The following is a 57671-nucleotide window of genomic DNA, read 5'->3' on the forward strand; positions in this document are numbered from 1 at the left end:
AGATGGGACGGGCAAGTGCCATTGATTTCAAGTTTGACTGGAACAACCAGTACACCGTGTGGAGCGGATTAATTGGTGGCTTTTTCTTACAGCTGTCTTACTTCGGAACGGATCAGAGTCAAGTGGGGCGATACCTAACCGGTTCATCGATCAGTCAGAGTCGCCTTGGTTTGCTGATGAATGGACTGGTGAAAATTCCAATGCAGTTTCTGATCCTGCTGATTGGGGTATTGGTGTTTACATTTTATCAGTATACCAAACCGCCAATTTTCTTCAATAGCTTCGAACTGAATAAACTTGAAGCAAGTAACTATAAACCACAGCTCGAGGCTATTTACGAGCGCTATGATGCAGCCTTTGCTGCAAAGCAGGAACAACTAAACCAACTTAATCGCGCACTCGACGCTGGGGATGAAGCTTCAATTAACGCGCAGCGGAAACAGCTGCAGCTTGCCGATCTTGAAACCCGTTCGCTTAAAAAGGAAGCAACAGACCTAATGTTGAAAAACGATCGCAATGCCGACGTGAACGACAATAATTACATCTTCTTAAGTTTTGTTACCCGATACCTGCCGCAAGGATTAATTGGTTTACTGATCGCCATCATCTTTTTAGCGTCTATGGGCTCTACCGCAAGCGCGCTGAACTCGCTAGCCTCCACCAGTGTAATTGATGTTTATAAACGTCTGATTAAGAAGGATGGTTCCGACAGCCAGTATCTTTCTGCTTCTCGCTGGGCGACCATCTTTTGGGGCGTGATCTGTATCGCGATGGCGCTCTATGCGAGCAAGATCGGGAATTTGATTGAGGCAGTTAACATCCTCGGCTCATATGTCTATGGAACCGTCCTCGGGATCTTTCTTGTGGCTTTCTATGTTAAACGGGTAGGTGGCAAGTCAGTTTTCTTCGGTGCATTGATAGCCGAATTGCTGGTTTGTATCACCGGATACTTTGAAGTCATCGCTTATTTATGGCTTAATGTACTTGGCTGTTTCCTGGTGATTCTATTCTCGCTACTGGTTGAAATGCTAAGGCCCAAGCCGGTCATCAAACCATAGCGTGTTCCCGATGTAAATCCATCAACTTCCTTGTCACCGGCTTTATGGCTTAGTTCTTGCATATATTTCACATATCTTCCGCTTTATTTACATTAATAACTTAAAAACATCGTAGAATAATGGATTTTCTGCACACCATTTTGGGCGACGACATTCAGGCGGGCTTACTTATCATTCTAAATCTTATTATTATTGAAAGTCTGCTCTCTGTTGACAACGCGGCAGTATTGGCAACAATGGTGATGGACCTTCCCAAAGATCAACGGGAAAAAGCCTTGCGGTATGGCATTATCGGTGCTTACATCTTCCGCGGTATCTGTCTGGTCTTAGCTGCCTGGCTGGTAACCATCTGGTGGCTCAAGCCAATCGGTGGCTTTTATCTGCTCTACCTTGCAATCTCTTATTTGCTGAAACGGATGAAAAAGCAGGAGGAACACCATCTTGAAGCCATCGATAAAAAACGGAATTGGTTCTACAGGTCTACAGTTGGACTGGTAGGAAACTTCTGGGCGACCGTAGCACTCGTAGAACTTATGGACCTGGCTTTTTCTATTGATAACGTTTTTGCAGCAGTCGCATTTACAGATAACATCTACCTTATTTATATCGGCGTATTTATCGGAATCCTCGCCATGCGCTTCGTTGCACAAGGCTTTGTTAAGCTGATGGAGCGATTCTCCTTCCTGGAGTCGGCGGCATACCTGGTAATCGGCGTGCTGGGGCTTAAGCTCTCTGCATCCGTGATTACGCATTTTGCGCCAACATCGCCGATTTCAAAGTTCCTGGACAGTGAACGAGCGGACCTTGCAGTATCCATCATTACTGTTGCAATTTTCGTGATTCCAATTGTAAGCTCCTTGGCGTTTAACTTTCCAAGGCATAAGGTTGGTCCGCTGGATGAGGATCTTTAGTAATGTATTTTCTGAATCAATAGCATTTATAACACACAAACATCACTTATGAATAAACTGAATCTTAATTTTAAAAGTACTGCCGCGGTATGCCTGGTGTTACTGTTTACATCGCTCGGCATACAATCTTGTAAAAAGACGCGATCTGACATCTCAAAAGCCCTTTATGGGGAAACGAAAAACAAAGCCTTTAAGGATTTGCAAAGTGACACCTTTGCTGTAGTGCTTAAAAAAACACTGGAAACGAAGCGTTCAACACTGAACAATCCAAAATTGATCACGGCCTTCTATGAAGCCAATGATTATGAACCAGTTTTAGTGCTTAAACACCTCCCAGAGGGCAAACTAAAGGTAATTAACGAGTACTTTAACAACGTAAAGTCTCATGGCCTGGAGCCGGAAATGTTCAAAGCTTCTGCTTTGAACAACCTCATCACCAAGTTTTATGATAAAAAAGGCATAAAGTCTAAGGAAGAAGCTTACCAAAGTTTGGCCGACCTGGAGATCATGGCTGCAAATGCGCTGATCAACTACAGCAATGCCATGCAGTTTGGTGTAATCAGCCCTAGAAAAATCTATGCACGTTATTATACCGAAACGAAACGTCCGGATAGTGTATCTATGCAGCGCATCTTTTCCGTGACGGATCTTAAAGGTTATCTGGACAGTATTCAGCCGAAAGACCCACAGTATTTAGCACTGCAAAAGGCATTAAGCACTGGATTTAAAGATCCTAAGATGTCAGTTGAAGAAACACAACGCGTCTTAGCTGTAAATCTGGAACGTTTAAGATGGAAAAACAAACCTACAGAAGACAAGTATGTATTGGTGAACATTGCAGATTACAATCTTGATGTAATTGAAAAAGGTAAATCTGTGCTCAACATGAAGGTTGTTGTTGGTGAAGGTAGAAATAAGACCTTTACAGATAATCTGGTTGAATACGATGAGCATGACTTGAAAAAGGATAGACCATTTACAAGAGAAACACCTCAGCTAAATAGCATGATTCACAGTGTGCAGGTAAATCCTGTGTGGAATATACCGCAGAGTATCGCAACAAACGAAATCACGAAGAGTGCCGCGGCAGATCCATACTACCTTTCAAACAACAACATCGATGTTTATAAGAACGGAAAGATCATTGAAGACACGGAAACGATCGACTGGTCTGCACCGGATGCCGGTAAAGTTTATGCCTTCAAGCAACGTCCGGGTGAAGACAACGCATTAGGAAAGATTAAATTCCTGTTTAAAAATCAAAGTAGCGTGTATTTACACGATACCCCTGCAAAGGCTGGTTTCGCCAGGGCTGAGCGCGCATTGAGTCATGGCTGCGTACGTGTTGAGAAACCATTGGACCTTGCACATGCGCTATTTGGCGATGGTTCCAAGTTCGACCTGATCAAGAAAAATATGGAATCTAATAATCCTGAAGCGACAGACCTGGCCTTGCCGAAAAAAGTACCTGTGTATCTGACATACTTTACGGCCTGGGCCGACCCCAGTGGTGGCCTGAAGTTTAGAAAAGATGTATATGGGTTAGATATCGTTTTATATACCTACTTGCAGAGACTTAGCGGGAAGTAAATTCTCGCTTTTTACAGGAATATCTGTGCTGTTAGAAGCAAAGGCTGCAGCTAAATGGTTGTCAAGATATTTCGAAGTATAACGCTGATCAGCACCGTTGATGAACAATACAGTTTTACCCTCAATGGTGTTGATCAGTTTATCTGATAACTCAGGTGCAACAGCAGGACAACCTAAGCTACGACCTAAGCGGCCTAAAGCATTAATGGTTCCCTGACCAACATAATCTGCTCCGTGTACAACAATGGCACGACGGCGAGCATTATCATTGTAACCATTATCCATTCCATCTAAACGTAGGGAACGACCGTGTTTTCCGTAATAAACTTCGCCAGTGATGTAGAAACCAAGGCTACTCTGGTTTGAAGAGTTAACGTTTGAAAAACTGGTTGCGCGATCATCACCTGTGTTCTTGCCATGGGCAACCCAGGTATTTAAAAGCAGTTGCTTTTTGTCCAGATCAATCACCCAAAGCCTTTTAGTACTACTGGTTTGACTCATATCGGCAATACTGATGATGGATTTTGCAGCAGATAATTTACCTGCATTCTTCAGGTTATAGAACCCGGTAACGGCTTTTTCGAATACAAGCTGACTTAATCCCGTTGCACCAAGGTTGGCTGCAAGGTATAGATCGTCCAGGTGTTTGTTATATAAAGAATCTGCGGAAATTGCTACAGGGACTTTACTCACTTCAACCGACCGATGCTTAACCTGAGTTCCAGTACTTGGAATCCATCCGGTCATCATCACTGATAAAGTTACTAGTAAAGATCCTGCGCCTGCTAAAATGTACTTTCTCATAGGTTTAAATTTGGTTGGCTATGCGTTGGTAGACGTTTGTTGAGGTAAGGTTCTGTTCAATAAGCAGAGTGTTTATGTTGAAAGAGCAATGAGGTTTGCCGTTTTGATATATCAAAGATAAGCAATCTATCATGTTTATTACAAACGATTAATTGCTTTTACCTTCATGTGACTTTCTTAGAATCATTCTAAACAATGTAGATGATCCCCCCGTCAAGTATAAAAACCATTACAAACGTACTTAAATGGCTTCTGCCATTGGCGCTTAGGTTTAGCTTTCTATTTTTGCAGCAAATTTAACTAAGATCCTGAATGAAGAAACTGCTACTCCCACTGTTATTGCTACTAAATACCGCCATTTACGCTCAGAAAAACGAATTTTCAGGAAAACTTATCGACGCGAAGTCGAAGATCGCTATCCCAGGTGCTACCATCTGGTTCGGTGATGGTCATGCCGCAGATATTAGTGATGAGCAGGGTGTATTCAGCATCAGGCGTAGCATGGATGGTCCTGCAACACTCTACATAACAGCTATTGGTTACGAAAGGCAGGAAATTAAGATCAGCAACATAAAGGCGGGGCAAGTATTCAGTTTGCAACCTGCTACCAACCAATTGCAGGATGTTCTCATTTCCGGCGCAGCCGGAAACCCTTACCGGGCAATTAGTGATGCAGATATCCGTTTGCGCGGTGTGTCCAACTCACAGGAAGTTCTACGAATGGTGCCGGGCCTCTTCATTGGGCAGCATCAGGGTGGTGGTAAAGCTGAACAGATCTTTCTGCGGGGTTTCGATAATGATCACGGTACCGATATCAAACTTGAAGTGGATGGCATGCCGATAAACATGGTTTCCCATGCACATGGACAAGGATATAGTGACAGCCACTTCATCATTCCCGAAACGATTGGAAATACGACTTTCAAAAAAGGTAGTGCAGATGCAGAGAAGGGCAATATGGTCACTTCAGGGTATGCGGCTTTCCACACGCTCAATGCTTTGGACCGGAATGTTTTCCGGGTTGAGGCCGGGCAGTTTAATACTTACAGAGCGCTCGCGATGGTCAACCTGCTAAGTAAAAAAGCAATGAACCAGAACCACTCTTGGTATGCAGCTGGTGAATACCGGTATTCGGATAGCTATTTCGAGCACCCTCAGCGCTTCAAAAGAACAAACTTTTTCACCAAATACTATGGACGTATCTCAGACAACAGCACGCTGGCTGCTTCCGCTTCAACGTTTTACAGTGACTGGAAAGCTTCAGGGCAAATCCCGGATTATGCAGTCAACGACGGTACAATCGGCTTCTTTGGTGCTTTAGATCCGAACGAAGGTGGTGTAACCTCCAGAACCAACTTCAACGCCGTTTTACTGACCAGTACACCGAACAACAACCTGATCAAGAATCAACTTTATTATTCGCGTTATGCGCTGGACCTCCATACCAACTTCACCTTTTTCCTGGAAGACCCTGAAAATGGAGATGAAATTCGACAACGGGAGGGAAGGGACATTTTTGGATATCACGGAAGCTACACACAGGACGATTATATCGGAAATCTAAAACTTAGCTCACAAATTGGGCTAGATGTTCGGTTAGATGCAACCCAAAACTCAGAACTCTCGCACACCAGGAACAACACCTACTTACTTGACGCAATTAAGCTTGGCGACATTACGGAATTAAACTCCGGGGTATTCCTGAGCGAAACACTGCGCTTCAATGAAACCTTCAGCATCAATGCAGGCTTGCGTTTCGACCAATTCTATTACCGTTACTACAATAAACTGGATGAAGACCCGACATTAAACGGTGCTGGCGCTTATAAAGAACAAAACAATATCCTCAGCCCGAAGCTTAGCTTCTTTTATCAGCCATCTAACCGCACGCAATTCTATTTAACTGCAGGTAGGGGCTTTCACTCCAATGATACCAGGGGAGTAGTCTCGGCCGCAGGGCTGAAAACGTTGCCCGCGGCTTATACAACGGATCTGGGTACGGTGTTGAAGATTTCGGACAAACTACTGGTAAATGCTGCGGTTTGGCAAATCCACCTGGATAACGAATATGTATATAGCGGTGATGGTGGATCGGTTGAATTTAGCGGGAAGACACAACGCGTAGGCTTTGACTTCTCTGCGAGGTATCAACCAATTCCTGCAATCTACCTGGATGCAGATCTTAACTATGCGCATGGACGTGCTGTTGACGAAGCTAAAGGCGAAGACTACATTCCACTTGCACCAGTCTGGAGCAGCTCAGCAGGAATTACTTACATGAATAAAACGGGTATTAATGGTAGTTTGCGGTACCGGTATTTAGGCGACCGTCCGGCAAATGAAGATTACAGTTTAACTGCTACCGGGTACTTCATCACTGATCTTGTACTGAATTACACAGCGAAGCGCTTTGAGGTCGGGCTAACCGTGAATAATCTTTTTAATGTGAAATGGAAGGAAACGCAGTTTGAAACGTTAACGAAGTTAAGGAACAGAGATGCGGTGAACAGCATTGCTTTTACGCCGGGAACAAAGTTCGCAGCCTTAGCGCATGTAAGCTTCTTCTTTTAGGTGATGCTCAGGATCCCCCATGGATTGAAGGATTGCTAGATGTGGCGGAATATATTGTATGTTTTATCATGCAGTGCGCGTACGCAGCGCTGCATTTAATTGGTTATAGTCAGTTTATTGCTGCTTCCTTTAAGGCTGTCGATCGTTACTTTTAAGATATTCATTGTCTCTTCCGGGCTGTTTACTGTAAATGTATATTGCTTTTTAGCCCTTGGTTTAACTTCTGGTGTCTTCAAACCATCAGAAGCGGAGAAAATGAATGGAAATGCAACGATTATAACACCATAGGTAATCTGTTTTAAGTGTGGTAACGTTTTCATAGTATGCTGGTTTATACATTATAAACCAAATTAAATGCCAAAAACATTTAACCAACATTCACAAAACAGGAACATTATAGCATCAAGCGACGTAAACGGTTTTGATGTTTACAAATTCATGCATACCCACCAGCCCGAGCTCCCTTCCATAACCGGATCCTTTGATGCCACCGAAGGGCAAACGCGGGTCTGACTTAACGAAGCTGTTCACGAAACATGATCCGGCCTCTAGTTGTGTTCTGGCGATCTGCTCTGCTTTTTCAACGTCGCGGCTGAAAATCGCAGCGCCAAGGCCGAACTGCGTGTCGTTTGCAATATCTACAGCCTCTGCTATACTAGATGCCTCCATGATAGATGCTACAGGACCAAAGAGCTCTTCCGAATATGCCGGCATGCCTTTACGGACGCCCGTTAAAATGGTAGGCGTGTAGAAGGCGTGGTCGCCAGAATAGTCGGGAATTTCACCGCCGAGAATACATTTTGCACCAGCCTGAATATTGCTTTGCACCTGTGTATGGAGTTCGTCGCGCAGGTCTTTTCGCGCCATAGGGCCAAGTTGTGTCGCCTCGGCTAAAGGATCGCCCGTGATCCTGGCGGTCATTTTTGCCCGGAAAATTTCCGTGAATTCACCGGCGATGCCTTTTTGCAGGATAAAGCGTTTTGCGGCAATACAACTTTGACCATTATTTATCAGTCTGCTTTGCACGCAGATTTCAGCTGCGGCTTCGAGGTCCGCATCTTCAAGAATGAGATAAGGATCGCTTCCACCAAGCTCAAGTACGGATTTCTTCAATAAACCCGCTGCCTGTGCGGCCACTTGCCTGCCTGCTTCTGTACTCCCGGTAAGCGTAACGGCGCGCACCAGCGGATGTTCAATCACTTTACCAGCAGCCTTGCTGTTGATGAGCAAGGTCTGAAAGACATGTTCCGGGAAACCTGCTTCCAGAAGTACTTCTTCAATGGCCAATGCACAACCGGGAACATTCGAAGCGTGCTTTAGTAATCCACAATTGCCCGCCATCAATCCCGGAGCGACAAAGCGAAAGACTTGCCATAGCGGAAAGTTCCATGGCATTACGGCAAGCACAATACCCAAAGGCTGGTAAGAGATGTAGCTTTTCCTGGCCTCCGTATGCACCGCTTCATCCGCCATATAGGCAATGCCATTCTGAGCATAGTATTCACATACAGCAGCACATTTCTCAACTTCAGCTACGCCATCCTTCAAGGGCTTACCCATCTCCAAAGCCATGGTCATCGCAAGTGCATCTTTACGTACGCGCAGCACGGCGGCGGTATTCATTAGCAATGCTGCTTTCTCGTCCAGCGGAACCTGGCGCCAGTGCTTCCATGCAAGGTGTGCCTGCGCGATCTTCTTGGAAACCTCATGCTCGCTGTGTGCGGTGTAACTTTTTACAACTTGGCCATTAACCGGATTGATGGATTGAATTGACATAGGAATTGTTTTAAAACAAAAAACGGAGATATTTCGTCCGAAATACCCCCGTCTAAATTAACGCTCTCAGTAATATAGACGACTAAGAAGCCGCTTTATTGTATCTGCCTTGAAAAAAAATCTTCTAGTGCCTATTTTAAAACATTCAAGACATTTCCATTTAGGATAACAGTGGCTTGGTCAGTTAAGCGGTACGTCGCTTTGGTGATGTCTGGGTTGTTGAGCACAAGTCCACTTTCTCCTGGAATAGTGAAGTTTGCAGCTTTGATTTTTGTGCCTTTCTCGATCCTCAGACTGCTGCCACCTTCCTGGTTGCCAATCTTAGCGGTGAGGGTGTCTAAAGCCATATCGATCAAATTGGCCCTGCCTGATGTACCTAAGTCGAGCGCCAGGGCATTTTGCTTAAAGCCTTTGATCTGCATTACTGCCTGCGGATAACTTTTCTGGAATTTAATCGACTGGTAAGGACTGGTTTTTACCTGATCAAGCCTGTTTAATACAAGTATGAACGTTTCGTTGCGAAAGGGCGCCCCTTTCTTTGCATCTTCCACAACTTCCAGTTTCAACTTTTTCCCATTCTTAGACCATTTAATGTGCTCTTTAAAGCTCTTACCGATATATAAACCTTCTTTTTTGCCTTGCTCAATGGTAACTTCCATCTTTTCAGAGTCTGCTATTTCGATGTCACTTACACTGTTGACTGGTATAAACTCCATTCCATAGAAGCGACCACGCCATTCGCCTTTATCATAGAAAGCTTTCTGCGTAAGATTAAAGGCGGTGATGGCAATGAAGCTTGCGGCTACCGCAGCTATAATTAGTATGGTGCTGGTTTTCATGACTTGTTCTATTGATAATTTTCTGAAATATATAATTGGTAACGTTTCTCAAGTTCATCCATATTGATGTCCAGCAAATACATGTTGCGGAATAACTCTGGCAGCTCTTGTCCCAGGAAACGTTCCCTGCTGTAGGCTTTAATCTTTTTGGCGGCATCCGCAGTGGTATAGAACCCGATGCCGCGTTTGTTGTAAATAACCTCTTTGTTTTGCAGGTACTCGTAGGCCCTTACTACTGTGTTGGGGTTCACTTCAAGCTGAACCGCCAGCTCCCGGACAGATGGTATTTTATCATCCTGAGCCCACTTCCCGAGCAGTATATGCTCGCTGATGTACGCTGCTATCTGCAGGTAAATCGCTTCGTTCTCTCTGAATTCCATCTTAAACCTCCTTTTCTTTCAATTTAAAATAAGCACCCACCCATAAGATCAGGGACATCACAGCAATCAAGATCCATGGTATATAGACCGTAGCAGGCGAAGGATGAAGCTCAATGGTGTTGCCGCTTTCAAGTATTCTCATGGAATCAAAAGGGGCAGAGAATTCCGCATGCCCACCAAAGATGATTTGCAATAGTGGTGCGTTTAGCAATATCAAGCCCAGCACGCTCGCAAAGAAGACGAAGCCGGTTTTAATGAAGTGCAGCTTTTCGAAGAATATCGCACCAATGAAAAATATGGAATGTATAAAAGTGAAGATCATAAGCCCTGGAAAGAACTTCGAGTCTTCCACGGTAACGATGTTTACCACTTCATTTTTCTGCACCGCTGTAAGGTTTGCAATGCTGAGGACGGTGAAGTCGATAAAGTAGAAACATAAGGTGTAGAGCACCTGAAAAATGACGTATGAATAAATCCAGCTAACGAGGTAACGTTCTAAATTAGATACTGGCAGGGTAAGCAGTGGTATCGCCTTCTTTTTGCTGCCATAATCGCTGAAAATAACACTGGTGAACATAGCACCCGATAGTACTTTAAATACCAGGTAAAACGTCGCCTGTACGTGTGGCCCAAGGTAACCATCATTGGCAAAAGTCGCAAAGGTTAACAAGCTAGATAATATTGCCATCAATACGGCAAGTGATAAAAGGTAAGTGCGGGCATTTTCCTTGGTATGTTTAGAAAGCAAAAGGCCGAATCGCTGAAGATCAAATGTGTTGTTCATAACTGTTAGTTTAAATATGATGTTACTGCCTGGCTCTTATTCGTGATTGCATTGAAAAGCAACTCCATGTCAACCTTACTATAATTCTCCGCACGGTTAATGCTGATGGTGTTGATGCCGAAATCACCGTCTTCCTGATACAAAATGTCAGCTTTCTTAGCCTGAACTGCTGTGCTGAACTGAATCTTCTCTGAAATCTCCTCAAGGCTCTTGTTCAAGACAATTTCCTGATTATGAACAACCACCAAACTGTCTATTAAGCTATCAAGGTCACGTACCTGGTGGGTAGAAATGATGATACAGCGATTGTCTGTAAGTGCAGCAGCAATGATTTTCCGGAACTGCACTTTTGAAGGAATGTCAAGCCCATTGGTCGGTTCATCCATAATCAGCGTCCCGGTATTGGTCGCCAGTCCAAAAGCAATCATAACTTTCTTCTGCTGTCCGAAAGAAAGCTTGTTCAGCATCTTGTCGGCAGGCACTTCAAATTCTTCCAACATGTTATAGAAGCCTGCATGATCAAAGCTTGGATAAAACTGACCGCTGCTGCCAACAAAGCCCCTTGCGTTGAGCGCCGGTAAGTACACCTCTTCCGGGATAAAGAACAGTTCCTGCAAAAATGATGGCAGGCGCGCCGCAGCATCATGGCCATTCACCTGGCATGCCCCATCCAGCGGAAACACTAGTCCCGCAATGTTTTTTAGCAAGGTAGATTTCCCCGCACCATTTTTCCCGAGCAGACCATAAATATGCCCTACCTGTAACTCGAGATTCAGGTTCTTAAACAACAGCGCATTCTTGCTGTATCCAAAACTCAGATTTGAAAGCTTTATCATATTTTTAATGTTTGTTGTTGGTGTATTAGTTATGTAGTACAGTACAAATGTAGTACAAGAAATGAACATTACAACTTATCTGCAAAATCTTTTTTAACACAGGGCGTGTAAGTACGCCGGAACGTATCTCCCGCAGAAAAAACGAGTATTTTGAGGCTATAGAATTTTAAAACATTTCCTTATGCTTTGACATTGATGTAGATATGAAAGAAAACGCTTACTTAAAACGAAGAAGGGTTGGAATTAACTTTAATGAGGCACAGCAAGCAGAAATTTGCCTTTGGGCGCCAAATGCCGAAAGTGTTGAAGCCGCATTAGCAAGTGGATCTCTTGTAAGCCTTAGCAGAAGTGCCGATGGATATTGGAAAGCGACTACGGATCTGCTCCAGCCTAATGATCAATATAAATTTAAACTGAATGGAAAGGATGGATTGCCAGATCCCGCTTCTTTAGCACAGCCAAATGGCGTGCATGAAGCTTCCATGGCTGTCGACCTGCAGGCTTTTGAGTGGACGGACACCGAATGGCAGAATCCAGCCCTAAATGACTATATCATCTATGAAATACATACCGGAACCTTTTCAGCAAAGGGGACCTTTGATGGTATTGCACAACATTTAGATCACCTGATTGAACTTGGCGTAAACGCGATAGAAATTATGCCGGTAGCGCAGTTTCCCGGAGACCGGAACTGGGGCTATGATGGTGTGTTCCCTTTTGCCGTTCAACAATCATACGGAGGGGCAGCGAAATTGCAGGAACTGGTAAATACCTGTCACGACAAAGGTATCGCCGTAATCCTGGACGTGGTTTACAATCACGTTGGCCCCGAAGGTAATTACTTCGCTGAATTCGGTCCGTACTTCACTGATAAATACCACACACCTTGGGGACAAGCCGTAAACTTCGATGATGCGGACTGTGATGGTGTAAGAGACTACTTTATTGAGAACGTGCTGATGTGGTTTCGCGATTTTCACATCGACGCCTTACGCATGGATGCAGTTCACGCCATCAAAGATCTAAGTGCACAACACATCCTCCAGGCCATCCGCCTGCAGGTAGACGCCCTGATGGAAATAACCGGCAGAAAGCACTACCTGATTGTGGAATGTGACCTTAACGATCCAAGATTTTTAGACGCTCCTGAAAAGAATGGTTTCGGAATGGATTCGCAGTGGATAGATGAGTTTCATCACGCCCTGCGGATTACTGCCGGTGAGCCAGGCACAGGTTATTATGCCGACTTTCAGGGCATCCGCCATTTAGAAAAGGCTTATCGTGACGCTTACGTATATGACGGACAGTACTCGGAGCATCGGAAAAAGAACTTCGGACGCAGCGCTGATGGGCAGCCTGGTTCCAAGTTCATCGTCTTTTCACAAAACCATGATCAGGTCGGAAACCGCATGCTCGGCGAACGAAGTTCCACATTATACAGCTTCGAAATGCAGAAGGTGCTTGCCGGCGCAGTGATGATCAGCCCATATTTGCCAATGCTGTTTATGGGGGAGGAGTACGGAGAGACAAACCCATTCTTATATTTCGTGAGCCATACAGATGCGGAGCTAAACAAGCTGGTGCGTGAAGGCCGCAAAGCGGAATTCGCCGCATTTCATGCAGAAGGTGAAGCACCCGATCCGGATGTCCTGGAAACTTTCCAGCAATCAAAATTACAATGGGACCTTTTGGACAAGCCTGAGCATCAAGTGATGTTCAACTATTACAAAGAACTTATTGCTTTAAGAAAGGCTCATCCAGCTTTGTCCAATGGAGATCGCAGCCGAATCACAGCCATGAGTTACCCCGACAAAAATACCCTGGTGGTAAAGCGTTGGGAACCAAGGCAGCAGATCGTATGCATCCTCAATTTCTCAAAAGAAAAACAAGCGGTTCCTGCAGAAGATTCTATTCATAACTGGGAACTACTATTGTGTTCTGCTGATGAGAAATGGGGTGGGCCTTGTACAGACGATGGCGCATGCCAGTCTGTTAATAAATTAATTATTCAACCGGAATCCATTCTAATTTATACACGAAAAGATGCTTAATCCAGTAGCGACCTACAGAATTCAATTCAATAAGGAATTTACCTTTTCAGACTTTAAGAAAATCATTCCCTACCTGCACGATCTTGGCATCCAAACCATATATGCCTCGCCAATCATGGAGGCAAGTCCAGGTAGCATGCATGGATATGACACGGTAAACCCATTACGCATCAACCCGGAGATTGGTACGGAGGCAGAATTGTTTGAGCTCTCCGCCTTGCTTAAAGAGAAAGGGATGAACTGGGTACAGGATATCGTACCCAATCACATGGCATACCATCAAAATAATCTATGGTTAATGGATGTCCTTGAAAAGGGAGAAGCATCACCATATTATGGATTCTTCGACCTGAACTGGTCAGGGAAGGGTTCCGAACCCATTATGACACCCTTTCTTGGTGATGACCTTGAAAAAGTGATAGCAGATGGCGCACTGCAAGTTGTCAAAACGGAAGACAGGTTTGAACTGGATTACTCCGGTAACCGCTGGCCACTGCATGATGCTGCACAAGAAGAATTGCAAGGGCAGAAGCTGGACGATTTCAATGCAGACAAAGCGCAGCTGCTAAAGCTTGCGAGCAGTCAAAACTATCGGCTTTGCAACTGGAAGGAAACAGACAGAAAGATCAACTACAGACGGTTTTTTACTGTAAATAGCCTGATTTGCCTGAATATTCAGGATCCTGATGTTTTTAAAGCGTACCACGAATACATCTTCAAGCTGCTGAGAGACGGCGTTTTTCAGGGCTTGCGTGTAGATCATATTGACGGTCTTTTTGATCCGGATGCCTACCTGGAGTTGCTTAGGGAGTCTGTCGGTAACGACACTTACATTGTGATCGAGAAGATTCTGGAACAGGGTGAGGAGCTACCGACGGCATGGCCGGTGCAGGGCACTACCGGATATGACTTCCTTGCCACCGTGAACAATGTATTCACAAATCAAGAGGCTGAAGAACCGTTTTCAGCTTACTACAAAGACCTTAGTGAAAGTTCAGAAAGCATAGAAGAACAGATCTGGGGCAAGAAAGCTGCAATCCTGAAAGACCACATGGGAGGCGAGCTTAACAACCTGGTAGACCTTTACCATAGCTTAAACTTGGATGAAGACCAAGCTGAAGTTGATGCTGAAAGCCTAAAGGATGCCATTGCTGCTTTACTGATCCATTGTCCGGTGTACAGATATTATGGTGGTACATTTCCCCTGACGAAAACAGAAGCTGCCGACTTGTCGAACCTCTTAGATCACATCAGCAGCAAGGAACGCCAGACCGCGATAGACGCACTTAAGCAGGTGTGGTTTGAGCGTCCAAAAGCCTTGAATAAAGATTACAATAAACGTGCAGCCCTGTTCTATAAGCGTTGTATGCAGTTTAGCGGTCCACTTATGGCCAAGGGTGTTGAAGACACGCTAATGTATACCTATAACCGATTTATCGGTAAAAATGAAGTTGGGGACTCACCTGAAGGCTTTGGTTTAAGTCCACAAGCTTTCCACGATTCCATGAAAACGCGTATGAAATACTGGCCGCTTGCGATGAACGGCACATCCACCCATGATACCAAACGTGGAGAAGATGTACGCGCCAGGCTCAATGTGCTAACGGATTTGCCGGAAGAGTGGCTGAACCTGGTTCAGGAATGGAACAGTTATACAACGGCATCAGAAAAGCCGGATTTAAACGACATCTATTTCATCTATCAAACGCTGATCGGTAGTTGCCCAATGCCGGGCGTCAAAGAAGCTGATTATCAGGAACGTGTTGATGCCTACCTGCAAAAAGCGTTGCGTGAAGCTAAACGACATACCGGCTGGGCGGATCCCGCGGTTGACTATGAAGCGGCTGCACAGCATTTTAGCAGCCGCTTTATGGATGCAAATGGTCCCTTCGCAGGCCGCTTTCAAGCATTCTTCAAAAAAGTTGCTGATTACGGTATTCTAAACAGCCTTGCGCAAGCCGTTATTAAGTTTACGGCACCTGGTGTACCAGATGTTTATCAAGGCACAGAGCTTTGGGATCTTAGTCTGGTAGACCCCGACAACCGTCGTGCTGTAGATTACGAAAAGCGAACCAAATGGCTCGGGGAGCTTGCAGAAGCTGCTGATATCCCTACGCTATGGGAAAACAGATACGATGGAAAGATCAAGCTTTGGCTTCAACACCTGCTGCTTCAGGATCGTAAAAAGCATGCTGAAGCTTATAAGACCGCCTCGTATATACCAATAGAAGTAAAAGGGAAGTATGCAGACCACATTCTGGCTTACGCTAGAAAATCTGCGCAATCGACGACCGTCGTGGTCGTGCCTTTACACCTCGCTGCCTTGTGCGAGTCTCAGAACGCCGACATCTTTTCCATCAATTGGAAGAATACACGCCTTGAAATTCCGGCGGGCGCACCAGAAGAATGGGTACAGCTGTTTACCAGTGAAAAGGGCAAGGTAAAAGCAGGGGTGATCAAGCTCGAAGATATATTCAAAGACATGCCTCTCGCGGTGCTAAAGCTGGAACATCCGGCTAACAAAAGAGGAGCAGGTATCCTAATGCACATCACGTCACTTCCATCATCCTTTGGTATTGGTGACATCGGGAAAGAGGCTTTCACCTTTGTTGATTTCCTAAAGAAAAGTGGACAAAAGTACTGGCAGCTTCTACCGTTAAATCCGATAAGTAAAAGTCAAAGTTACTCACCCTATAGCGCGCTGTCGAGCATGGCGGGCAATGTTCTACTGATCAGCCTGGAGTCGCTTGTGGATGAAGGTGTGCTTACAGAAGAAGACCTCAAGGCCAACTTGCCTTCCGGAAACAAGAAAGTAGACTACGCGGAAGTGGAGCGCCTCAAGCTGCCACTTCTGGAACGTGCTTATGATAACTTCAAGCAGAAGGGCGATAATGCCGACTTTCAGGAATTTTGTGAAAATGAATCTTATTGGTTGGACGACTTCGCGTTGTTTACGCTCCTGAAGACCAAATATGACCAAAAGCCATGGAATGAGTGGCCTGAAGAAGTCCGAAAGCGCAAGGCAAACGCAATTACAAAGATTGTAAATGGCGAAAAAGATGCGCTCAATAGGATCAAATGGATGCAATACGTTTTCTTCAAGCAGTTTGCAGCACTTAAGCAGTATGCACACAAACAGCGCGTCCAGCTTATCGGCGATCTGCCATTCTACATCGGTTATGACTCTGTAGATGTATGGGCCAATCCCGAACTTTTCAAGTTAGATGACTCGGGTAATATCGCTGGCATTGCTGGTGTGCCACCTGATTATTTCAATGAAGATGGACAGCTCTGGGGTATGCCTGTTTTCCGATGGGATGCGATGGAAAACACTGATTATGCGTGGTGGAAACAGCGCCTCCAGAAAAATATGGAGCTTTTTGACCTACTTCGTCTGGATCATTTCAGGGCTTTTGCTTCTTACTGGGAGGTGCCGGCAGGAGAAGAAACCGCAATAAACGGCGCCTGGATACCAGGTCCGGGTGCCAAATTCTTCGACGCCATGCGTGAGGCCCTTGGTAACCTGCCTTTCATTGCAGAAGACCTCGGCGACATTGACGACGATGTTTATACCCTGCGTGATGCATACGAGATGCCAGGAATGAAGGTCTTGCAGTTTGCCTTCGGAGAAGATATGCCTTGCTCGGTGCATATCCCGCATCAATATGACACCGAAAATTGTATTGTGTACACGGGAACCCATGATAATACCACCACCAAGGGTTGGTTCAAGTCGGAAGCAACGAAGGAGACCAGAAAGAATCTAGAGTGTTACCTCGGCAAACCAGTAACAGCGGATAACGTGCACTATGCCCTCATCCGGCTGGCTTTTGCATCCGTAGCCAACCTTGCCATCATCCCTGTTCAGGATGTACTTGGTCTGGGCAAGAAGGCCCGGATGAATACACCATCTTCCGTAAAAGATAACTGGGGCTGGCGCTTAGGTCCAGCGGAACTCAAACAGGAACATGGTAAAATGTTGCGGGAACTAACAAGAATATTTGGAAGACTTTAGTCTTCCTTTTTTTGTTCGTTCAAAATGTGCTCCTGCTTCTTGGATATCAGTTTACCCGTCTTTAGATCTATACGAATCTTGTTGTAAATGCTCATGTAGAAATTTGCGATCCATACCAGGGAGAACCCGGAAAGAATATAGCCGCGCCAATCATCATGATAAAGCGTATAGTTTGTCAAAAACAAGATGAACACCGTTACATAGTGGCTAAAGCAGAACTCACAGGTAAACAGGTAAAAGAATTTCCTTTTTAGCAGTCTGGGTGCTTCCTTAGATTGTCTGACGCAGTACTCCCTTGGCTCTCTGAAAACTTCTTCATGGGTAACAGTCCATGCAATGCTGGCAACAGGGATGGCTAGAATAAAAAGCCAAAAAAGTTCATGCTCTTGGTTCATGATACTTATTACAAACGGCGTAATACTTTGTTTTACTAAGCTTGACATTCAGGCGACCGACAATCGCCAACCCGCGTGAGAAATGTCGTAATTTTGAACCTTAAAAAAATATGCACACTATGGAGCAATCCAAATTTGATAAACTAAACGAACTTACTAAAGGCGACTACGAAGCCTTCCTATACGATTGTGATGGTACGCTGGCGGATAACATGGCGGCACATACGAAATCCTATGTTGAAGCCGCTAAAGAACATGATGTTGTTTTTGACCCTGCAATCATTGACGAACTTGCGGGCTGGCCCATTGCCAACGTGGTAGAAGAAATAAATTCCAGATATAACTGCAGCCTCGTACCTGCTGCATTCAAGGCACGCAAGGCAGAAATATTTGCAGACCGGTACATTAGTGGTATACAGCCGATCCAACATGTGGTTGACCACTTAAAGGCAAATGCGGGTAAAAAACGTATAGCAGTGGTCTCTGGTGGCGACACAGAGGCGATCGAGCGCACACTCGAAATCTTAGGCATTCGTAACCTGGTTGAAGTGTTGGTTTGCGCTGGTGATACGGAGCGCGGCAAGCCTTATTCAGATCCTTTTCTCCACGCTGCGGAACTATTGGGCGTGGATCCAGCAAAATGCCTTGTCTTTGAGGATGGCGTACCAGGCGTGAAGGCTGCTGAGGCGGCAGGGATGCACTGGGTGCGCGTAGATCAATTGATCTTCGGATAGTTATGAGACGCTCCGGAACCGCAGACTTACCTTTACATAATGGCCATGTGCCGATGTGGCTTGCCGAGCGGATGTCTAAGCTGGGCTTTGCAATATCGGAGGCCATCATAGAAGAATTTGGCACTGCAGCCTTGCTGCAGCGGCTAGGGGACCCCTTTTGGTTTCAGAGTTTTGGTGCCGTGATGGGCATGGATTGGCATTCCTCAGGCATTACCACTTCGGTAATGGGCGCCTTAAAGAAAGCCATCAATCCACATTCAAAAGCCCTGGGCTTATACATCTGTGGTGGAAAAGGGAAGCACTCCAGAAACACGCCCATGGAGCTGACCCGCTACGGCGAATTTGCCGGAATCGATGGCGAGGCACTTGTCAGGTCAAGTAAACTCAGTGCCAAAGTCGACAACACAGCAGTTCAGGATGGCTTCCAGCTTTACCTGCATAGCTTTATCGTAGATCATACCGGGAGCTGGACCGTGGTTCAGCAAGGCATGCGGCCAGACGCCGCTACTGCCCGGAGGTATCACTGGCATTCTGCAGACTTAACCTCCTTCGTTTCCGATCCACATTCCGGCATCGCTGGCGTAAACCAGGGATACATCACCAATCTGGCCGCCAAAGCTGCAGGACCTGCACAAGATGCGATGCTGTCGATGTCGAGGGAAGATCCTGCGCGCATGATAACAGAGATCCGGCACCTGAAAATGCCGCATCACCATGACGTGAAAGCAAAGGATGTCGACCTGAAAAGGCTGGGTGCTATGCTTTGGCTTACGCAGGCGCAGCAACCCAAAGATTTCGAGTCCTTGCTGCTGCTGGAAGGCATGGGGCCCAGAACACTTCAGTCGATGGCCCTCGTAAGTGAGATCATTTATGGAACACCATCCAGGTTTGAGGACCCGGCACGCTTCTCATTTGCCCATGGGGGTAAGGATGGCCATCCTTTTCCAGTGCCGGTGAAAGTCTATGATGAAACCATCTCTGTACTCAGCCGTGCAGTGCAGAAAGCGAAGGTCGGCCAGTCCGATAAGCTGCAGGCAATTCAGAAATTATCAGAACTTTCCAGAATGGCCGAACAAGGATTTACACCGAACCAAAACTTCGATGCGGTAATCGAAAAAGAACGACGAGACGCCTGGAAGTATGGTGGCATGACCATCTTCGGCGATTCAAAACCACCTGTCGACAAACAGCTAAAGCTCTTTTAATGCGAAAACCTTTCAAACACACCATGTTTACATGAAACCATCGATCTCAATTCTTGGAATTGCTTTTATGCTGCTGCTATGCAGCTGTAGTGTCCTGAAACGAAATCGCTTCAGTAAGCACCAGGGTGAACAAACAAATGAACTGAATTTGCCGGTCGTGCTGTATCCTGCAGAACCGCCAAATGCCCGTCGCTTGCTCGTACTGCTATCCGGCGATGGCGGCTGGTTGGAATTCAATGATCAGCTTGCTGCGGGCTTTGCCGCCAAGGGCTTCCATGTCGTAGGGCTGAATTCCCGAAGCTACTTCTGGGACCAAAGAAACCCTGAACAGACCACTTCCGACGTGATGCGCTTGATTAAACACTATTCAAAACTATACCACACAAACAAGATATATCTGGCAGGCTACTCCTTTGGGGCAGATGTCGTGCCCTTTATTTACAACCGTATGCCGGCAGCTACCCGGAGAAATGTTTCTGCAATCGCGCTATTATCACCCTTCGCAAGTACCGATTTCATGGTGAGAACTGCTGACCTGCTCAACCTTTCCGGGGATGATAAACGCTACAAGGTACAACCGGAACTACAGGACATTCGTATACCCGTTTACTGTTTCTATGGAGCAGAGGAGCGCCCAAAAGCACTCAAGGACTACAAACGGAAGAACTTTCACATGAAATTCCTTTCCGGCGACCATCGCTATGAGACACTGGAATGTGCAACAATAATAAACACGCTAAACCAAACTCGTACAATAAGAATCAAATGAAACGCAGACTGATACTTTTTATCCCTCTATTATTACTGTTGTCGGGCTTTGCCACCTTAAAAGTATCCGCGCAGTCTGATCTACCTACGCATTTGTTTCCCAAACCAGGTCACAAAACAATGCTGCTCTACCTTACAGGAGATGGCGGAATGAATAGCTTCTCTAAAAATTTAATCAAGACCCTCAATGACCAGGGCTATGCGGTCGTGGCGCTTGATACCAGAAAGTACTTTTGGGAGAAAAAGGAGCCCGCACAGTTTGCCCACGATACAAAACTGCTCGTCGACCACTACTTGAAAGCCTGGAACAAGGCAGACTTTGCATTGATCGGCTATTCCTTCGGTGCAGATGTCGGCGCCTTTGTGCCGCCGCTTTTGCCGGCAGGCACAGCATCAAAACTGCAGGCAGTGGTGTTGCTTTCCCCTGGCTTTTCAACAGGATTTGTAACGAAGATCAGCAACATGCTCGGCATGGGGAGTACGGATAAAGATCCATACAAGGTTTATCCGCAACTCCTGAAAAGCCCGGCACCAACACTCTGCATCTTCGGGGCAACGGAAAACAGTGATTTTTATCCGGCAATAAAGCAGACCTCAAAGCTGAGGAAAATGCTGGTTCCTGGTTCACATAAATACAATGACGATGTAAGTCTACTTGCTAAAACCATCATTCAAGCACTTTAGTTACCCTCTGAGATGCGCTTCAATGCCCGGGGCACCTGCAACAAGTGATAGTTGTGACTGTAGATAAGGTATTTCTTTTCCCAGCGTGGCATGAACTTTTCTTTGTAGCGGCGCAAGCCTTTGAACTGCCCGAAGATCTTGAAGTTTTCATAAGCATACTTGATCGTCTTCTGCGTTACGTTCACGTCTTCCATGCCTGAAAGTGGCGCAAGGCCCATGTTTACCGACTGATATCCTTCCTCTTTTAAGTATAGGAAAGTCATAGACAGCAACATATCTAACACCCCATTTGGCGCATCTGTGACCTTACGGATAAGATCGTAGGTCGCTTCTCCAGGCGCATAGTCTGGAATCAAATTCAGGAATGCGTACACTTTTTCCTCCTGATCTTCAATCGTAAGGATCGTCTGTTCTTTTAGAATACTGGCATCGAACACACCCTGCGTAAAAGCAACTTCCTTTTGATTCAGCTCACGGAGCCATTCATCTGATACCGTTTCCAATTTCTGGATCAGGCCAAGCTTTACCGGATTCTTATATACCTTCAACTGAAATCCCTCGGCTACCAAGCGGTTTACAGCGCTTCTGGTGGTTTTCATCTTGCCGCCCTGAAGGCTGAAAGATGTTAAATCCAGAATGGCTTCTTCGCCAATAGGGATAGATTTCCGCCCCAGTGATTTGTAGAACTCCAGCGAAGATTCCGGAACCCGGTAATAAGCACTTATAAAGCCGTTTTCCTGGCAGAATACCTCAAACAATGCAACCATCTCCCGTTTCTGCTCGTCGTTTGCCGCGACAGGATCTTCCAGCACAATGGCAAAGTGACGGGTAATTTTAAAACTGATAAAGGCCGTTCGGTCTGCATTGAAAAAGAGCAACTTATCTGGATAGGTTTTGAAGTAGTCTAATGCCGACTTACCATGCTGCTTAAGCAAATCTTCTGCGGTATCGAAGTCTTCCTGCGGGTTGAAAGGCTTAGAAAAATAGGGCTTCAATAAGCTAAAGATGATGAAGAGGATCAATGCAGCGCCCGCAATGTATATCGAGTATTCAAACCGCTCCCCGAACGGCGTCCTCGGTGCCAGCGCTTTATCATCAATCAGGAACAGCACCTTAAGTACAGCCTTCACGGCCTGATCAAAGCGGAAGTCTATTCCAAAATGGTGCTTATCGATGAAGTAGAAGCCAAGTACCCCATAGGCCAATACCGCCAGCACGGCGTAAATGATCACGAGATAATTGAAAGATACAAATCTGGGATTTGGTTTAAGCTTATAAAAGCTTCGGGTATACCATAGGGTCGCGCCAGCACTAAAAGCAAGAATGGCCTCCTCGTAGTCGGCCGCCTTTAAAAGGTGCCCAAAGAAGGAAAATGCCGTAATGGAAATTGCAGCATACCACGCCCTTTTTGAACCTTGTAACAGAAACACGCTCATCATCACCAATATCAAACCGAATACCAGCACGAACGCATTACTGGTCACAATCAAATCTTCTGAGAGGAGGTTCTGTACCAGTCGCAGTCGCACTGGAATCGCCGGGGTAACTGCAGAAACAATGTTTACAATCCCCAGTATCAGAATAATGAACGCAGGTAGTACCCGGAGAATAAGGTTGTCCCTTTTTGTAATGAAGCTCAGAATACCCGCAAATAAGGGTAGCCAGAATTCAAAAAAACGGAAGAGCAGCGTAATGGTGGCTGCGGCCACAATGGGAAAGCCGAACTGTTGTAAAATGAAGGTCAGGGAAAGTTCTATCGTACCCAGACCCCGGAGAAAAGGGGAGGCTATTAACAGAACCACCATGACCATGTAACCGATGATTGCAGCAGGCCAGCTTGCATCCAGACCTAAAGCGAGCATACAGATATAGAGGTGTATGATGCCGATCAGCTCAATGCCGATGGATACCAGCAGGGTATTCCAGAATTCCCTTTTACGCACCTTCTGGTCGATCATGTCGTCCAGAATTGTCGTTATAGAGGGCCGGAGTCTTGCAAGCCAGCGGTAGGCATATCCTTTTTTAGAAATGGAGTAGATGAGTGCGATTAAACCAACTGTGAGCAGTAACAAAAACACGAATGCAAGCAATTCTGTATGCCCGATCTGTGTGAACAGCAGGGCGATGCCCATCACTGGGATACCCACAACAACGACCGATAATATACTGCAGAACCCGAAGAGCGTAGAAGCAAGGTGAATGTTGGACTTGGAGATTCCGCGCTCCTCTATTTGCCGGGTAAAAAATACCAGCGAGGAGAACCCACCTGCCGGCAGGAAAATGCTGACTAAATTTCGCTTAAGAAAAAGGGATAGTGCCAGCCCCAGGGGAATATTCTTGTTTAAAGCACGAAAGCTATGCACGTACATTTGTGCCTGCGCAATAACATACAAAAGCGTCAGGAGAATGCCGGCAATGATGTAAACCGGGTTACTGCGCTGCAGCTCTTCCTGAATGCGCACCAGTTCAATATGTTGTTCTCTAAAAAAGAAAACAGCCATTCCAAGCATGAAGGCTGCAACAAAGAATTGCCAGAAAAATTTATTGTAAACGAGTTTGGAGAAAAACTTTGTGGCGTTCTGCATAGGCCAAAGATAAAAGTTCTTAACTCTTTTGCCTGCTCATCATTTCGTATACAGATTCCATAGCTTCTACAACACCATCGCGTTGTGTTCTCAATAAGTCAAGATGATCAGCATGATCGTCAAAGTCAGCAATCAGTCTGTTATACTTGTCAAGTGTCACGCGCTCACCAGTGATTACGGCATTTAAAATGACCTTATCTTCTTTACTGCTGAGTGCTTGTTTAATGTCTATCCAGGTACGGTGCAATGCGCCCATCAGATCACCCTTTTCATTGTCGACCTTGCCACCGTGCTTCTCGATGTGCGCCTTCAATTCACTGGCATACAATGCACGTTGTGCGGAAAATCTTAGGAATAAACCTTTCAGTTCAATCTTCTCCATGGCCTCACTCGATGTTTCAAAACCTTCTTTGCCATCGTTAACCAGGAGCAGGAGTTCTTTGAGCTCATTGATGATTTGCCTGTTGCTTTTCATAGTTTGTTATTGTTTATAGTCATAACCGTTTCAAATGTATTATAGTTTTGCCGGCGGCGTCTGTATACAATGTCATAACTGGCGCAGGGCCCTAATTCAGAAACTATATAATCTTTAATTTTGTTGACCTCAGCATTAAATGTTGATTTCCCGACTTATGAGCAACAAACAATTAAAACATACTGCTTACTCTGTTTTAGATTTAGCAACCGTTATACAAGGCAAAACCCCTGCCGATACCTTTGTAAGTAGCCTTGACCTGGCCAGACATGTTGAATCCTGGGGGTACCACCGCTACTGGCTGGCTGAACACCATAATATGATCAGTGTGGCAAGCTCCGCCACCGCTGTGGTCATCGGCCATATCGCTGGGGGCACCAAAACCATCCGTGTTGGTTCCGGAGGTATTATGCTGCCCAACCACTCACCACTTGTGATCGCAGAGCAATTTGGTACACTGGAGTCTTTATATCCGGGTCGTATAGATTTGGGTTTAGGACGAGCACCGGGCACCGATCAGCTTACCGCCATGGCCATCCGTGGAGATAGGTATGCCGCAGTAAACAACTTCCCCCAGGAAGTTAAAAAACTTCAGACCTACTTCTCCGCAGAGAACCGCAATGCGAAGGTTAGAGCAATTCCCGGAGAGGGACTGGAAATTCCAATCTGGATCCTGGGCTCCAGCACCGACAGTGCCCACCTTGCCGCAGCTATGGGATTACCGTATGCCTTTGCAAGTCATTTTGCGCCAGCGCAGTTCCTAACGGCGATCAACATCTATCGTAATGAATTTAAGCCGTCCGAATATTTAAAGGAGCCGTATGTACTTTCCTGCGTAAACGTCATTGCAGCCGACACGGATGCAGAGGCGAACAAACATGCCACGTCACTCTACCAGATGTTCAGAGGCATCATCACTGGCGAGCGCAATTTGCTGCAGCCACCGGTAGATGATATCAGCAATGTACTAAGTGCATATGAAGCCGAGCAGATTAACCAGATGCTTGCCTGCACTTTCGTGGGTAGCAAGGCACTGGTTAAAGAAGATATGGAATCCTTCCTGCAGCAAACGCAAGTAGATGAAATCATGGTAAGTGCACACATCTTCGACCATCAGGCGAAGTTGCGCTCCTATGAAATATTTGCCGAACTGATGCGCGATTAATCAACGGCTGCAATTCCGGCAACTAATCCTTTCCATTGTGGGTATGAGGCGCCAATCTTCGCGCCCAGACCCACCATGGTATTGCGGACGTTATCTAAAATGTGATCGGTATGGGTATTCGGCGTTTCATTCCGTCCGTGCACCTCTGCCGTTACCACATTACCCAGCTTCTTCACCTGGAAAGTGGATGTCGCAGCATCATCAAAGAAATGTGCAATGGCTTTTTCTGGTGAAAGTGGGTTGTCTGTGGGCCGCACCCGGAAGCTCATGATGTCTGCTCCTTCCAGATGTTGCTCTTCAATGAATTCCACCTGCACCCAGTCGTAACCATCGCCAGTGCTCGTGCCAGGACCTGGAATGTCAATCTTAAGATAATCTCCAAGCTGCACGTTACGCGTGGTACGTTCGCCCGAAGCATCGCATAAGATGAAGGTAGACGAGGGCAACTTGGCCACCTCATCCCATTTATTTACATCAAGTAATCGTTGCTTGGCAACCGCGTAAAATGCGTTTGCTGCTTCAGCGCTATCAAATCTTGCTTCTTCTACGGCATTCATTTCACTGCCGCTTTCCTGAGCCGGAACTGGTTTTTCCATAGTCATATTTCTATGCTAAACAGCTGGCAGGGGAGGAATGTTGAAGGAATCTGGAAAAAGCTTGCTGTGCTTAAGTCGCGGGATTCATGTGATGCGCATCCATATCCCGAATGGGTATGTGTCGCTTGCAGTTACAAGCACTGCATTTATACCTTTTAACCTTCAAGAAAAAAAGGATGTACTTGTACACGAATGACCTTCTGATCCGGGTGTCCAGATAGCCTGTCTTACAGGATGGACACTTCTCGTATGCTTTCTGAGGTTGAAATAAGAAATCCTGTGACTCCATGGCGTATTGATATTAAAGATTACCCTTGCAAAATTACGTCATAAATTGGCCTCCAGTGCCTTTCCAGAAGTTCGTGAAACAGAACGTGTACAAACGTGCAAATGCGTGATTAACTGTAAATTACCGTTCTCAGGATGCTGTGGAGGTTAAGGATGGTGATGGCCAATTCCTTAGATCTTAAACAATCCCTGGAAATCGATGTTAAATACCAAAAAACGAACAAGATGGATACATTTGAAATTGAAGTAGCAACTGGCGGATCAAGCATTACCTATACCATTACACCACTGGAAGATGGTCGCTTCCAGGTAAATCAGAAAGATGATGTGGTGGGTGTAGTTGCGCCGAATACGCGTGAGCAGGGCATTACCTGGACCACAGACGATGACATCGACGATGACTTGCTTGAAAATATCGGCAGGGCGATTGAAGCAGAAAAACTCGGATAATCACTACCTTCGCAACCATGACAGCGGAAGAATTTGAAGGTTACTTTACAGGCATTGCCCTACCCGAGCAGGTAGATATTGATAGTGGCGTAACCATCCAGGATGTGCCACTATTTATCGCATCTCATTTGAACTACATCAAAGCCAATGAGGGTAAAAAGGGCACGGAGGTTTACTATGACAGACTCAATCGACTAGTGGCCTACATGGAAGCACAAAGGAATCAGGAGGCATAATTCTCTGCCACCTGTTTCTTATAACCTTGTATAAGAACATTAAGTATCACGATAGCAGCAACACCAAAGGCAGTATATGCGACGATTGGGGTGCTTTCCCAGTTGTTTACACCAATAGCGACAATACCCCAGGACCCGGCCAATGCATATTCACGCATACTTCTGGTCCAGACCATACTTGTGAAGATCACACCCGCAATTACAAGTATCAGAACTGCCCATATGCTTTGCGACAATGGGGCCCCATCCCAACCGATTGACCTGAAGTAAACCGACAGGTTTGCGATCAGCGCCACGTTCAGCCAACCGAAATAAACACTAAACGGCCACCAGATAAAGAAGATGATGGACTTTGGGGCATTCCAACGTTCCATGTTCAGGTTGACAACAATCTTCAACAGGGATATAAAGAAAACCAGCATTAAGATAACGGATAAACCGATCAGGTCGTTTGTGAAAGCAATGATCCATCCTGCATTTACGAAGTTCGAGAGGATAAACCATGGCCCAATGTCAAGTACAAACTTATCCTCGTATTTTGAATTAAATAGACTCCTCGCCTGAAAAACGGCAAACAACCCAAGCATCAGATAGATCAGCCCCCAGATGGAAAATGCATAACCCGCGGGTGTGAGCAGATTCTCGTACTTGTCTGAAATTTCACCTACCGTGTTTGGTGCATTACTTCCTGTATTATAAAAATAATTGATTGCTACTGCAGCAATGAAGGTAATCAGGTTAAGGATTTGCAGCGTCTTTTTCATTTTCCAGGTCTCTAAGTTTTAAAGGATAAGGTGTTTAGGCTAAAGAATGTTTGCTGTAAGTAAAAGAATGAAAAGCGGTTGACGAGCGGGGGGTAAGGTTCCCGAAAGGGGATGACCAGGCTGTAGCCCTGTTAACCCCCTGTGAACCCCCTGTGGGGACCCTGTCGGCGCCTTGTAAAGCCAGTACTTGCCTGGGTGCTACTGTGTCCTCATATGGGCCTTGCGGGCGCGGTTTTGCGATATGAAAAACAAAGGTGCAACAAAAAAGCTTTAATAACTGTTAACTTTTAATATGGACAGATTAGTAATTGAAACAATTTTAGCCGACACTACTGAAGTGGCTTTAGTAGATACCCAAAGTTCTATTCCTTGTATTTGCCTCAAATTTGATGATGCAAATATGGAACAGGTTAAACATGCGTTTGTAGCATTGCGGAAAGTGACTGCGCAGAAAGATGTATCACTTGTAATTTGTGAAACGCTGGTTAATGGTATTTACGACATAGAAATCGTGACCGAAGCACTTGACGAACCCGTTCGCATTTGCAATAAGGTTGTCGAGCAACAGACACTAAAGGGCATCCGCGAGATCATGGACCAACACCCGGAGTTAATCTTGGCGGTTAGTGGGGCAGAGGCCGATACGGAATTACGGATCAATACGGCGACTTACAAAGCACAGGAATTGTAGAATTTAGTTGCGGTAGGATTCCATTCCAGCAGCGGGCTGCCAATTGGAACCCGGCTCGAAGTAGTTCCACAGCATTTTGCTTAAAGAGCGGATAAGTACCCAACCTTCGTTGTTGGGTTCCCAAGACATGTCGCGCTGGTTTTTAGTGGCAATGCAGAACACGTAATCGCCGTGCGGTGCGTTGACAAGCAGGACCTCTGAACGCGATTCGTCCACTGCGCCAGATTTAGATGCAACCTGCACGTAAGGTGGAATCTGCGAAAGGGCCTGGCTATCGTAGTAGATTCTGATTAGATTCCGGTAGATGCGTTCTGAAACCGCCGGATTGATCAGCGTTGAATTCCTGATTTTTGTAAGGAGGGTCGCCATTTCTCTTGGCGTTGTTTGTCCCCAACCGTATTTCAGCTGGTTTGCTGAACGGCCCGGTGTTCTGGAGTTTACGCGTGTATTCAGCAGCCCTTCCTGTGCCATCAGCTCATTTATTGCTGCTCCCCCGCCTGCTAGCGATTGGCACCATAAGCTCGCCGTATTATCGCTTGTGGTGATCATAAGCATCATCACCTTGCCGAGCGCAATCTGCTCCCCATCCTTAAAACTGCCCAGAATGTCTTCGCCTGCATAGAGTAGACTATCTTTATAGGTAAGTTTACTTTGGTAGTCAAGTTCATTTTTAGCCACCTTATTCATTAATCCTGCGGTGATGGGAACTTTAATCATGCTGGCCGTCGGGAAAATACTATCGCCTTTATATTCCACTACCTTACCGGTTTTAAGGTTTTTCACGTAAATGCCCACCTCACCATTGAAGCCTTGAACCAGCTCGTGGATCATTTTACTTAGCTTTTTATCTTTTTTGGTTTGTGCTGCGGCTGAAAATGTAAGGCTAATTAGCAGTAGGAATATGGGAAGCTTTTTCATCTGAAAACATGGGGCAAAATAAAAGCCTCAATTGTTGAGGCTTTTATTTGTTGAAACTTATAATTTAATGCTAGTAGTTGAAGTCGTCATTGGATTTACCAGTATGTCCTTCATGGTTGTCTGCGAATTCGTAACGCTTTTCGACAACTTCCTGGTGATTTTTGATGTAGTCTACGGTTTCATTTAGTCCTTCGGCAAACTTCTCAAAATCCTCTTTGTATAGAAAGATCTTATGTTTGACAAACACCCCATCCTCCAGTCTTTTCTTGCTTTCGGTAAGTGTGAGGTAAAAATCTCCGGAACGGGTGGCCTTCACATCGAAGAAATAGGTTCTTTTACCTGCTCGCACTTTCTTAGAAAAAACTTCTTCTCGCTCTTTGTTATCAAATTCTGCCATATAATTGGAACTAGTCTGTTTTGGTTTCCGTAAATATAAAGCAATAAATTTCAAAGTTCAAAATAGAAATTACAGCGTATGTTTTTCCTCTTCAAGTAGTTGGTTTTGATACATTTCAGCATAAACACCCCCCTGATTGAGGAGCTCATTGTGGGTTCCCTGTTCCACAATTTTACCTTCTTCCATAACGATGATCTTATCGGCGTTTTTGATGGTGGAGATCCGGTGTGCAATCAACACGCTCGTTCTGCCCTTCATGATGCGACTCAGGTTGTTCAGAATTTCTTCCTCCGTTCTGGTGTCGACAGCAGAGAGGCAATCGTCGAAGATTAAGATTTTGGGCTCGTTGATCAAGGCTCTGGCAATAGAAACACGCTGTTTCTGTCCGCCTGAAAGCGTGATACCACGTTCGCCCAGCATGGTTTCGAATTTAAGTTCGAAGTCCATGATGTTATTGTAAACGGCAGCGTTCTTCGCAGCTTGTTCAACTTCATCACCTTTGATTTCATCCAGACTAAAAGCAATGTTATGCTTGATGCTGTCCGAAAACAGGAAAACTTCCTGCGGCACAAAGCCCACCTGACTGCGATAGCTGTTCAGGTCCACCTTGGTAATCGGCGTATCGTCGATCCGGATTTCGCCATTGTCAACATCATACATACGCATAATGAGGTTGGCCAGGGTAGATTTGCCCGAACCTGTTCTGCCGATTACGGCCAGGAATTCACCCGCTTTCACTTCAAAACTTATGCCCTTTAAAGCCTGGATACCGGTGTCGGGATAAGTGAAGTTTACGTCATTGAAACTGATGTTACCCTTAAGTCGCTCTAGTTTAACGTCACCTGCAGTGATGTCTGGTTGAAGTTGTAAGAACTCATTGATTCGCTTTTGAGAAGCAGAAGCCCTTTGGATGAGGGTTGTTACCCAGCCAAGCATGGTTACCGGGAAGGTGAGTTGATTCACATAGACGATGAATTCGGCGATGTTACCAGCGGAGATGGATCCTTCCAGCACCTGCCGACCACCAACATAGACGGTGAGGATGGTACTTAAGCCCACCATCAACAACATGGTCGGATAGAAGAAAGCCTGCACGCGTACGAGGTTCATGGAATTGCCTTTGTAAGCTCCACTTTCTTCGGCAAAGATTTTACGGGTATAATCTTCCCGTACATACGATTTTATAACCCGGATGCCGGAGAATCTTTCCTGCACAAAGGACGAAAGTCTGGATAACTGCTGTTGAATTTCTTCGCTACGCTGGTTAATGAGTGTGTTTACATAATAAATGGTGATCACCAGAACCGGCAAAGGCAACAAGCAAAAAGTGGCAAGTGTGGCATTTACGGCGTACATCGAAGAGATGATCAGGATGAAGAGCACCGCCGTATTAATGGTGTACATGATGGCCGGGCCAACATACATCCGCACGCGATTCACATCCTCCGTGGCACGGTTCATCAGATCACCAGTATTGTTTTTCCGGTAGAAGCCTAAAGTTAGCGCCTGGTAATGGTTGTAAATCTCGTTCTTCATGTCGAACTCAATGTGTCGCGACATGAGGATAATGGTTTGCCGCATGAAGAACAGGAAGAGGCCGCGAATGAGATAGAGCACGAGCACCAGCGCACCGAACAGGAACAAGCTTTCGCTGAAGATGTCGTATATAAGTGCCTGTTTGTTAAAGCCCTCAAAAAGGCCATAGATCTGGATGTTCTCGGTAATGAGGTTAAAGGCATGACCTATAACCTGAGCGGGGATGACGGCAAAGATGTTGGAAATGATAACGAAGAATATGCCGGGGATTATCCACCATTTATACTTATAGAAATACTTATTGAGAAAACGAAGGTGCTTCATGGATGTGTAAAGTTATGCAAAGGGGCCTGTTTTTTTTGAGACTTTGGTTACAAGCAGGTAAAAACTTGTTTTTTTGTAGTACTTTTGCCGGACATCTCATAATCAATTTTATGTCTGATAATAGTTCTGCAGTAAATTCTGTTTTAGATCAATTAAGTGCACAGGGACACAAAAAAGTGGTTTTCTGCAATGATCCGGATACAGGACTTAAAGCAATAATTGCGATTCACGATACAACGCTTGGCCCGGCAATTGGCGGAACAAGAATGTGGAACTATGATACCGAAGCAGAAGCACTTGAAGATGTACTCCGACTTTCCAGAAGCATGACCTATAAAGCCGCCATCACCGGGATTAACCTTGGTGGAGGTAAAGCTGTTATAATCGGTGATTCCAGGAAGGGCAAATCTGAGGCCATGATGCGCAGCTTCGGCCGATTTATTAAAAATCTTAACGGTGAATTTATTACAGCGGAGGATGTTGGTACAACAACCCGCGACATGGAATACATCCGTATGGAGACCAGCCATGTAACTGGCGTACCGGAATCCATTGGCGGAGCAGGTGATCCTTCACCGTTTTCAGCCAAAGGCGTGTACCTTGGCATCAAAGCCTGTGTTAAAGAGGTTTTTGGTACCGATATGCTAGCCGGTAAGTCTGTCGTAGTACAGGGTATCGGTAGTGTGGGTGAGCACCTGGTAGAGCTGCTGCGGAATGAGAACATGCAGGTTTATGTAAGCGACATCAATGAAGATCGTTTGCAACAGGTTGCTGCGAAGTACAAAGCAAAGCCGATTAGTGCAGATAAAATCTTCGGTATTGGCGCAGATATTTATGCACCATGTGCCTTAGGTGCAACCATCAATGATTATACGATTGACAAGCTGAACTTTGCAATCATCGCAGGTTCTGCGAACAACCAGCTTGCTGATGAAGCCAAGCATGGCAAGATGCTGCACGATAAAAACATCCTTTTTGCGCCAGATTACCTGATCAATGCCGGTGGTTTGATCAGCTGCTATTCTGAGCTTACCGGATTTGGTAAAAAGCGTACCATGCAGCTTACCGAGCACATTTACGATGCAACGCGCAGTGTTATTAAAATGTCTAAACAAGAGAATATACCCACAATAATTGCAGCCAACAGGATTGCAGAACAACGAATCATTGATATTAAAAAAATTAAATCGTCATTTTAGTAAACCGGTAACTTACATACCACTCGTTCTTATATAAATGTTAAATAGAAGGCACCTTAGAATCAAAGCTTTGCAGAGTATTTATGCATGGCAAATGTCAGACAAAAAAGACCTCGTTAGTTCCAAAAAGAACTTAATGACAAGCATCGACAATGTATATGAAATGTACATCAGAATGCTGGCACTATTGTCTGAAATCACAGAGTACACTGCAGTGGATGCCATTGAGCGCTCCAACAAGCACTTCCCAACACCGGAAGATCTGAATCCAAATCAGAAATTACTACACAACAAGTTTATTGTTACCTTACAGAAGAACCCGGAGTTCCAGGCTGCTGTAAACAAGTACCAGGTAAACTGGAATTCGGAACCCGACTTCCTGAAAACCATCTACAACAAGCTGAAGTCAACATCAGAATACACCGCGTACCTGGCAGACCCTGATGAAAGCCTGGAGTCGTCTAAGGAGATCATTAAGTTTATTTTCCGGAAGATCATTCTCAAGAGCCTAAACATCATTCAGGCTTTTGAAGATAAATTCATCAACTGGTCTGTTGATAAAGAGGTAATGCAGGGCATGGTTGCAAAGACCATTAAGAACTTTACTTCTGAGGATCCATTTAAGAACAAGCTTACGCCGATCAGTGCAGATTGGGATGAAGACAGCAAATTTGTTCAGGACCTTTTTGCCTACACCTTGAGAAACAATGAGGCTTATCAGAAAATGATTGCCGAACGTACCAAGAACTGGGAGTCTGAGCGTATCGCGTTAATGGATACCATTCTGATGAAGATGGCCATCTGCGAATTGTTGAATTTCCCTTCCATTCCGGTGAAAGTAACCATCAACGAATACCTGGATCTTTCTAAAGATTACAGTACACCGAAGAGTAATTCCTTTATAAACGGTATCTTGGATAAAATTTTGGGCGATCTGAAAAGAACAGATAGCATCCATAAAATTGGAAGAGGTTTAATAGAAGAATAACAATATGAAAAAAATGTTAGTATTGGCACTGGTTGCCATGTCCTTTGCTTCATGTCAGCAATCATCATCATCTGCAGCAGACACCGCAGATTCTACCGGTACACAGATATCATCTGCTATGGCAGCTACGGATGCTCCTGTAATGAGCTTTGAAACCATTAACTACGATTTTGGTAAGGTAAAAGAAGGTGAGAAGGTGCAGTATGAGTTTAAGTTTACCAACACCGGTAAAAGCCCGTTGATCATCAGCGATGCTACTGCAACTTGTGGTTGCACTGTGCCTGAGCCGCCTAAGGATCCGATTAAACCTGGTGCGTCGGCAGTGATCAAGGTTGTTTTCGACACCATGGGCAAAGCCGGATTACAGGATAAAGTGGTAACCATCACTTCGAATGGTAATCCTTCAATCAATGACGTACACTTAACAGGAGAAGTTGTTCCAGCTTCTTAATAACACAACAAAATTATAAATATGAATACAGCAATTATTTTACAGGCAGCAGCAGGCGGCAACATGCTTAGTACTTTGGTACCAATGGTGTTGATCATGATCGTTTTTTACTTCTTCATGATCAGACCGCAGGTAAAAAAAGCAAAAGATCACAAGAAACTTGTAGCCGAACTTGGTAAAGGCGATAAGGTGATCACAACAGCGGGTATACACGGCCGTATCGTAGATTTGAATGAAACAACTTTCCTTATCGAAGTTGAAGGTGGTACAAAGATCAGGTTTGATAAATCAGCCATCTCTTTGGATGCAACTAAAGCGACGACTACGAAAGCTTAAATAATGAATTTCTAAGAAGCCGCTTCAGACCTGGAGCGGCTTTTTCGTTTGGTTAATTTTTAAGTAATTTAGACCGATGGCACTCGTTAAACTTACCATTCCTGAAAGGAAAAGAGTCATGGTCCTCATTTCCTGCTTCTTACTCGCCATTGCCGGATGGTTGTTTATGGCCTTGAACAATAAATACGTTTACACGGCCAAGACGGTGCTGGTCTATAAGAACTTCCCCCAGAACAAAGCATTCCACCCACTGCAATCTGATACGGTTGATCTGCAGGTAGAAGGTACAGGCTGGCAGCTGCTGTTCGCCAGGTTGCGGGTAAATCCACAGTCTATCGACATCAATCTGGACAATCTAAAGAACCGGAACTACATCTTATTTTCCGAGCAGCTATATGGGGTTAATAAGCAGCTGGAGACCTCTCAGAAGATCATTTCCGTAAAACCAGACACCCTTTACTTTGATTTTTCTACCCGTACGGTGAAACGTGTACCCGTGAAACTACTGTCCAACCTGGAGTTTGCGAAGCAGTATGGCATCTCCGGAGATGTGGCGATTACCCCAGCCTATGTAACCGTTTCGGGGCCTACGGCCGATATCGGTGAAATCGACGAATGGAAAACCGATACGTTGAAGCTTTCAAACGTTCAGTATACGACTACAACCAGAGTTGCTATGAAACAGAACCTGCTTAAGAATGTCAGCATTTTTCCAAGCAGCGTAGAAGTTAAGATTCCGGTAGATGAGTTCACCGAGAAGACCGTAGAAGTGCCTTTAAAGGTCATCAACAACCGGGAATACTACAATGTCAAGATCTATCCGAAGAAAGTCAAGGTGACCTTCCTGGTTCCGCTTTCCAGCTATGAAAATGTTAACGAACGCTTCATAGAAGCAGTCCTGGATTTGAATGAATGGAAGCAACTTGGCCATCAAACGATGCGCGTTAACCTTGTCCGCTTTCCGGATTTCTGTAAGTTTGTTCGAACCAGTCCTTCTAAGGTGGACTTTTTAATTGAGAAGTAATGTTGAAAGTAGGAATCACAGGGGGTATCGGAAGCGGTAAAACGACCGTCTGCAGAATTTTTGAGGTACTCGGGATTCCGGTCTTCTATGCAGACCTGGTGGCTAAGGAAATTATGGTGAAAGATATGATCCTGATTGAAGGCGTAAAAACTGCTTTCGGCGCCGAAAGTTATTTTGAAACCGGTGTGCTGAACAATAAACACATTGCCGGGATTGTATTTAACAATAACCTGGAGCTCGAAAAGCTAAATGCGCTGGTGCACCCAGCCGTATTCCGGGCTTTTGACCAGTGGATAACACAAGTTCCAAAGGACTGCCCATATATACTCAAAGAGGCTGCCTTGCTGTTTGAAAGTGCGTCTTACAAGATGTGCGACACCAGTATTCTGGTTACTGCACCTAAACAAACGAAATTAAACCGGGTGATTGAACGTGACGGCGTAAGTGCGGAGCAGGTGCTCGCGCGGATGGATAAACAATTTACAGATGAACAAAAGCTGGCGATGGCCCATCATCACATCTCGAATGATGAATCTACATCGCTGATTTTACAGGTGCTGGCACTACACCAGACCTTCTTGAATACCAACACATGATTTTAAACGACTTCCTGATTCAGAATGAGACCGGCCTTTTCTGTGCTTACGGCAACTTCTACCTGGATCCAAAAATGCCTGTTGTGAATGCGGTAATTTCGCATGCACATGGCGATCATGCCTGCAGCGGCAACCAGCATGTTTACTGCACCAAAGCGACTTCCTTGTTCATGCTGCACCGGTACAAGAAGTTCGCGGCAGGCACGTTCTACCTTAAGGCCTACCATGAGAGCTTTATGCTACACGGCGTGAAGATCACCTTTATCTCTGCCGGGCACATGGCCGGATCTGCACAGGTTTTAATGGAGTACCAGGGCGTTAAATACCTTTATACAGGCGACTACAAGCTGCAGGACGATCCAACCTGTGAAGTCATTGAGTTTGCCGAAGCCGATGTTCTGATTACGGAAACGACCTTTGCGGATCCGAATACGCAACATCCAAAGGCAGAGGACGAGATTAAGAACCTCAATGATACCGAGATGAACATCATGCTTGGCGCCTATGCGCTTGGCAAGAGTCAGCGGATCATCAGGTTAATTAACGACCACTGCCCGGGCAAGCGCGTATTGGTACACCACAGCATAATGCCTTTTGTGAAGCTCTATGAACAGCTGGGGATGGATATGGGCAAGTACGAGATGTACGACCGTAAGGTGATGAAGAACAATCCTAAAGGCTTGGTTTATCTGGTGCCACCAATGGTCTTTAAGAGTTACATAAAAGCCATTAACGTGGTGCGGGTATTCGCCAGTGGCTGGAAGCATTTGCAATCCTCTACAGGTTTGCAGCTATGCATTTCAGATCATGTGGATTGGAATGATATCCTGGAAACAATCCGGCAGGTGAAACCCAAAGAAGTATGGACCACGCATGGCAGTGGCTCGCAGCTGAAAGACTACTTCAAAGACACGCTACTGGTTAAAAGCCTGAATTAAGATGATTGAGGGTGTAGATTTCTATTTCAACGAAGATGGGCTCATGGTCTTTACCGAAGCTTACCATCGTAAACGTGGCAGCTGCTGTAAAAACAAGTGCAAGCATTGCCCATGGGGCTACGGCAAGAAAAGAGAATCAGTGCCCGCCAGTGTAAAACCCAAGCAGGGCGACTGCTAGTCCACAGATCACCGCGATCATTTTACGTCTCGTAAATTTGTGGTCTACACTGCTTTCAAACAGTATCGTGGTGGAGATGTGCAGGAAGATACCAATCACGATGCCCATCATTTTGTTGAAGTACATCTCAATGCCGCCGATACTACCATTGCTGATGCCATAACTTAGCAGGAAGCCAAGTGGTGCCATGATGGCGAAGATACCAACATAGAGCAGGAGGTGGCCGGAGCGGTAGTGATTCTGCAGGAGGATGCTCGCGAGCGCGAATGCCGCCGGAATGTGGTGCAGTGCAATCCCGAAGATAAGTTCATTATGATGTTCCTTCGCCAGTGGCATACCTTCCAGAAAAGCATGCAAGCAAAGGCTAATCATGATACCATAAGGAAATACCCGTCCATGGCCATGCTCATGATGATGGTGCATGTGGCCATGTTCCACGCCATGTGAAAACTGCTCCAGGAAGACCTGGATCATGAAACCAATCAGAATATAAATACCAATATCATGTGCGTCTACACCGTGATATGCATCAGGAATAAGGTGCAGAACGGTAATTGCAAACAGATAGGCTCCGCTGAAGGAGAGAATAAGCTTGAGTAGTTTCGATTTGTCACTTTTAACCAGGAATATGGCGCAGCCGCCGAGAAAGGCACAAAAAAAGAGTACTAGTATTTTCCAGAATTCCATTTAGATGTAAGGTTGTAGCTTATGATAAAGGGTGCCTGTGAACATACCAATTGCAGTGCCAAGTGCTGCCCCAACGATCGTATCAATGGGATAATGTACGCCCACGTAAACCTGCGACAGGGAAACGATAAAGGCCCAGGCAAGGCCTATTGGAAGTATAGGCTTCCAACGGCTGTAAAATACCAGGATCAGAAAGATGGCAATGGCGAAGTGGTTGGTTGCATGTGCAGACGGAAAGCTGTAGCCCGTACCGCAGTGTACCCGGTGTATGATCAAATTCGAAATCTGAAAGTCGTTGCAAGGTCGTATACGGCCAATAAACGGCTTGATGAGCCTTGAAGCAATCAGATCACCCATGCCGAAGGTTAGCAAGAGCATCCCGATGATGTACAGGCCTCGCTTTTTAAACTCCCGTATACAGAAGATGATGATGAAAAGATAAAGTGGCGCCCAGAAGAAACGGTTCCGCATTAGCGGGAACAACCAATCAAAAAATCCATTGGACATGTCCCGGTGGATCTTTAAGAAAAGTTCAAGGTCAAACTCCTGGATGTTGGTGATCATGCTTTCCTACAAACTAAAATTAACCGGTCTGACTTGTTTTCGTCGAAAGCTTCCAAACCGTAGCTGCCAAAGTGCTGCTCTAAAACCAACCCACTGGCTTCGAACATTCTTTCAAAATCTGCAAGCTGGAAAGCTTGAACACGCTCTTCAAACGCGAAGGTCTTACTTCGATGTTCAAAATTGATGTGTTTGATGATCTTGCCCTCAGCAATGAATTTGCTGATGTGAAATTCAATGCCCTCCATGGTTTTGATCTCCTGTTTGGCCAGGTTCTTCTGTATTTTGGTGCTGTTAAAGTAGTCAATCACGAGTTTACCTTCGGGTTTAAGACCCTTGCGGAAGGATTTAAGTGCATTCACATGTTCTTTTTCCGTCTCGAAATACCCGAAGCTGGTGAAAAGATTGAAGGAAAAGTCGAAGTAGTTGATGAACGACAGCTTGCGCATGTCGTGCACGAAGAAGTGCAGGTGGCGTTGTTCAAACTGCCGCGCATACTTTATGCTTTGTTCAGAAAGATCGATGCCAGTAACGTCGTAGCCTTTTTTATTCAGGTAAACGGAGTGTCTGCCTCTGCCGCAGGCGATATCCAGAATGCGGGCATTAGGGGCGGGTTTTAGGTATTCTGAGAGGTTGTCAATCAGAAATTCGGCTTCCTCATCATTACGCTGACTGTAAAGTATGTGGTAATATGGTGAATTGAACCAATATTGAAACCATTTACGCTGCATAGAGCTCTATATTATAAATATTGTAAAAAGCACAAATATAGTATTTCTGTAATCAACGTTAGATTATTAAAAACCGTTTGTGCTTATTTAAGTACCCTACCTATATTTTTCTTAATTTCGCGCAAGCTAATCTAAAAAAATTGACCTTAATAAAATCAATCTCAGGAATACGTGGTACCATCGGTGGAAAAGCAGGTCAGGGCCTGACGCCAATGGATGTTGTAAAATTTACCGCTGCTTATGGCAGCTGGGTAATTAAAACCACACAGATCAAAAAAGTAGTTATCGGAAGAGATGCACGCATTTCAGGCGAAATGGTTAATAACCTTGTTGCCGGAACATTGCAGGGTCTCGGCATTGAAGTTATAAACCTTGGTCTGTCTACAACGCCAACAGTCGAGCTGGCCGTGCCGCTTGAACAGGCTGGCGGTGGTATCATCATTACCGCAAGTCACAACCCTAAACAGTGGAATGCGCTGAAGCTGCTTAACCATAAAGGTGAGTTTATCAGCGATGCGGAAGGACAGTACGTGCTTGAACTGGCGGAAAGTGGCGATGTGGAGTATGCAACGGTTTCTGAGCTGGGAAAAGTAATTCAAGACGACAGTTACCTCCAAAACCATGTTGACCATGTACTTGCCTTGAGACTGGTAGATGTAGAGGCGATTAAGGCCGCTAATTTTAAGGTTGCTATAGACTGCGTGAATTCTACCGGCGGCATCTTTGTGCCAGCGTTGCTTAAAGCACTGGGTGTTCAGACGGTTTATCCATTATACTGCACGCCAAACGGCGAGTTCCCGCACAACCCGGAGCCATTGCCAGAGAACCTGACGGAGATTTCGAAGCTAGTGCAGGAAAAAAACGCAGATCTGGGCATCGTGGTTGATCCTGATGTAGACAGACTTTGTTTTGTTTGCGAGGATGGCACCATGTTCGGTGAAGAATATACCTTAGTAGCCGTTGCCGATTATGTACTGCAGCATACGCCGGGTAATACGGTATCAAACCTCTCTTCTACACGTGCACTGCGCGATGTTACGGAGAAAGCTGGTAATGAATACCATGCGGCTGCCGTGGGCGAAGTAAACGTAGTGACGAAAATGAAAGCGTGTAACGCGATCATCGGTGGTGAAGGAAATGGCGGCGTTATCTACCCTGAATCGCACTATGGTCGTGATGCATTGGTGGGTATAGGACTATTCCTAACGCACCTGGCGAAGTCTGGTAAGTCGATCTCAAGATTGCGCAGCAGCTATCCAAGCTACCACATCTCTAAGAATAAAATCACCCTGACTGCAGACATGGATATCGATGCGCTGCTCCTTAAAGTACAGGAGAAATATAAAGCACAACCACATTCTACCATTGATGGCTTGAAAATCGAGTTTGACAATGAGTGGGTTCACCTAAGACGTTCTAATACAGAGCCGATCATCAGGATCTACAGTGAAGCGCAGAATGAGACCGTTGCAGAGAATCTTGCAAGCAAAATCATCTCCGACATAAAAGAAATATTAAAACTTAACTAACCATGGAAAGAATCTATTTGGACAATGCTGCAACAACACCTCTGGACAAAGCAGTCATTGCTGAAATGGTCAAAGTGATGGAGGACTACTACGGTAATCCTTCTTCAATACATGCGCAAGGCAGGGAAGTACGTACACTTATAGAAAAAGCGCGCAAATCTGTTGCGCATCTGCTTAATGCCGTACCTGCTGAAATCTTTTTTACCTCTGGCGGAACAGAAGCTGATAACACTGCGATCGTTTGCGGTGTGAGCACTTTCAACCTGAAACATGTAATTACCTCCAAAATTGAGCATCATGCCGTAGAGCATACCCTTGATAACCTACTTAAAAAGGGTGTTATCGATCAGGTGAGTTATGTGGATATTGACGAGAAAGGCAATATTGACTATGACCACCTGGAGCGCTTGTTACAGCAACATCCAAGATCAATGGTAAGTTTAATGCATGCCAATAATGAACTTGGTACGCTAACCGATATTGAACGCGTAGGGGAACTTTGTGAGCAGTATGATGCCATTTATCATTGTGATACGGTGCAGACCATGGGCCACTATGTGCATGATGTACGTAAGCTGAAAGTTCACTTCCTTGCTTGTGCAGCCCACAAATTGCACGGTCCAAAAGGCGTAGGCTTTCTATATGTAAACCACAACATCAAGATCAGTCCGCTGATCTTCGGTGGTGCGCAGGAACGAAACATGCGCGGTGGTACAGAAAACGTATACGGCATCGTTGGTCTGGCAAAAGCATTCGAAATTGCGCATGACCACATGGAAGATCACCGCTTGCACATACAAAACTTAAAAAGCTACTTGATTAACCGCCTGCAGGCTGAAATTCCTGGCGTGTTATTCAACGGAGAGATTGACCCTTCCAAAAGCCTATACACGGTGTTAAACGTTTCCTTCCCAGAGATGGATATGGGTGATATGCTGCTGTTTAATTTGGACATCAATGGTATTTCTGCATCCGGCGGAAGTGCATGTTCTTCAGGATCAAACATTGGTTCACATGTGTTGAATGAAATCAATGCAAATGCAACACGTCCATCGGTACGTTTTTCATTCAGCAAGCACAATACCCGCGAAGAGCTGGATTACGTAGTAGACAAGCTTAAACATATTGTAGAGCAAAACATTAACGTATAATACTGGCCTTGTAAAGGTTGAATCCAAACCATTGCGTCAACCAGATCAGGCTTTTTTGAAGTTTAAATCTGACATTATTATTAAAGGGACCTTGAAGCTGATTCAAGGTCCCTTTCTATTTCAGGAAACAAAAAGCATGACCTGCTGTTATTTATGGACATTTGTTTACTAAAACATTAAAGCTATGATAGTTCCAGAAAACAATAACCTGAATCAGGATGATTTGAACCAACACAATCCTAACGACCTTAGTCAGACGCAGCTGAACCAAAATGATCTGAATCATGAAGATTCAGAAGATACTGAGGGCAAGGAAGATCGGGAGAATAGAAAAACCATCTACAAGGAAACTCCTGATCCGATCAACGAAGATAAAAAGGATAACGGTGATTCGTCATCTGTTATCGAGACTGGCCGTACCAGCCTTGTAAACCGTCCACAAAGAGACAATACACCGCTAGGCTCAGGCCATGAGCCCGGTACTATGCCCGGCGGAAATAACTTTTAAGCATACCCCTAAGGGTACATCTTAAACAAGAAAAAGCCACATCCATAAGGGGTGTGGCTTTTTTTATCTCTGTATAGCGTACAATTAGTTCTTCAGCATTCTGATAAACTTCGCCACTTTGGCTTTCATGCCTCGGCGGTCTACGATGAAGTCAAGGAAACCGTGTTCCAGTACGAACTCTGCAGTCTGGAAGCCCTTAGGCAAATCTTTCTTAATTGTCTCTTTAATTACCCGCGGACCCGCGAAACCAATCAATGCACCCGGCTCAGCGATGTTAATATCGCCCAGCATGGCATAAGAAGCGGTTACACCACCAGTAGTTGGATCTGTAAGCAAAGAAATGTATGGTATTTTAGCCTGACTTAACAAAGCTAGTTTAGCGGATGTCTTCGCCATTTGCATCAGTGAGAATGCCGCTTCCATCATGCGTGCACCACCAGATTTGGAGATCATCATGAATGGAATGTTGTGTTTTATGCTGTAATCAATAGACCTTGCGATCTTTTCACCAACTACAGAGCCCATGGAACCACCAATGAACGTGAAGTCCATACAGGCAACTACAAGATCTTCGCCCTCAATCTTACCATGCGCAGCGCGGATGGCGTCATTCAAACCAGTTTTAGCAATGCTATCCACCAGACGTTCGGTGTAAGGTTTAGAATCGTTAAAGTTTAAGGGATCTCCTGATGTCAGGTTAGGGAAGAGTTCGGTAAACTGGTTATCGTCAAATAGAACCTGGAAATATTCTTTAGAACCAACTCTTATATGGAAGTCACAATAGTGACATACGTATTTGTTTTCGGTCAGGTCAGCACTGTGTAAAGCCTTCTTGCAATTCGGACATTTGTTCCACAAACCATCCGGCGCTTCTTTCTTTTCTTCGGTTAGTGTACTGATACCTTTCTTTTCTCTTTTAAACCAAGCCATGTTTTTTGTTCAAAAATGCGTGTACAAAGAAACAAAAAAAAATTAGAACAGATAACCTTAGTTTCTGGGTAAACTTTGCGGTAAATAAAGGCGCTTTCTTTGGCGTACAATCATATTTTTTATAACTTCGGCTGTACAAATACTAAAAATATGAGTTTAAAAGGCTACAAAGGTGTAATTTATGGAGATGCTGTTCAAGAATTGTTTGAGCAGGCTAAAAAGCACCAGTTTGCATTACCTGCAGTTAACGTAACAGGAACCAATACGATTAACGCTGTGATGGAGACTGCTAAGGCAGTTAATTCACCCGTGATGATCCAGTTGTCAAACGGGGGCGCGCAGTTTTATGCAGGTAAAACATTAAATAACGACAACCTGAAAGCATGTGTATTGGGTGCAGTTTCTGCAGCTAAGCATGTTCATTTGTTAGCTGAGCACTATGGTGTAGCGGTAGTTTTACATACCGACCATGCTGCGAAAAAGTTATTACCATGGATCGACGGGTTACTAGATCATGGTGAGCAGTTCTTTGCTGAAACCGGAAAACCATTATTCTCTTCACACATGTTAGACCTTTCTGAAGAGTCTATCGAAGAAAACATGGAAATCAGCGCAAAGTATCTTGAGCGTATGTCTAAAATGGGCATGACCATCGAGATTGAACTAGGTGTAACCGGTGGTGAAGAAGATGGCGTGGATAACAGCGACGTAGACAGTTCAAAATTATATACGCAACCATCTGAAGTGGCTTACGCTTACGAACAACTAAGTAAGGTGTCTGACAAGTTCACCGTTGCTGCTGCTTTCGGTAACGTACACGGCGTGTACAAACCAGGTAACGTAAAATTACAACCCGTTATCTTACACAACTCACAGGAGTACGTTAAAGAACAATTTAACTTAACTGCTGAGAAACCAATCAACTTCGTATTCCACGGTGGTTCTGGTTCTTCACAGGAAGAAATTCGTGAAGCCATCTCTTACGGTGCCATCAAGATGAACATCGATACAGATATGCAATGGGCATTCTGGGAAGGTATCCTTGATTACTACAAAGCGAATGAAGGTTACCTTCAGGGACAGATTGGTAACGCAGAAGGCGATGATAAACCAAACAAAAAATACTACGATCCACGCGTGTGGTTGCGTAAAGGCGAAGAAGCTTTCGTTAAACGCTTAACCCAGGCTTTCGAAGATTTAAACTGCAGAAACGCAAACGACAAACTGTAAGCATATCCAGCATAGAAAAGGTCATAAGCAAACGCTTATGGCCTTTTTTTGTTAAGTACAACCAGATATATAGCTATATTCAACCGTTGCGCAACACGCGTCACCCATTTAAAAAAGAAACATGAATAACATAGAAGTTAACAAAGTAACTACGGAAGATGTACTGGAAAAGGTCTTCAACATCCGAAGGATCGTTTTCGTAGATGAACAAAATTGTCCACCAGAACTGGAATGGGAGAATGAAGATGTTTCTACACACTTCCTGGCAACCATAGATGGCGAGCCTGTAGGTGCCTGCAGATGGCGTAAAACCGACGCCGGGTACAAGTTAGAACGCTTCGCAGTGTTACAGGCGTACAGGGGCCGTAAAGTAGGCCAGGCGCTGGTTACTGCTGCACTTGCCGACCTTCCCGGGGATGCCGAATACATTTACCTGAATGCGCAACTAGATGCCATGGGTCTATATGCTAAGTTCGGCTTTGTGGCCGAAGGCCCGCAGTTCGAAGAAGCCGGTATCCAACACTTCAAAATGGTAAAGAAGCACTAAGGTGCTTCAAACCATTACGCTCCGGTGAAAACTCGACTGCTGAATTGCATGGCTTCATGGAACTTGTCCATGTTCAGTCCGGTTTCGATGTTTTGGGCTTTCAGATACTGAAGCACATCTTCGGTGGCCATGTTGCCCGTCAGGTCATCCGCCGCCATTGGGCAACCACCGTAACCCTTCAATGCACTATCAAAACGTTGACAGCCGCTCTCAAAAGCGGCTTTTATTTTTTCTAACCTTTTCTCGGGGGTACTATGCAGGTGCAAGCCAACCTCCGCCTGGGGAAAACGATTGATCAAAGCGGGCAGGAGGGTGCTGATCTTTTCAGGCGTAGACACGCCAGTGGTATCAGACAGTGCAAGGATCTTCACGCCTTTTTCTACTAACGCCGATGCCCAGTGCTGCACGATTTCAGTACTCCATTCGTCGCCGTAAGGATTACCAAAGCCCATTGACAAGTAGACCACCGCCGTTTTGCCCGCTTTGTCACAGTGCGTCAGCATCTGTTCTACCGTATCCATAGATTGGCTGATGCTGGAATTTGTATTGCGCTGCTGGAAGGTCTCTGAGATCGAAAAGGGAAAACCAAGATAACTGATCTCCGGATAACGGACAGTGTCTTCTACACCCCTTAAATTGGCTACAATAGCCAGTAGTTTCGTGCTGGTCTGACTCAGGTCGAGCATGGATAGTACTTCTGCAGTGTCCTTAAGCTGTGGAATGGCTTTCGGCGATACGAAACTCCCAAAATCAAGGGTATTAAAACCAACCTGAAGTAGTAGGTTCAGGTATTCGGCTTTAAGCTGCGTCGGTATGAAATCATGGATGCCCTGCATGGCATCCCTCGGGCACTCTACTAGTTTAATCGGCTCTTGCATCAAGGTAAATATACACGAATAAGCATTCCCTGCACCCAACTTGAACAAAATACAACGCTCGGCTGTCATAACCCTTACAAACAAAAAAAGGTGCCCTTGTGGGGGCACCTTTTTACTATGCAATTGAAATTGCTAATTATTTGTTTCTGCCTAAATCTACAACGATTGGCGTAGAAATACATAGTGATGAATATGTACCGATAACACGACCAATTAGTAGGGCGAAGATAAATCCTCTGATGCTTTCTCCACCGAAGATGAAGATTACCAACAATACGAAGAATACCGTTAATGAAGTAAGAATGGTACGGCTTAAGGTACTGTTCAAAGCGAAGTTGATGGTTTGATTACGCTCTTCACCGTGGATGTCATCTTTACCAGTTTCCGCAAGTTTCTCACGAATCCTGTCGAATACAACAACTGTTTCTGTCATGGTGTAAGACATTACCGTTAAGATCGCTGCGATGAAATCCTGGCCAATCTCTAATGAGAATGGAAGTACACCGTCTAAGATCGTGTAGAATGACAATACCAACAGTACGTCGTGAAATAACGCGATTACCGCACCCAAACCATAGTTTAGTTTCTTAAACCTTACGATGATGTAGATAAACATCACTAAACAAGAGAACAAGATCGCACCGTATGCACTGTAAACCAAGTCGCTCGCAATGATCGGTCCTACCTTTTGGTTACTCTCAATGGTGTAAGGAACGCCAGTTTTGTTTAATCCAGCTCTTAAAGCATCCTCAACAACCTTATCTGCTGAAGTTGCAACGTCAGCGATGTGGTATGTGGTTGTAATTTTAAGCTCATTATCGTTACCAGCAGTTTTAACCTCTGGTGCTTCGTCACCGAAAACAGGTGTTAAGTGCTCTTTTACAGTTTCTGTATCTACAGATTTGTCGAAGTGAACGATATAGTAACGGCCACCTTTGAAGTCGATACCCAATCTTAAACCACCATTTTTGAAGTAGAAGATGGTACCAGCAACGATGATCACTGTTGAAATCAGGTAGTAGATTTTTCTACGGCCTACAAAGTCGAAAGCGATATCTCTAAAGGCGTGTAAAGTTGCTTTGTTACCGAAAGTGATGTTGGCGTTTTTGTTCAACATGCTTTCGAATACTAAGCGTGAGATCAATACCGCACAAAATAGTGACGAAAGAATACCGATACAAAGTGTCGTTGCGAAACCTTGAACCGGACCGCTACCGAAGATGTAAAGGATGATACCTAAGATTAAGATGGTAACGTTTGAGTCAATGATAGAAGGCATTGCATGCTTGAAACCTTCTCTGATGGACAATGCGGTTGATTTACCATGTAGTAACTCTTCACGCACACGCTCAAAGATCAGAATGTTCGCATCTACCGAAAGACCAATTACAAGGATAATACCAGCGATACCAGGCAGTGTTAATACTGCACCAAGTGATACCAGAATACCCATGATGAAGAATAAGTTGATCACCAATGCAAGGTTAGCAACCCATCCAGCTTTGTTGTAGTAAAGTGCCATGAACACTAGAATAACCACGAAAGCAAGACAGAATGAAAGTAAACCGTTGTCAATTGCAGCCTGACCCAATGATGGACCAACTACGAATTCACCTACGATTCTTGCTGGTGCAGGTAACTTACCAGCTTTAAGAATGTTCGCCAAATCTTGTGTGTCGTTTACAGTGAAGCTACCAGTGATGGAAGAAATACCGTTAGGAATCTCGTTCTGTACAGTAGGGGCAGAGTAAACGTTATTATCTAATACGATAGCAATTGCTTTTTTGTTGTTTGCATCTGCAGAAGCTTCAGCAGTAATTTTTTTCCATTTAGCAGCACCTTCACCAGTCATATACATGGTTACTTCAGGCTTGCCTTTCTGGTCATAATCATGACGAGCATCGCTGATGGCTTCGCCACCTAGATCAGGTGCACCATTTGCATCAACATCTTTGATTGCATATAGTTCAAACACTTTGCTGCCTTCCATCGGCTTAACACTCCACATAAATTTGAAGGTTGATGGAATGATCGGCGCAATTTCTGCTCTTTTCAGATAGCTGTTAACTTTCGCAGTATCTTTTTGAGCAACCCATCCAACAACTGGTCCTGGACGTAATGCCGGGCCATTTTGTCCCTGGTAAGTCGGGATGCTTAATACGGAGAACAATGGATTGTTTTTCGCAGCCTCTAATGTTTTCGCAGCAGAGTCAGCGTTATTTGCTTTTTTTCCTAAGCCAGCAAGCTTGCTTCCTGCGTTTGCAGCAGTGGTATCAGTAGCTGCGGTAGCGGTTGTATCTTTAAGGGTTGAAGCAAGTGTTTTATTGATGTTTTCTAATAAAGAATAAACTTCTTCATTTTGATATACTTGCCAGAACTGAAGTTCTGCAGATCCTTGTAGTAATTTGTGAATCCTTTCTTTATCCTGAACACCTGGCATCTCAATAAGGATACGGTTGGTACCTTCTTGTTTCTGCATGTTCGGACTTACCACACCAAAACCGTCAATACGGCTACGGATAATGATAAATGAACGGTCGATAGCACTAGTAGCTTCTTTAGACAGGTAAGTTCTTACTTCAGAATTGCTCGCAGTTGATTTAAGCTGTTGTGCATTATCCTGGTTTGCAAAGTAGTCTGCAAGTTTTACATTCGGATTTAGCTTTTCGAAGTTATTAACGAATAAGTTAATGAAGTCTTTACCGCCAGCATTAAGTTCCGTTTGTGCATTTGCAACAGCCTGATTGAAGTTTGCGTCATCTGGGTTGCCAGCAAGAGATTTAACCAGTTCTGCTAGTGAAATCTCCATTGTAACGTTCATACCACCTTTTAAATCCAGACCAAGGTTGATGGATTTTGATTTACAGAACTCGTAATCAAATCCGAAGATTGGATAAACGGGTACGGTGGACATAGAATCCAGATAAGCTTTTTCCTTTTCAGGGTCGCCTTTCGCGTAAGCTTTAGCATTTTTCTCTACGTTCGAAGAAACCAGATTGAACGAGAGGGAATACACACAGACAATACCTAAGAGTATTGCCATAAATTTAATAAAACCTTTACCTTGCATTTGTTGTTTGTAATTATTGTCTATATGCTATAAATTTTTTTTAACAAGTCGGCAAATCTAATTAAATTTTTAATTAATAGGCCACTTATCAAAGTTTTTCTTGGTGGTGCTCAACTATTTACTTTCGAGCGTTATGAAGGAAAAATCGAGGGAATTTTTCTCATCTGCAGCATGATCTTCACGAGCCACTTCAGTCCATTTTTCAGGGTCCAGATCAGGGAAATAAGCATCGCCTTCAAAGGATTTATGAACCCTGGTGAGGTAAATCTTATCCGTTCTGTCTAAAGCTGCCTTATAAATCTCAGCACCCCCGATTACGAAAACCTCAGCTTCATCATTACACAGTTCCAAAGCCTGATCCAGGCTTTGCGTAACGGTTGCTCCATCAATTTTCAGGTCCTGATTCCGGGTGATAATGATGTTCCTACGGTTCGGCAATGGCTTGCCCATCGAATCGAAGGTTTTGCGACCCATGATGATGGTGTGCCCGGAAGTGATCGTCTTGAAGTGCTTCAAATCTGTAGGCAAGTGCCAAAGAAGTTGATTATCTTTTCCAATAGCGTTGTTTGCAGCTGCTGCTACAACAAAAGTCACGATCATACGGCTACCTCTCCTTTAATATGTGGGTGTGCTTCGTAGTTTTCCAATGTGAAATCTTCATAGCGAAAGGCGAAGATATCCTTGACATCCGGATTGATCTTCATCTGCGGCAAGGGCTTCGGCGCTCTCGTCAACTGCAACTTCGCCTGCTCAATGTGGTTGTTGTAGATATGTGCATCGCCAAGGGTATGAATAAATTCACCCACTTTCAGGTCACACACCTGCGCAACCATCATGGTCAGCAACGCATAAGACGCAATGTTGAAAGGCACGCCAAGGAAGATGTCTGCGCTGCGTTGATAAAGCTGGCAGCTTAACTTACCATCGGCCACGTAAAACTGGAACAAGGCATGGCAGGGCGGAAGTTTCATGTTTTCAATTTCCGCGACGTTCCATGCAGAAACCATGATCCTGCGTGAATCGGGGTTCTCCTTCAGGGTTTTGATTACCTGTGCAATCTGATCGATGTGTCGCCCGTCGGCCGTAGGCCATGAACGCCACTGCGCACCATACACCGGGCCAAGGTTGCCTTGCTCGTCTGCCCACTCATCCCAGATCCGTACGTTGTTATCTTTAAGGTATTTGATATTGGTGTCCCCTTGAAGGAACCAGATCAATTCGTGGATGATGGATTTTAGGTGTAGTTTCTTGGTGGTCACCATTGGAAAACCATCTTCCAGGTTAAAGCGCATCTGGTGCCCAAAAACGCTGATGGTGCCGGTACCGGTGCGGTCATGCTTCTGTGTGCCATGATCCAGCACATGTTGCATTAAATCTAAATACTGTCTCATTTTCTTATCGAGAACGGCGCGGGCGCCATTATCTTATATATGTATATGCTCTTCTTACAAAACTATCATAATTTATCCAATGTAGCCCTTTGCTGCGCGATTTCTTCTCCGCTGCGCGCGGATGTTGCGCAGCCTGCCCGCAATATTCATATAATGTGTTACAAGCCTACGACATTGCTCCCGGCTTTACCAGTCTTTTTGTAAGTTTGCTACATACAAGAAAAAACAAAAGGCTCATGCTTGCATTTGCAAATGCTAAAATTAACATCGGTTTAAACGTTACAGAAAAGCTGCCAGATGGCTATCACAACATTCAAACCGTATTCTATCCAATCGAGCTGCACGATGTCGTGGAGCTCACAGATGCTACAACCACCACCTGCGTGGTTTCGGGGATCGACAATCTGGGCAACCCCGAGGAAAACATCTGCTACAAAGCCTTTCGGCTGTTACAGCGCGAGTACAACTTTCCGGAGCAGCAGATTACGCTCCTGAAGCAGATTCCGGTTGGCGCAGGACTTGGCGGGGGTTCATCTGATGCGGCGCAGCTCATCAAAATTATCAACAAGAAATTCAATTTAGGTTTAACAGTTCCTGAAATGGAACAGTACGCTTCGGCGCTTGGTGCCGACTGTGCGTTCTTTATCGAGAACAAACCAGTTTATGCAGTTGGCAGGGGCGATCAATTTCAGCCAGTCGGTCTAGACCTATCCGCCTACAACATCGTACTGGTAAAGCCCGACATTCACGTCTCTACCGCAGAAGCCTACGCGGGTATGCAGCCGCTACCTCATGAAGAGCATCTACCAGCGTTGGTACAGCAGCCGGTGGAAACCTGGAAAGACCAGGTGAAAAATGATTTTGAACGGATGGTCTTCGAGAAATATCCAGCCATTGCAGACGTTAAACAGAAGTTGTATGCTGCCGGCGCCTTATATGCCGCCATGAGCGGAAGCGGTTCTTCCGTGTACGGCATCTTCAATGGACCAGTAGCCCTACCTGAATTGGAGCAGCACAACAAAGTATACTATAACCTATAAACTATGATGGAGATCAACCTGATCCGGAAAAATAAGAAATTCAACTTTGAAGCGGTAAACCCGTCCGGGCAGACTGTAGAGCTAGATGCGAAACCCGAAATTGGTGGGGAAGGTAAAGGCTTCCGCCCGATGGAAATGCTGTTGGTTGGTCTTGGTGGCTGCAGCGGCATTGACATGGTCAATGTCCTGCAGAAGCAGAAGGAACCACTGGACGATGTAAAAATTAAGATCAGTGCCTCCCGGCGTGATAACGAGATGCCGCCCATCTTTGAAGAAATAAACATCCATTTCGATCTTTTTGGCGCATTGAGCCAGCAAAAGGTTGAACGCGCTTTAGCGCTTACCTTTGAAAAATACTGCTCCGTGTCCAATATTCTTGGCCGCTCAGCAACATTGAAATATACTTATACGATTCATCCCTAAACCATGTCAGAAGAAAATTTTGAAACCATTGCGATCCGTTTGCAAGCCGAACGCAGCCAGTATAAAGAACACTCGGTACCGCTTTACCTAACATCCAGCTACAAGTTTGATGATGCAGAAGACATGCGTGCCTTGTTTGCTGCAGAGAAAGAAGGTAATGTGTACAGCAGATACGCCAATCCGAATACTTCAGAGCTTATCGAAAAGATGGCGGCGCTTGAAGGCGCCGAGACGGGTTGGGTAACGGCGACCGGTATGGCAGCAATTTTCACCACGCTGGCAACATTCCTGCAAAACGGGGATCATGTGCTTTCCAGCAGATCTGTTTTTGGTAGCACGCACCAGTTGCTTACCGCGGTGTTCCCTAAATGGGGCATCACCTACTCTTACGCAGATCTGGACAAGCCAGAGCAATGGACCGAAGGCATCAAGGAAAATACGAAAGTGATCTTTGTAGAAACCCCTTCAAACCCGGGCATCGACATTATCGATTTACAATGGTTGGCAGATCTGGCCAAAGAACATAAAATCTTGCTGGTGGTGGATAACTGCTTCGCCACGCCATACCTGCAACAACCACTAAAACTCGGTGCCGACATTTCCATACATTCCGCTACCAAATACATCGATGGCCAGGGGCGTACCCTCGGCGGGATTATTCTGGGATCCGCGGAGCTGATGAAGCAGATTGAAGGGTTTGCGAGACACTCCGGGCCGGCAATGTCGCCTTTTAATGCATGGTTGTTGTCTAAGAGTCTCGAAACTTTAGCTGTGCGCATGGACAGGCACTGTGAAAATGCTTTGAAAGTTGCGACCTTCTTAGAAAGCCAGTCCAACGTGAAAAAAGTGATGTACCCATTTTTGCAATCGCATCCGCAATATGAAATTGCCAGAAAGCAGATGAAGCAAGGTGGAGGCATCGTGACCTTCGTGATCGAAGGTGGTGTGCAGGCGGCTGCAGGATTTATGGATAAACTGAAGATGTTCTCCATATCGGCAAATCTTGGCGACACGCGTTCTATTGCAACGCATCCGGCAACCAGTACCCATTCCAAACTCACCGAAGCCCAGCGCCAGGAAGTTGGTATAGAACAAGGGACTATACGCTTGTCCATCGGTCTGGAACATGTCGACGACATTCTTAAAGATATTCAGCAGGCGCTTAGTTAATACTTGCTTTTCATTTTTTAAAAGCTGTTCGGTTTTACTGAACAGCTTTTTTTGTGCCCTGCTCAAATCGAGGATAGCCATGTGCATATTCCATAACTGCACAAGAGCTGTACAACACCTTCCACACGTATTGCGTGGGTGAGGTGTGGGCCAGGTGTGGAGCAGGTGTGTTCCAGCTGTGCTTGATTCCTCTATGAAGGGGCAAATAAAAAGCGCGTGGCTCTCTTGGGAGAAGCACGCGCTAGGGTGTAAGTATCGGGTGTTAATGTTAGCTGATGTATTTGCGATCTTCTTCGCTAAGGTGATCCTTGTTTTGATCGTTAGCATCGAACCGGTCGTCATAAGTGGTTACCGTTGTTCTTGGCTTTGCAACAATGTAGCCGAGTACAAAACCGATGAAGGTGCACACGCCGATGACCACAAGCTTTGAAACCTCTGCTGTGGTAAATATGAAATTAAACTCAACAGCATCGGTGTTTATGACTAAGAAGACGGTAACGAGGGCCGTGAAGGCGATGATAAATAAGGTTTTTATACGCATGTGGATCAGAAACTATAGTTCAACAACAATTCAAATATAGGATTATGCTTGTAAAGCTTGTTGACCAGCACAATTCTTGTGCCCAGGTCTATGTTGGGCTGGTAACGCAGTACATTCATGTCTGCGTGCAGCTCCAGTCCATACGTCTTGGGTTGCAGGAGGGAAGTTTCCCTTCCGATGTTTTCGTAATGGCAGAACATGCCGCCGCGAATGTTCCTGATGTAGGCAAGGGGGCCAAGTTCGGCATCCGGAAAGGCAATGGGAAACCGGTAGTTGAACAGCAGCGTGTTTTTAAGCCTGCTTCTTGCCTGGATGTTGTTGTAGCCATACACGGTATTGATTTCCGTATTGTACTGCCGCACCCCGGATGCCTCCTGAAAGTTGAAGTTAGCGAGGAAGCTATGATTTCGCGCGATGCCCGGAAAATACAGGAAAGCTTCTGTAGAAAATAAATCTCCGCCTAAGCGAGTGTCGAAAGGTTGATGGAAATATTTCAGCCGAAGGATCTGTCCCCATCTTGGCGCCACGTCACGTTCTGCCTGCCGGATGCTGTGCTGTAAAGTGAGTCCATAGTTCAGCGGGAAATTTAGAGTCGTGTTGAAGCTCGATGGTAAGTTCTCGAGCATGTAGCGTTTGGTGTAGCTGGTGCCAACATTTGCGGAAATGTTGTAGTTGTGGTTTAGCGCACTGAAACTTATCGGAACCCGCGCGTTTATGCCGATGTAGTTTTCACGCCAGTCGCCCTGCTTGATGACTTTGTTCGAATTGTAAAAATTCCTTCTTGGGCGGTTCTCGTAATTAACGGTGAAAACTGGGAAGAAGCTTTTAATGGAAAGTCCGGCGTTGTATCCAAATCTGTTCAGGTCGCGATAGTAGTCTACCCCGGTGAAAAAACTCACGGTGTTCAGGAGGTTGTCCGACTGGAGTTGCAGACCTCCGGTATAGCTGTCGTCGATGGTCGGGATAATGCTATGAAAATTGAAGAGCTGTGTGAATTTCTTGTACGGCTTGGAAGGGTAGATGCTGTCGGGAATGTTTGCGAAAACATCCCAGGTTTGCTCCTGTGCTTTGGCGGCTTCGCCGAAGAAAACAAAATTGTCCGCTTCTACTTTTTGTGGATTAAAGGGACTCGTTGCAATCTCAAAACCCTGGGGCGTGTAGTTGCTGAAGACAAATTCCGTGTCGTTTTTACCTGGACCCATGTGAAAAGCGCCGAATTTAGAGGCGCTCAGAGCCATTATCTCGCGCGAGTTGATGTTCAAGTAGTAAACATTATCTAAGCCGCTGTAATGGGCGTTAAATGCGATTCCTTCCTTGTAAAACACCGGTTTGCTGATCTGTTGGCGGGTTTTCTTGATCAATTCGAGCTTTTTGCCGGATTTTTCCTCCAGCCATAAAGACTTCCCTTTTTCGGACACACTGATGTAAGTGATGGTATTTCCGTCCGGATGGTAGGCCGGTGTTTGCAGGATAAGGTTGTCATTATTCTCAAATTTGTGCAGGATTTCCGCCGTGTTTGCATCGAGTTCAACGAGGTTAAACTGATTTGATAAATCGACCTGAACGGCGATAATTTTCTTTCCATCCGGCGAGAGGGTAGGGGAGAAGAGCCGTGATTTAAAACGTAATTGTTTGTAGGTTTTAGTGCTGATGTTGTAAGTGCAGATAACGCTGAAACTTTCCTGTCGATATCGTGGATTATACCTGATCTCATCCCATACAATTACATCTTGGTTTATGCTGAACCAAGGCTGTTCCTGGTAACCTATTTTTAAAATTGATTTTTCATTTTTATTGCTGTCTATGATTACGAATTCCGGTGTTGTTGCCTTGCTTCTTTTTAATGCAATGATGTTTTTGTTTTCTAACGTAACCGGTAATAAATAGTCGGTCAAAAAGGTTTGCGTTTTTGTTTTTGAAGGGTACGTTTTAGTGTTCGATAAGCTGTCTTGTTTTTTCCATTGTTCAGCGATTAATGTTTGTGTTTCCTTGTACCAGGTTTCGGTATTTTTACCGGTGTATTTTTTTAGGCTTTTAGAGAAGGGATAAATTCTTAATGGATGTTTTTTTATGTCGGTGAGTACGCTATCAAAAACTGATTTACCGAATTGGGTTCTGATGTTGGTACTTAAAAGATAACCCAACTGATAATAACCAGGTGTTACGTCTTTCGAAGAACCGAATTGTGCTTTACTATAACTATACTTTTTTCCACTTAACAGGTTTGCACGGTAGGGCATAATCCAGGCTGGTTGTCTGCCGCGCCCCGCGTTCGTTAATGCAGTCTCTGTTGTTACCGCATCCCCTTCAAAGAACCACAGGGGGATAGAAGCGCCCATCCAGGCGAAATAGACCAGTTCAGGGAAGGGTTTGTGTTGTATGCCGCTGAGCTTATCATACTGCGCAACATGGCGCAATTCATGGACGGCAAGGTTGTTCAACCAATCCTGACTATCGAAGGCTTGGGGAGGGGTAGTAAAGAACTCCGATTTCTTCGGACCGAGTTGCACAAAACCGTTCGCGATAACGCCCCGGTTTTGCAAAACAATAGGGAGCCGCGTTGTACTTGTATTCAGGCTTGCGCCTTCTTTCGCGTAGATGAAGGGCAGTGTATTGGCCATACGCTGTCCCTCACGCTCCAGTTCGCGTGGATAAATGATTTTAAAACCTCCTGCTTCAATCTGGCGCCATTTTACACTAAGTGGGTTTTGTTCTCCGTTGAACAATTGGGCCTTTAGTGGTAGTGAGGTTAAAGTTAAACAGGATAATGTTATAGTACTGATAAGTAGAGTTCTATGCGTTATTTTAAATGGCATATAGCGTGTATGCTAAAAATATTAGTTATTTATGGAGTTCGATGTTAGATCAATGTAAAGTATTTATTTTTTATATTTAAGTAAAATGTTGGTAATCAGTATTGTATGTGTGGTTATATTGGATTGTTTAAATCGTGCTGTTGTTCATTTTGTAGCGTTAAAGTCGCTTTTTTGGCTGTTGTAGCGCATCTTCTGTATTTTTGACATTTAAGGCTGTAAGATACACTAATCACCTGAAATCCTTTGTCGAAATTTGGGTGGTAGTTGAAGATTGTTGTCGTGCCTCTGCGTTAGATTCTGTGATCACATGGATCCATTTGCCTGATTTTGCATGCTGGAAGGTGCATCAATCCGTGTGTTTTTTGCGTGTTTCAGATTGGTATTTAGTGCTGAATATAGGCATTTATTGTGTCGTTTTCTGCGTGGTTTCTGTGGTTATGTTGACCATATTAATTGTGTTTATGAGTGGTAGAATTGTGATTATGTTTTGTATTTATGGGTAATAAAATTGGGGGTGCGTTTTGTAATAATCAATCTTAAATTGCGCTTACTTCATGATTATTAACGACTAATTACATGTTGTATATTCGGTTTCCTGGTCCGGTTATATGGTATTCTTGAGGTGATTTATTTCGATTTTATTCTAATTTATTTCACGCTTTTGTTGTAATAGTGTACTCGTGTATGTGTGGTTTTTGCGCTGGTTTAGCTCGACTTATTTCGTCGTTTTTGGTCTTTGTATGTTGGTTTCTTAGCAGTCAGGTGTCACTATATTTGTAATTAAATGCCTTTGTTATATCATTAAAAGCCCCTTTATTTGACGACCAAACCGTACTTTAAGCAAGTGTTTACCATGTGTAATCGGGTTAGTGCAGTTCTCCTATTCATGTTTCTGGATATGTTTTCAGGTGTTAGTTTTGAAGATATCTAGC

Annotated in this window: 55 protein-coding genes (1 of these 55 only partly in view); 30 read left to right on the forward strand and 25 right to left on the reverse strand. The window is 44.9% G+C overall.

Annotated elements, in window-relative coordinates:
• From IEW69_RS12765 to IEW69_RS12775, 3 genes are all read left to right on the forward strand, one after another.
• Positions 1-1058, forward strand: partial view of a sodium:solute symporter family protein gene (locus IEW69_RS12765; protein ID WP_188627252.1) — the 3' portion only. Its footprint begins 640 nt before the window's first position; only the last 1058 of its 1698 coding nucleotides appear in the window; the start codon falls outside the window, past its left edge; the stop codon is at positions 1056-1058.
• Between the two features lie 119 nt (positions 1059-1177).
• On the forward strand, positions 1178-1969 hold the full coding sequence (locus IEW69_RS12770; protein ID WP_188627253.1) for a TerC family protein: 792 nt from the start codon (positions 1178-1180) through the stop codon (positions 1967-1969).
• 48 nt (positions 1970-2017) lie between these two features.
• A complete protein-coding gene (locus IEW69_RS12775) occupies positions 2018-3559 on the forward strand; it encodes a L,D-transpeptidase family protein (protein ID WP_188627254.1) in 1542 nt (513 codons plus the stop codon).
• On the opposite strand, the gene IEW69_RS12780 is transcribed toward IEW69_RS12775, so the two are convergent.
• Positions 3524-4363: a murein L,D-transpeptidase catalytic domain family protein gene (locus IEW69_RS12780; protein ID WP_188627255.1), complete on the reverse strand. Its 840-nt coding sequence runs from the start codon at positions 4361-4363 to the stop codon at positions 3524-3526. The two genes, IEW69_RS12775 and IEW69_RS12780, sit on opposite strands and share 36 nt — an antisense overlap.
• Positions 4364-4675: 312 nt before the next feature.
• Between IEW69_RS12780 and IEW69_RS12785 the strand changes: the two genes are divergently transcribed.
• Positions 4676-6934, forward strand: coding sequence for a TonB-dependent receptor (locus IEW69_RS12785; RefSeq protein ID WP_188627256.1), 2259 nt, complete (start codon positions 4676-4678; stop codon positions 6932-6934).
• 95 nt (positions 6935-7029) lie between these two features.
• Here IEW69_RS12785 and IEW69_RS12790 read toward each other — a convergent pair whose 3' ends face one another.
• The 6 genes from IEW69_RS12790 to IEW69_RS12815 form a co-directional block, all read right to left on the reverse strand.
• Positions 7030-7254 carry a hypothetical protein gene (locus tag IEW69_RS12790; RefSeq protein ID WP_188627257.1) on the reverse strand — a complete coding sequence of 75 codons (225 nt, stop codon included), beginning with the start codon at positions 7252-7254 and terminating at the stop codon, positions 7030-7032.
• Between the two features lie 82 nt (positions 7255-7336).
• The gene (locus tag IEW69_RS12795; RefSeq protein ID WP_188627258.1) at positions 7337-8710 is read right to left on the reverse strand and encodes an NAD-dependent succinate-semialdehyde dehydrogenase; all 1374 of its coding nucleotides are present in this window, start codon (positions 8708-8710) and stop codon (positions 7337-7339) included.
• Between the two features lie 131 nt (positions 8711-8841).
• Positions 8842-9549 (reverse strand): hypothetical protein, encoded by a 708-nt coding sequence (locus tag IEW69_RS12800; protein WP_188627259.1) that lies wholly within the window; start codon positions 9547-9549, stop codon positions 8842-8844.
• A gap of 8 nt (positions 9550-9557) precedes the next feature.
• Complete coding sequence (locus IEW69_RS12805; protein WP_188627260.1) at positions 9558-9929, reverse strand: GntR family transcriptional regulator; 372 nt, start codon at positions 9927-9929, stop codon at positions 9558-9560.
• A gap of 1 nt (position 9930) precedes the next feature.
• A complete protein-coding gene (locus IEW69_RS12810) occupies positions 9931-10713 on the reverse strand; it encodes a hypothetical protein (protein ID WP_188627261.1) in 783 nt (260 codons plus the stop codon).
• Between the two features lie 5 nt (positions 10714-10718).
• A complete protein-coding gene (locus tag IEW69_RS12815; RefSeq protein WP_188627262.1) occupies positions 10719-11549 on the reverse strand; it encodes an ABC transporter ATP-binding protein in 831 nt (276 codons plus the stop codon).
• A gap of 203 nt (positions 11550-11752) precedes the next feature.
• On the opposite strand from IEW69_RS12815, the gene treZ reads away from it, so the two are divergent.
• Together treZ and treY are read left to right on the forward strand one after the other, a co-directional pair.
• On the forward strand, positions 11753-13600 hold the full coding sequence (treZ, locus tag IEW69_RS12820) for a malto-oligosyltrehalose trehalohydrolase (RefSeq protein ID WP_188627263.1): 1848 nt from the start codon (positions 11753-11755) through the stop codon (positions 13598-13600).
• The gene (treY, locus tag IEW69_RS12825; RefSeq protein WP_188627264.1) at positions 13593-17615 is read left to right on the forward strand and encodes a malto-oligosyltrehalose synthase; all 4023 of its coding nucleotides are present in this window, start codon (positions 13593-13595) and stop codon (positions 17613-17615) included. Before treZ ends, treY begins: the two co-directional genes overlap by 8 nt.
• On the opposite strand, the gene IEW69_RS12830 is transcribed toward treY, so the two are convergent.
• On the reverse strand, positions 17612-18010 hold the full coding sequence (locus tag IEW69_RS12830; RefSeq protein ID WP_188627265.1) for an MFS transporter: 399 nt from the start codon (positions 18008-18010) through the stop codon (positions 17612-17614). The two genes, treY and IEW69_RS12830, sit on opposite strands and share 4 nt — an antisense overlap.
• Before the next feature lie 119 nt (positions 18011-18129).
• Between IEW69_RS12830 and IEW69_RS12835 the strand changes: the two genes are divergently transcribed.
• From IEW69_RS12835 to IEW69_RS12850, 4 genes are read left to right on the forward strand one after another with little or no spacing between them, the layout of a single operon-like run.
• On the forward strand, positions 18130-18744 hold the full coding sequence (locus tag IEW69_RS12835; RefSeq protein WP_229663614.1) for an HAD family hydrolase: 615 nt from the start codon (positions 18130-18132) through the stop codon (positions 18742-18744).
• Positions 18745-18746: 2 nt separating this feature from the next.
• Positions 18747-19949: a DUF763 domain-containing protein gene (locus IEW69_RS12840; protein ID WP_188627267.1), complete on the forward strand. Its 1203-nt coding sequence runs from the start codon at positions 18747-18749 to the stop codon at positions 19947-19949.
• 31 nt (positions 19950-19980) lie between these two features.
• Complete coding sequence (locus IEW69_RS12845) at positions 19981-20718, forward strand: AcvB/VirJ family lysyl-phosphatidylglycerol hydrolase (RefSeq protein WP_188627268.1); 738 nt, start codon at positions 19981-19983, stop codon at positions 20716-20718.
• Positions 20715-21401 carry an alpha/beta fold hydrolase gene (locus IEW69_RS12850; RefSeq protein WP_188627269.1) on the forward strand — a complete coding sequence of 229 codons (687 nt, stop codon included), beginning with the start codon at positions 20715-20717 and terminating at the stop codon, positions 21399-21401. Before IEW69_RS12845 ends, IEW69_RS12850 begins: the two co-directional genes overlap by 4 nt.
• On the opposite strand, the gene IEW69_RS12855 is transcribed toward IEW69_RS12850, so the two are convergent.
• Together IEW69_RS12855 and IEW69_RS12860 are read right to left on the reverse strand one after the other, a co-directional pair.
• On the reverse strand, positions 21398-23986 hold the full coding sequence (locus tag IEW69_RS12855; RefSeq protein ID WP_188627270.1) for a phosphatidylglycerol lysyltransferase domain-containing protein: 2589 nt from the start codon (positions 23984-23986) through the stop codon (positions 21398-21400). The genes IEW69_RS12850 and IEW69_RS12855 overlap by 4 nt on opposite strands.
• A 19-nt stretch (positions 23987-24005) precedes the next feature.
• Entirely contained in the window at positions 24006-24461 is a 456-nt protein-coding gene (locus IEW69_RS12860) for a ferritin-like domain-containing protein (RefSeq protein ID WP_188627271.1), read from the reverse strand.
• A gap of 157 nt (positions 24462-24618) precedes the next feature.
• Between IEW69_RS12860 and IEW69_RS12865 the strand changes: the two genes are divergently transcribed.
• Positions 24619-25626 carry an LLM class flavin-dependent oxidoreductase gene (locus tag IEW69_RS12865; RefSeq protein ID WP_188627272.1) on the forward strand — a complete coding sequence of 336 codons (1008 nt, stop codon included), beginning with the start codon at positions 24619-24621 and terminating at the stop codon, positions 25624-25626.
• Here IEW69_RS12865 and IEW69_RS12870 read toward each other — a convergent pair.
• Positions 25623-26222 carry a hypothetical protein gene (locus tag IEW69_RS12870; RefSeq protein WP_229663615.1) on the reverse strand — a complete coding sequence of 200 codons (600 nt, stop codon included), beginning with the start codon at positions 26220-26222 and terminating at the stop codon, positions 25623-25625. The two genes, IEW69_RS12865 and IEW69_RS12870, sit on opposite strands and share 4 nt — an antisense overlap.
• A gap of 513 nt (positions 26223-26735) precedes the next feature.
• Here IEW69_RS12870 and IEW69_RS12875 point away from each other — a divergent pair.
• Together IEW69_RS12875 and IEW69_RS12880 are read left to right on the forward strand one after the other, a co-directional pair.
• Positions 26736-26960, forward strand: a complete 225-nt coding sequence (locus IEW69_RS12875; RefSeq protein ID WP_188627274.1) for a hypothetical protein — start codon at positions 26736-26738, stop codon at positions 26958-26960.
• Between the two features lie 17 nt (positions 26961-26977).
• Positions 26978-27196, forward strand: coding sequence for a DUF6965 family protein (locus IEW69_RS12880; RefSeq protein ID WP_188627275.1), 219 nt, complete (start codon positions 26978-26980; stop codon positions 27194-27196).
• Here the strand turns inward: IEW69_RS12880 and IEW69_RS12885 are convergent.
• Positions 27184-27960: a TspO-related membrane protein gene (locus IEW69_RS12885; protein ID WP_188627276.1), complete on the reverse strand. Its 777-nt coding sequence runs from the start codon at positions 27958-27960 to the stop codon at positions 27184-27186. The genes IEW69_RS12880 and IEW69_RS12885 overlap by 13 nt on opposite strands.
• A gap of 292 nt (positions 27961-28252) precedes the next feature.
• On the opposite strand from IEW69_RS12885, the gene IEW69_RS12890 reads away from it, so the two are divergent.
• Positions 28253-28651 carry a hypothetical protein gene (locus IEW69_RS12890; RefSeq protein ID WP_188627277.1) on the forward strand — a complete coding sequence of 133 codons (399 nt, stop codon included), beginning with the start codon at positions 28253-28255 and terminating at the stop codon, positions 28649-28651.
• Positions 28652-28654: 3 nt separating this feature from the next.
• On the opposite strand, the gene IEW69_RS12895 is transcribed toward IEW69_RS12890, so the two are convergent.
• The 3 genes from IEW69_RS12895 to IEW69_RS12905 form a co-directional block, all read right to left on the reverse strand.
• Positions 28655-29569, reverse strand: a complete 915-nt coding sequence (locus IEW69_RS12895; RefSeq protein WP_188627278.1) for a serine hydrolase — start codon at positions 29567-29569, stop codon at positions 28655-28657.
• Between the two features lie 70 nt (positions 29570-29639).
• A complete protein-coding gene (locus tag IEW69_RS12900) occupies positions 29640-29966 on the reverse strand; it encodes a DUF3276 family protein (protein WP_188627279.1) in 327 nt (108 codons plus the stop codon).
• A 69-nt stretch (positions 29967-30035) separates the two neighbouring features.
• A complete protein-coding gene (locus tag IEW69_RS12905; RefSeq protein ID WP_188627280.1) occupies positions 30036-31826 on the reverse strand; it encodes an ABC transporter ATP-binding protein in 1791 nt (596 codons plus the stop codon).
• A 110-nt stretch (positions 31827-31936) separates the two neighbouring features.
• Between IEW69_RS12905 and IEW69_RS12910 the strand changes: the two genes are divergently transcribed.
• The 8 genes from IEW69_RS12910 (at position 31937) to IEW69_RS12945 (ending at position 37536) form a co-directional block, all read left to right on the forward strand.
• Entirely contained in the window at positions 31937-33025 is a 1089-nt protein-coding gene (locus IEW69_RS12910) for a Glu/Leu/Phe/Val family dehydrogenase (RefSeq protein ID WP_188627281.1), read from the forward strand.
• Positions 33026-33119: 94 nt separating this feature from the next.
• Positions 33120-34013: a transcription antitermination factor NusB gene (gene nusB / locus IEW69_RS12915; protein WP_229663616.1), complete on the forward strand. Its 894-nt coding sequence runs from the start codon at positions 33120-33122 to the stop codon at positions 34011-34013.
• Positions 34014-34017: 4 nt separating this feature from the next.
• The gene (locus tag IEW69_RS12920; RefSeq protein ID WP_188627283.1) at positions 34018-34464 is read left to right on the forward strand and encodes a DUF1573 domain-containing protein; all 447 of its coding nucleotides are present in this window, start codon (positions 34018-34020) and stop codon (positions 34462-34464) included.
• 21 nt (positions 34465-34485) lie between these two features.
• A complete protein-coding gene (yajC, locus tag IEW69_RS12925; protein WP_188627284.1) occupies positions 34486-34800 on the forward strand; it encodes a preprotein translocase subunit YajC in 315 nt (104 codons plus the stop codon).
• 76 nt (positions 34801-34876) lie between these two features.
• Positions 34877-35824, forward strand: a complete 948-nt coding sequence (locus IEW69_RS12930) for a CdaR family protein (RefSeq protein ID WP_188627285.1) — start codon at positions 34877-34879, stop codon at positions 35822-35824.
• A complete protein-coding gene (gene coaE / locus IEW69_RS12935; protein WP_188627286.1) occupies positions 35824-36420 on the forward strand; it encodes a dephospho-CoA kinase in 597 nt (198 codons plus the stop codon). The genes IEW69_RS12930 and coaE overlap by 1 nt, the downstream gene beginning before the upstream one ends.
• Positions 36417-37358: an MBL fold metallo-hydrolase gene (locus tag IEW69_RS12940; protein ID WP_188627287.1), complete on the forward strand. Its 942-nt coding sequence runs from the start codon at positions 36417-36419 to the stop codon at positions 37356-37358. Before coaE ends, IEW69_RS12940 begins: the two co-directional genes overlap by 4 nt.
• Position 37359: 1 nt before the next feature.
• Positions 37360-37536, forward strand: coding sequence for a C1orf53 family protein (locus IEW69_RS12945; RefSeq protein ID WP_188627288.1), 177 nt, complete (start codon positions 37360-37362; stop codon positions 37534-37536).
• Here IEW69_RS12945 and IEW69_RS12950 read toward each other — a convergent pair.
• The 3 genes from IEW69_RS12950 to IEW69_RS12960 are packed head-to-tail and all read right to left on the reverse strand — an operon-like array spanning position 37495 to position 39515.
• Complete coding sequence (locus IEW69_RS12950; RefSeq protein WP_188627289.1) at positions 37495-38223, reverse strand: ZIP family metal transporter; 729 nt, start codon at positions 38221-38223, stop codon at positions 37495-37497. The genes IEW69_RS12945 and IEW69_RS12950 overlap by 42 nt on opposite strands.
• The gene (locus tag IEW69_RS12955; protein WP_188627290.1) at positions 38224-38787 is read right to left on the reverse strand and encodes a phosphatase PAP2 family protein; all 564 of its coding nucleotides are present in this window, start codon (positions 38785-38787) and stop codon (positions 38224-38226) included.
• Positions 38784-39515, reverse strand: a complete 732-nt coding sequence (locus IEW69_RS12960; RefSeq protein WP_188627291.1) for a class I SAM-dependent methyltransferase — start codon at positions 39513-39515, stop codon at positions 38784-38786. The genes IEW69_RS12955 and IEW69_RS12960 overlap by 4 nt, the downstream gene beginning before the upstream one ends.
• 140 nt (positions 39516-39655) lie before the next feature.
• On the opposite strand from IEW69_RS12960, the gene glmM reads away from it, so the two are divergent.
• From glmM to IEW69_RS12975, 3 genes are all read left to right on the forward strand, one after another.
• Positions 39656-41044: a phosphoglucosamine mutase gene (gene glmM / locus IEW69_RS12965; RefSeq protein WP_188627292.1), complete on the forward strand. Its 1389-nt coding sequence runs from the start codon at positions 39656-39658 to the stop codon at positions 41042-41044.
• Between the two features lie 2 nt (positions 41045-41046).
• Positions 41047-42195, forward strand: coding sequence for a cysteine desulfurase family protein (locus tag IEW69_RS12970; protein ID WP_188627293.1), 1149 nt, complete (start codon positions 41047-41049; stop codon positions 42193-42195).
• 184 nt (positions 42196-42379) lie between these two features.
• A complete protein-coding gene (locus tag IEW69_RS12975) occupies positions 42380-42703 on the forward strand; it encodes a hypothetical protein (protein WP_229663617.1) in 324 nt (107 codons plus the stop codon).
• An 84-nt stretch (positions 42704-42787) separates the two neighbouring features.
• Here IEW69_RS12975 and accD read toward each other — a convergent pair whose 3' ends face one another.
• Positions 42788-43633: an acetyl-CoA carboxylase, carboxyltransferase subunit beta gene (gene accD, locus IEW69_RS12980; RefSeq protein WP_188627294.1), complete on the reverse strand. Its 846-nt coding sequence runs from the start codon at positions 43631-43633 to the stop codon at positions 42788-42790.
• Between the two features lie 150 nt (positions 43634-43783).
• On the opposite strand from accD, the gene fbaA reads away from it, so the two are divergent.
• Positions 43784-44863, forward strand: coding sequence for a class II fructose-bisphosphate aldolase (fbaA, locus tag IEW69_RS12985; protein WP_188627295.1), 1080 nt, complete (start codon positions 43784-43786; stop codon positions 44861-44863).
• A 121-nt stretch (positions 44864-44984) separates the two neighbouring features.
• Entirely contained in the window at positions 44985-45410 is a 426-nt protein-coding gene (locus tag IEW69_RS12990; RefSeq protein ID WP_188627296.1) for a GNAT family N-acetyltransferase, read from the forward strand.
• A gap of 14 nt (positions 45411-45424) precedes the next feature.
• Here the strand turns inward: IEW69_RS12990 and IEW69_RS12995 are convergent, their stop codons facing one another.
• The 4 genes from IEW69_RS12995 to IEW69_RS13010 form a co-directional block, all read right to left on the reverse strand.
• Positions 45425-46288 carry a hydroxymethylglutaryl-CoA lyase gene (locus IEW69_RS12995; protein ID WP_188627297.1) on the reverse strand — a complete coding sequence of 288 codons (864 nt, stop codon included), beginning with the start codon at positions 46286-46288 and terminating at the stop codon, positions 45425-45427.
• A 136-nt stretch (positions 46289-46424) separates the two neighbouring features.
• Positions 46425-49358: a protein translocase subunit SecDF gene (gene secDF / locus IEW69_RS13000; protein WP_188627298.1), complete on the reverse strand. Its 2934-nt coding sequence runs from the start codon at positions 49356-49358 to the stop codon at positions 46425-46427.
• Between the two features lie 114 nt (positions 49359-49472).
• A complete protein-coding gene (locus IEW69_RS13005) occupies positions 49473-49958 on the reverse strand; it encodes a dihydrofolate reductase (RefSeq protein WP_188627299.1) in 486 nt (161 codons plus the stop codon).
• Positions 49955-50749, reverse strand: coding sequence for a thymidylate synthase (locus IEW69_RS13010; protein WP_188627300.1), 795 nt, complete (start codon positions 50747-50749; stop codon positions 49955-49957). Before IEW69_RS13010 ends, IEW69_RS13005 begins: the two co-directional genes overlap by 4 nt.
• 236 nt (positions 50750-50985) lie before the next feature.
• Between IEW69_RS13010 and ispE the strand changes: the two genes are divergently transcribed.
• From ispE to IEW69_RS13025, 3 genes are read left to right on the forward strand one after another with little or no spacing between them, the layout of a single operon-like run.
• The gene (gene ispE / locus IEW69_RS13015) at positions 50986-51789 is read left to right on the forward strand and encodes a 4-(cytidine 5'-diphospho)-2-C-methyl-D-erythritol kinase (protein WP_188627301.1); all 804 of its coding nucleotides are present in this window, start codon (positions 50986-50988) and stop codon (positions 51787-51789) included.
• 3 nt (positions 51790-51792) lie between these two features.
• On the forward strand, positions 51793-52212 hold the full coding sequence (locus tag IEW69_RS13020; protein ID WP_229663618.1) for an OsmC family protein: 420 nt from the start codon (positions 51793-51795) through the stop codon (positions 52210-52212).
• 3 nt (positions 52213-52215) lie between these two features.
• Entirely contained in the window at positions 52216-53382 is a 1167-nt protein-coding gene (locus IEW69_RS13025) for a trans-sulfuration enzyme family protein (RefSeq protein WP_188627302.1), read from the forward strand.
• A 268-nt stretch (positions 53383-53650) separates the two neighbouring features.
• On the opposite strand, the gene IEW69_RS13030 is transcribed toward IEW69_RS13025, so the two are convergent.
• On the reverse strand, positions 53651-53923 hold the full coding sequence (locus IEW69_RS13030) for a LapA family protein (RefSeq protein ID WP_188627303.1): 273 nt from the start codon (positions 53921-53923) through the stop codon (positions 53651-53653).
• 5 nt (positions 53924-53928) lie between these two features.
• Positions 53929-56649, reverse strand: coding sequence for a TolB family protein (locus IEW69_RS13035; RefSeq protein WP_229663619.1), 2721 nt, complete (start codon positions 56647-56649; stop codon positions 53929-53931).
• Positions 56650-57671 lie beyond the last annotated feature (1022 nt).

The organism is Pedobacter quisquiliarum (genome assembly GCF_014642175.1).
Classification (GTDB): Bacteria; Bacteroidota; Bacteroidia; order Sphingobacteriales; family Sphingobacteriaceae; genus Pedobacter; species Pedobacter quisquiliarum.

Coding starts and splice junctions, on each gene's coding strand:
- IEW69_RS12960 (WP_188627291.1), bottom strand. CDS start 39,515: ATGCAGCGTAAATGGTTTCAATATTGGTTCAATTCACCATATTACCAC.
- IEW69_RS12890 (WP_188627277.1), top strand. CDS start 28,253: ATGGACAGATTAGTAATTGAAACAATTTTAGCCGACACTACTGAAGTG.
- IEW69_RS12955 (WP_188627290.1), bottom strand. CDS start 38,787: ATGATCACCAACATCCAGGAGTTTGACCTTGAACTTTTCTTAAAGATC.
- IEW69_RS12785 (WP_188627256.1), top strand. CDS start 4,676: ATGAAGAAACTGCTACTCCCACTGTTATTGCTACTAAATACCGCCATT.
- IEW69_RS13030 (WP_188627303.1), bottom strand. CDS start 53,923: ATGCGTATAAAAACCTTATTTATCATCGCCTTCACGGCCCTCGTTACC.
- nusB (WP_229663616.1), top strand. CDS start 33,120: ATGTCAGACAAAAAAGACCTCGTTAGTTCCAAAAAGAACTTAATGACA.
- IEW69_RS12920 (WP_188627283.1), top strand. CDS start 34,018: ATGAAAAAAATGTTAGTATTGGCACTGGTTGCCATGTCCTTTGCTTCA.
- coaE (WP_188627286.1), top strand. CDS start 35,824: ATGTTGAAAGTAGGAATCACAGGGGGTATCGGAAGCGGTAAAACGACC.
- IEW69_RS12865 (WP_188627272.1), top strand. CDS start 24,619: ATGAGCAACAAACAATTAAAACATACTGCTTACTCTGTTTTAGATTTA.
- IEW69_RS12885 (WP_188627276.1), bottom strand. CDS start 27,960: ATGAAAAAGACGCTGCAAATCCTTAACCTGATTACCTTCATTGCTGCA.
- treZ (WP_188627263.1), top strand. CDS start 11,753: ATGAAAGAAAACGCTTACTTAAAACGAAGAAGGGTTGGAATTAACTTT.
- IEW69_RS12790 (WP_188627257.1), bottom strand. CDS start 7,254: ATGAAAACGTTACCACACTTAAAACAGATTACCTATGGTGTTATAATC.
- IEW69_RS12870 (WP_229663615.1), bottom strand. CDS start 26,222: ATGGAAAAACCAGTTCCGGCTCAGGAAAGCGGCAGTGAAATGAATGCC.
- treY (WP_188627264.1), top strand. CDS start 13,593: ATGCTTAATCCAGTAGCGACCTACAGAATTCAATTCAATAAGGAATTT.
- IEW69_RS12835 (WP_229663614.1), top strand. CDS start 18,130: ATGGAGCAATCCAAATTTGATAAACTAAACGAACTTACTAAAGGCGAC.
- IEW69_RS12905 (WP_188627280.1), bottom strand. CDS start 31,826: ATGAAGCACCTTCGTTTTCTCAATAAGTATTTCTATAAGTATAAATGG.
- IEW69_RS13025 (WP_188627302.1), top strand. CDS start 52,216: ATGTCAGAAGAAAATTTTGAAACCATTGCGATCCGTTTGCAAGCCGAA.
- IEW69_RS12895 (WP_188627278.1), bottom strand. CDS start 29,569: ATGAAAAAGCTTCCCATATTCCTACTGCTAATTAGCCTTACATTTTCA.
- IEW69_RS12990 (WP_188627296.1), top strand. CDS start 44,985: ATGAATAACATAGAAGTTAACAAAGTAACTACGGAAGATGTACTGGAA.
- fbaA (WP_188627295.1), top strand. CDS start 43,784: ATGAGTTTAAAAGGCTACAAAGGTGTAATTTATGGAGATGCTGTTCAA.
- IEW69_RS12770 (WP_188627253.1), top strand. CDS start 1,178: ATGGATTTTCTGCACACCATTTTGGGCGACGACATTCAGGCGGGCTTA.
- IEW69_RS12810 (WP_188627261.1), bottom strand. CDS start 10,713: ATGAACAACACATTTGATCTTCAGCGATTCGGCCTTTTGCTTTCTAAA.
- IEW69_RS12800 (WP_188627259.1), bottom strand. CDS start 9,549: ATGAAAACCAGCACCATACTAATTATAGCTGCGGTAGCCGCAAGCTTC.
- IEW69_RS12845 (WP_188627268.1), top strand. CDS start 19,981: ATGAAACCATCGATCTCAATTCTTGGAATTGCTTTTATGCTGCTGCTA.
- IEW69_RS12970 (WP_188627293.1), top strand. CDS start 41,047: ATGGAAAGAATCTATTTGGACAATGCTGCAACAACACCTCTGGACAAA.
- yajC (WP_188627284.1), top strand. CDS start 34,486: ATGAATACAGCAATTATTTTACAGGCAGCAGCAGGCGGCAACATGCTT.
- IEW69_RS13020 (WP_229663618.1), top strand. CDS start 51,793: ATGATGGAGATCAACCTGATCCGGAAAAATAAGAAATTCAACTTTGAA.
- IEW69_RS12880 (WP_188627275.1), top strand. CDS start 26,978: ATGACAGCGGAAGAATTTGAAGGTTACTTTACAGGCATTGCCCTACCC.
- IEW69_RS12875 (WP_188627274.1), top strand. CDS start 26,736: ATGGATACATTTGAAATTGAAGTAGCAACTGGCGGATCAAGCATTACC.
- IEW69_RS12795 (WP_188627258.1), bottom strand. CDS start 8,710: ATGTCAATTCAATCCATCAATCCGGTTAATGGCCAAGTTGTAAAAAGT.
- IEW69_RS12940 (WP_188627287.1), top strand. CDS start 36,417: ATGATTTTAAACGACTTCCTGATTCAGAATGAGACCGGCCTTTTCTGT.
- IEW69_RS12900 (WP_188627279.1), bottom strand. CDS start 29,966: ATGGCAGAATTTGATAACAAAGAGCGAGAAGAAGTTTTTTCTAAGAAA.
- IEW69_RS12860 (WP_188627271.1), bottom strand. CDS start 24,461: ATGAAAAGCAACAGGCAAATCATCAATGAGCTCAAAGAACTCCTGCTC.
- IEW69_RS13010 (WP_188627300.1), bottom strand. CDS start 50,749: ATGAGACAGTATTTAGATTTAATGCAACATGTGCTGGATCATGGCACA.
- ispE (WP_188627301.1), top strand. CDS start 50,986: ATGCTTGCATTTGCAAATGCTAAAATTAACATCGGTTTAAACGTTACA.
- IEW69_RS12950 (WP_188627289.1), bottom strand. CDS start 38,223: ATGGAATTCTGGAAAATACTAGTACTCTTTTTTTGTGCCTTTCTCGGC.
- IEW69_RS13005 (WP_188627299.1), bottom strand. CDS start 49,958: ATGATCGTGACTTTTGTTGTAGCAGCAGCTGCAAACAACGCTATTGGA.
- IEW69_RS12975 (WP_229663617.1), top strand. CDS start 42,380: ATGATAGTTCCAGAAAACAATAACCTGAATCAGGATGATTTGAACCAA.
- accD (WP_188627294.1), bottom strand. CDS start 43,633: ATGGCTTGGTTTAAAAGAGAAAAGAAAGGTATCAGTACACTAACCGAA.
- IEW69_RS12910 (WP_188627281.1), top strand. CDS start 31,937: ATGTCTGATAATAGTTCTGCAGTAAATTCTGTTTTAGATCAATTAAGT.
- IEW69_RS12830 (WP_188627265.1), bottom strand. CDS start 18,010: ATGAACCAAGAGCATGAACTTTTTTGGCTTTTTATTCTAGCCATCCCT.
- IEW69_RS12930 (WP_188627285.1), top strand. CDS start 34,877: ATGGCACTCGTTAAACTTACCATTCCTGAAAGGAAAAGAGTCATGGTC.
- IEW69_RS12775 (WP_188627254.1), top strand. CDS start 2,018: ATGAATAAACTGAATCTTAATTTTAAAAGTACTGCCGCGGTATGCCTG.
- IEW69_RS12780 (WP_188627255.1), bottom strand. CDS start 4,363: ATGAGAAAGTACATTTTAGCAGGCGCAGGATCTTTACTAGTAACTTTA.
- IEW69_RS12855 (WP_188627270.1), bottom strand. CDS start 23,986: ATGCAGAACGCCACAAAGTTTTTCTCCAAACTCGTTTACAATAAATTT.
- IEW69_RS12805 (WP_188627260.1), bottom strand. CDS start 9,929: ATGGAATTCAGAGAGAACGAAGCGATTTACCTGCAGATAGCAGCGTAC.
- IEW69_RS12945 (WP_188627288.1), top strand. CDS start 37,360: ATGATTGAGGGTGTAGATTTCTATTTCAACGAAGATGGGCTCATGGTC.
- secDF (WP_188627298.1), bottom strand. CDS start 49,358: ATGCAAGGTAAAGGTTTTATTAAATTTATGGCAATACTCTTAGGTATT.
- IEW69_RS12995 (WP_188627297.1), bottom strand. CDS start 46,288: ATGCAAGAGCCGATTAAACTAGTAGAGTGCCCGAGGGATGCCATGCAG.
- IEW69_RS12840 (WP_188627267.1), top strand. CDS start 18,747: ATGAGACGCTCCGGAACCGCAGACTTACCTTTACATAATGGCCATGTG.
- IEW69_RS12850 (WP_188627269.1), top strand. CDS start 20,715: ATGAAACGCAGACTGATACTTTTTATCCCTCTATTATTACTGTTGTCG.
- IEW69_RS12815 (WP_188627262.1), bottom strand. CDS start 11,549: ATGATAAAGCTTTCAAATCTGAGTTTTGGATACAGCAAGAATGCGCTG.